Source organism: Streptomyces lydicamycinicus (genome assembly GCF_000829715.2).
GTDB classification, from domain to species: domain Bacteria; phylum Actinomycetota; class Actinomycetes; order Streptomycetales; family Streptomycetaceae; genus Streptomyces; species Streptomyces lydicamycinicus.
Map to the genome: position 1 here is coordinate 1 of NZ_BBNO01000012.1, position 57,671 is coordinate 57,671.

General features: G+C 71.2%; 48 protein-coding genes and 1 riboswitch (1 of these 49 running past the window's edge). Of the genes, 27 read left to right on the plus strand and 21 right to left on the minus strand.

Annotated features, from left to right (window positions below; all coding sequences use genetic code 11):
* Window positions 1-373: 373 nt before the first annotated feature.
* The 6 genes from aceE to TU31_RS33815 form a co-directional block, all read right to left on the minus strand.
* Window positions 374-3,046 carry a pyruvate dehydrogenase (acetyl-transferring), homodimeric type gene (aceE, locus tag TU31_RS33790; protein ID WP_042161869.1) on the minus strand — a complete coding sequence of 891 codons (2,673 nt, stop codon included), beginning with the start codon at window positions 3,044-3,046 and terminating at the stop codon, window positions 374-376.
* Between the two features lie 263 nt (window positions 3,047-3,309).
* Window positions 3,310-3,933, minus strand: a complete 624-nt coding sequence (locus TU31_RS33795; protein ID WP_042161872.1) for a GntR family transcriptional regulator — start codon at window positions 3,931-3,933, stop codon at window positions 3,310-3,312.
* Window positions 3,934-4,120: 187 nt separating this feature from the next.
* A complete protein-coding gene (gene sucB, locus TU31_RS33800; protein WP_042161874.1) occupies window positions 4,121-5,845 on the minus strand; it encodes a 2-oxoglutarate dehydrogenase, E2 component, dihydrolipoamide succinyltransferase in 1,725 nt (574 codons plus the stop codon).
* 56 nt (window positions 5,846-5,901) lie between these two features.
* Window positions 5,902-7,290: a dihydrolipoyl dehydrogenase gene (gene lpdA / locus TU31_RS33805; RefSeq protein WP_042161876.1), complete on the minus strand. Its 1,389-nt coding sequence runs from the start codon at window positions 7,288-7,290 to the stop codon at window positions 5,902-5,904.
* A gap of 392 nt (window positions 7,291-7,682) precedes the next feature.
* Complete coding sequence (locus tag TU31_RS33810) at window positions 7,683-9,224, minus strand: leucyl aminopeptidase (protein ID WP_042161877.1); 1,542 nt, start codon at window positions 9,222-9,224, stop codon at window positions 7,683-7,685.
* Window positions 9,225-9,424: 200 nt separating this feature from the next.
* A complete protein-coding gene (locus TU31_RS33815; protein ID WP_042161878.1) occupies window positions 9,425-10,219 on the minus strand; it encodes an adenosylcobinamide-GDP ribazoletransferase in 795 nt (264 codons plus the stop codon).
* Between the two features lie 108 nt (window positions 10,220-10,327).
* Here TU31_RS33815 and TU31_RS33820 point away from each other — a divergent pair, with 108 nt between their 5' ends.
* Complete coding sequence (locus tag TU31_RS33820) at window positions 10,328-11,065, plus strand: hypothetical protein (RefSeq protein WP_042161880.1); 738 nt, start codon at window positions 10,328-10,330, stop codon at window positions 11,063-11,065.
* Here the strand turns inward: TU31_RS33820 and TU31_RS38875 are convergent.
* From TU31_RS38875 to TU31_RS33845, 5 genes are all read right to left on the minus strand, one after another.
* Window positions 11,040-11,738 (minus strand): hypothetical protein, encoded by a 699-nt coding sequence (locus TU31_RS38875; protein ID WP_245698958.1) that lies wholly within the window; start codon window positions 11,736-11,738, stop codon window positions 11,040-11,042. The genes TU31_RS33820 and TU31_RS38875 overlap by 26 nt on opposite strands.
* Window positions 11,739-11,788: 50 nt before the next feature.
* Entirely contained in the window at window positions 11,789-13,552 is a 1,764-nt protein-coding gene (locus TU31_RS33830; protein ID WP_042161883.1) for a phosphatidylglycerol lysyltransferase domain-containing protein, read from the minus strand.
* Between the two features lie 141 nt (window positions 13,553-13,693).
* The gene (cobT, locus tag TU31_RS33835) at window positions 13,694-14,740 is read right to left on the minus strand and encodes a nicotinate-nucleotide--dimethylbenzimidazole phosphoribosyltransferase (RefSeq protein WP_042161885.1); all 1,047 of its coding nucleotides are present in this window, start codon (window positions 14,738-14,740) and stop codon (window positions 13,694-13,696) included.
* 16 nt (window positions 14,741-14,756) lie between these two features.
* On the minus strand, window positions 14,757-15,464 hold the full coding sequence (locus TU31_RS33840; RefSeq protein ID WP_042161887.1) for a class I SAM-dependent methyltransferase: 708 nt from the start codon (window positions 15,462-15,464) through the stop codon (window positions 14,757-14,759).
* A gap of 145 nt (window positions 15,465-15,609) precedes the next feature.
* Entirely contained in the window at window positions 15,610-16,884 is a 1,275-nt protein-coding gene (locus TU31_RS33845; RefSeq protein ID WP_042161889.1) for a bifunctional adenosylcobinamide kinase/adenosylcobinamide-phosphate guanylyltransferase, read from the minus strand.
* A 161-nt stretch (window positions 16,885-17,045) separates the two neighbouring features.
* Here TU31_RS33845 and TU31_RS33850 point away from each other — a divergent pair, with 161 nt between their 5' ends.
* Window positions 17,046-17,261, plus strand: a complete 216-nt coding sequence (locus TU31_RS33850; RefSeq protein WP_042161891.1) for a hypothetical protein — start codon at window positions 17,046-17,048, stop codon at window positions 17,259-17,261.
* Between the two features lie 71 nt (window positions 17,262-17,332).
* Here the strand turns inward: TU31_RS33850 and TU31_RS33855 are convergent, their stop codons facing one another.
* Window positions 17,333-17,929 carry a DUF3043 domain-containing protein gene (locus TU31_RS33855; RefSeq protein ID WP_042161893.1) on the minus strand — a complete coding sequence of 199 codons (597 nt, stop codon included), beginning with the start codon at window positions 17,927-17,929 and terminating at the stop codon, window positions 17,333-17,335.
* Between the two features lie 315 nt (window positions 17,930-18,244).
* On the opposite strand from TU31_RS33855, the gene TU31_RS33860 reads away from it, so the two are divergent.
* The 7 genes from TU31_RS33860 (at window position 18,245) to TU31_RS33890 (ending at window position 26,688) form a co-directional block, all read left to right on the plus strand.
* Entirely contained in the window at window positions 18,245-19,045 is an 801-nt protein-coding gene (locus TU31_RS33860; RefSeq protein ID WP_078886103.1) for a PspA/IM30 family protein, read from the plus strand.
* A gap of 56 nt (window positions 19,046-19,101) precedes the next feature.
* Window positions 19,102-19,380 (plus strand): PspA-associated protein PspAA, encoded by a 279-nt coding sequence (pspAA, locus tag TU31_RS33865; RefSeq protein ID WP_042161897.1) that lies wholly within the window; start codon window positions 19,102-19,104, stop codon window positions 19,378-19,380.
* A gap of 86 nt (window positions 19,381-19,466) precedes the next feature.
* Entirely contained in the window at window positions 19,467-20,768 is a 1,302-nt protein-coding gene (locus tag TU31_RS33870; RefSeq protein WP_042161899.1) for a sensor histidine kinase, read from the plus strand.
* Window positions 20,765-21,451 carry a response regulator gene (locus tag TU31_RS33875; protein WP_042161902.1) on the plus strand — a complete coding sequence of 229 codons (687 nt, stop codon included), beginning with the start codon at window positions 20,765-20,767 and terminating at the stop codon, window positions 21,449-21,451. The genes TU31_RS33870 and TU31_RS33875 overlap by 4 nt, the downstream gene beginning before the upstream one ends.
* A 150-nt stretch (window positions 21,452-21,601) precedes the next feature.
* Window positions 21,602-24,784: an efflux RND transporter permease subunit gene (locus tag TU31_RS33880; RefSeq protein WP_042161904.1), complete on the plus strand. Its 3,183-nt coding sequence runs from the start codon at window positions 21,602-21,604 to the stop codon at window positions 24,782-24,784.
* Between the two features lie 259 nt (window positions 24,785-25,043).
* Window positions 25,044-26,129 carry a methyltransferase domain-containing protein gene (locus tag TU31_RS33885; RefSeq protein ID WP_042161906.1) on the plus strand — a complete coding sequence of 362 codons (1,086 nt, stop codon included), beginning with the start codon at window positions 25,044-25,046 and terminating at the stop codon, window positions 26,127-26,129.
* A 106-nt stretch (window positions 26,130-26,235) separates the two neighbouring features.
* Complete coding sequence (locus tag TU31_RS33890; protein ID WP_042161908.1) at window positions 26,236-26,688, plus strand: hypothetical protein; 453 nt, start codon at window positions 26,236-26,238, stop codon at window positions 26,686-26,688.
* 212 nt (window positions 26,689-26,900) lie between these two features.
* On the opposite strand, the gene nadA is transcribed toward TU31_RS33890, so the two are convergent.
* On the minus strand, window positions 26,901-28,088 hold the full coding sequence (gene nadA, locus TU31_RS33895) for a quinolinate synthase NadA (RefSeq protein WP_042161909.1): 1,188 nt from the start codon (window positions 28,086-28,088) through the stop codon (window positions 26,901-26,903).
* Window positions 28,089-28,404: 316 nt separating this feature from the next.
* Between nadA and erpA the strand changes: the two genes are divergently transcribed.
* Window positions 28,405-28,758 carry an iron-sulfur cluster insertion protein ErpA gene (erpA, locus tag TU31_RS33900; RefSeq protein WP_006606077.1) on the plus strand — a complete coding sequence of 118 codons (354 nt, stop codon included), beginning with the start codon at window positions 28,405-28,407 and terminating at the stop codon, window positions 28,756-28,758.
* A 107-nt stretch (window positions 28,759-28,865) separates the two neighbouring features.
* Here erpA and TU31_RS33905 read toward each other — a convergent pair whose 3' ends face one another.
* Together TU31_RS33905 and TU31_RS33910 are read right to left on the minus strand one after the other, a co-directional pair.
* On the minus strand, window positions 28,866-30,392 hold the full coding sequence (locus TU31_RS33905; RefSeq protein WP_042161912.1) for a hypothetical protein: 1,527 nt from the start codon (window positions 30,390-30,392) through the stop codon (window positions 28,866-28,868).
* 126 nt (window positions 30,393-30,518) lie between these two features.
* Window positions 30,519-30,746, minus strand: a complete 228-nt coding sequence (locus tag TU31_RS33910) for a hypothetical protein (protein WP_042161914.1) — start codon at window positions 30,744-30,746, stop codon at window positions 30,519-30,521.
* A 159-nt stretch (window positions 30,747-30,905) separates the two neighbouring features.
* Here TU31_RS33910 and TU31_RS33915 point away from each other — a divergent pair, with 159 nt between their 5' ends.
* Window positions 30,906-31,880: a carbohydrate kinase family protein gene (locus TU31_RS33915; RefSeq protein WP_042161916.1), complete on the plus strand. Its 975-nt coding sequence runs from the start codon at window positions 30,906-30,908 to the stop codon at window positions 31,878-31,880.
* A 9-nt stretch (window positions 31,881-31,889) separates the two neighbouring features.
* Here TU31_RS33915 and TU31_RS33920 read toward each other — a convergent pair whose 3' ends face one another.
* Window positions 31,890-33,353: a cysteine desulfurase/sulfurtransferase TusA family protein gene (locus TU31_RS33920; RefSeq protein ID WP_042161918.1), complete on the minus strand. Its 1,464-nt coding sequence runs from the start codon at window positions 33,351-33,353 to the stop codon at window positions 31,890-31,892.
* A gap of 364 nt (window positions 33,354-33,717) precedes the next feature.
* Here TU31_RS33920 and ctaC point away from each other — a divergent pair, with 364 nt between their 5' ends.
* The 4 genes from ctaC (at window position 33,718) to TU31_RS33940 (ending at window position 38,214) form a co-directional block, all read left to right on the plus strand.
* Window positions 33,718-34,680: an aa3-type cytochrome oxidase subunit II gene (ctaC, locus tag TU31_RS33925; RefSeq protein ID WP_181018728.1), complete on the plus strand. Its 963-nt coding sequence runs from the start codon at window positions 33,718-33,720 to the stop codon at window positions 34,678-34,680.
* Window positions 34,677-36,413 (plus strand): aa3-type cytochrome oxidase subunit I, encoded by a 1,737-nt coding sequence (ctaD, locus tag TU31_RS33930; RefSeq protein ID WP_042161922.1) that lies wholly within the window; start codon window positions 34,677-34,679, stop codon window positions 36,411-36,413. Before ctaC ends, ctaD begins: the two co-directional genes overlap by 4 nt.
* Window positions 36,410-36,808, plus strand: a complete 399-nt coding sequence (locus TU31_RS33935) for a cytochrome c oxidase subunit 4 (protein WP_042161924.1) — start codon at window positions 36,410-36,412, stop codon at window positions 36,806-36,808. Before ctaD ends, TU31_RS33935 begins: the two co-directional genes overlap by 4 nt.
* Window positions 36,809-36,942: 134 nt before the next feature.
* A complete protein-coding gene (locus TU31_RS33940; protein ID WP_181018729.1) occupies window positions 36,943-38,214 on the plus strand; it encodes a L,D-transpeptidase in 1,272 nt (423 codons plus the stop codon).
* A 19-nt stretch (window positions 38,215-38,233) separates the two neighbouring features.
* Here the strand turns inward: TU31_RS33940 and TU31_RS33945 are convergent, their stop codons facing one another.
* Complete coding sequence (locus TU31_RS33945; RefSeq protein WP_042161926.1) at window positions 38,234-38,635, minus strand: DNA-binding transcriptional response regulator; 402 nt, start codon at window positions 38,633-38,635, stop codon at window positions 38,234-38,236.
* A 263-nt stretch (window positions 38,636-38,898) separates the two neighbouring features.
* Here TU31_RS33945 and ctaE point away from each other — a divergent pair, with 263 nt between their 5' ends.
* From ctaE to TU31_RS33975, 6 genes are all read left to right on the plus strand, one after another.
* Complete coding sequence (gene ctaE / locus TU31_RS33950; protein WP_018093709.1) at window positions 38,899-39,519, plus strand: aa3-type cytochrome oxidase subunit III; 621 nt, start codon at window positions 38,899-38,901, stop codon at window positions 39,517-39,519.
* A gap of 77 nt (window positions 39,520-39,596) precedes the next feature.
* A complete protein-coding gene (gene qcrC / locus TU31_RS33955; protein WP_042161928.1) occupies window positions 39,597-40,406 on the plus strand; it encodes a cytochrome bc1 complex diheme cytochrome c subunit in 810 nt (269 codons plus the stop codon).
* Entirely contained in the window at window positions 40,403-41,467 is a 1,065-nt protein-coding gene (gene qcrA / locus TU31_RS33960) for a cytochrome bc1 complex Rieske iron-sulfur subunit (RefSeq protein WP_042161930.1), read from the plus strand. The genes qcrC and qcrA overlap by 4 nt, the downstream gene beginning before the upstream one ends.
* Window positions 41,464-43,101 carry a cytochrome bc1 complex cytochrome b subunit gene (gene qcrB / locus TU31_RS33965; protein ID WP_042161932.1) on the plus strand — a complete coding sequence of 546 codons (1,638 nt, stop codon included), beginning with the start codon at window positions 41,464-41,466 and terminating at the stop codon, window positions 43,099-43,101. Before qcrA ends, qcrB begins: the two co-directional genes overlap by 4 nt.
* A gap of 140 nt (window positions 43,102-43,241) precedes the next feature.
* Window positions 43,242-44,306: an anthranilate phosphoribosyltransferase gene (gene trpD / locus TU31_RS33970; protein ID WP_042161933.1), complete on the plus strand. Its 1,065-nt coding sequence runs from the start codon at window positions 43,242-43,244 to the stop codon at window positions 44,304-44,306.
* 91 nt (window positions 44,307-44,397) lie between these two features.
* Window positions 44,398-44,515: riboswitch (SAM riboswitch) on the plus strand.
* A gap of 169 nt (window positions 44,516-44,684) precedes the next feature.
* The gene (locus tag TU31_RS33975; RefSeq protein WP_042161935.1) at window positions 44,685-46,061 is read left to right on the plus strand and encodes an aminotransferase class V-fold PLP-dependent enzyme; all 1,377 of its coding nucleotides are present in this window, start codon (window positions 44,685-44,687) and stop codon (window positions 46,059-46,061) included.
* Between the two features lie 565 nt (window positions 46,062-46,626).
* On the opposite strand, the gene TU31_RS33980 is transcribed toward TU31_RS33975, so the two are convergent.
* Together TU31_RS33980 and TU31_RS33985 are read right to left on the minus strand one after the other, a co-directional pair.
* The gene (locus tag TU31_RS33980; RefSeq protein WP_042161938.1) at window positions 46,627-46,908 is read right to left on the minus strand and encodes an Lrp/AsnC family transcriptional regulator; all 282 of its coding nucleotides are present in this window, start codon (window positions 46,906-46,908) and stop codon (window positions 46,627-46,629) included.
* Window positions 46,905-47,585: a rhomboid family intramembrane serine protease gene (locus TU31_RS33985; protein ID WP_042162181.1), complete on the minus strand. Its 681-nt coding sequence runs from the start codon at window positions 47,583-47,585 to the stop codon at window positions 46,905-46,907. Before TU31_RS33985 ends, TU31_RS33980 begins: the two co-directional genes overlap by 4 nt.
* A 293-nt stretch (window positions 47,586-47,878) precedes the next feature.
* Between TU31_RS33985 and TU31_RS33990 the strand changes: the two genes are divergently transcribed.
* From TU31_RS33990 to TU31_RS34010, 5 genes are all read left to right on the plus strand, one after another.
* Window positions 47,879-48,118, plus strand: a complete 240-nt coding sequence (locus TU31_RS33990; RefSeq protein WP_042161940.1) for a hypothetical protein — start codon at window positions 47,879-47,881, stop codon at window positions 48,116-48,118.
* Window positions 48,119-48,136: 18 nt separating this feature from the next.
* Window positions 48,137-49,510, plus strand: a complete 1,374-nt coding sequence (locus TU31_RS33995) for an NYN domain-containing protein (protein ID WP_042161941.1) — start codon at window positions 48,137-48,139, stop codon at window positions 49,508-49,510.
* Window positions 49,511-49,813: 303 nt separating this feature from the next.
* On the plus strand, window positions 49,814-50,839 hold the full coding sequence (locus TU31_RS34000; RefSeq protein WP_042161943.1) for a C40 family peptidase: 1,026 nt from the start codon (window positions 49,814-49,816) through the stop codon (window positions 50,837-50,839).
* A gap of 232 nt (window positions 50,840-51,071) precedes the next feature.
* Window positions 51,072-52,118, plus strand: coding sequence for a C40 family peptidase (locus TU31_RS34005; protein ID WP_042161946.1), 1,047 nt, complete (start codon window positions 51,072-51,074; stop codon window positions 52,116-52,118).
* Window positions 52,119-52,169: 51 nt separating this feature from the next.
* The gene (locus TU31_RS34010; protein ID WP_042161949.1) at window positions 52,170-53,570 is read left to right on the plus strand and encodes a hypothetical protein; all 1,401 of its coding nucleotides are present in this window, start codon (window positions 52,170-52,172) and stop codon (window positions 53,568-53,570) included.
* A 15-nt stretch (window positions 53,571-53,585) separates the two neighbouring features.
* Here the strand turns inward: TU31_RS34010 and TU31_RS34015 are convergent, their stop codons facing one another.
* Window positions 53,586-54,920: a glycosyltransferase 87 family protein gene (locus tag TU31_RS34015; protein WP_042161951.1), complete on the minus strand. Its 1,335-nt coding sequence runs from the start codon at window positions 54,918-54,920 to the stop codon at window positions 53,586-53,588.
* 238 nt (window positions 54,921-55,158) lie between these two features.
* On the opposite strand from TU31_RS34015, the gene TU31_RS34020 reads away from it, so the two are divergent.
* Window positions 55,159-56,301, plus strand: coding sequence for a glycosyltransferase family 4 protein (locus TU31_RS34020; protein ID WP_042161954.1), 1,143 nt, complete (start codon window positions 55,159-55,161; stop codon window positions 56,299-56,301).
* A 99-nt stretch (window positions 56,302-56,400) separates the two neighbouring features.
* Here the strand turns inward: TU31_RS34020 and TU31_RS34025 are convergent, their stop codons facing one another.
* Window positions 56,401-57,671, minus strand: partial view of an AMP-dependent synthetase/ligase gene (locus TU31_RS34025; RefSeq protein ID WP_042161956.1) — the 3' portion only. It continues 526 nt past the right edge of the window; the window shows 1,271 of its 1,797 coding nt (coding positions 527-1,797); its start codon lies off the right edge, out of view; the stop codon is at window positions 56,401-56,403.

Sequence of the window (57,671 nt, forward strand, 5' to 3'; positions counted from 1 at the left end):
GTACGGCGGGTCAGCCGCGCACGGACGGTGGTCGGAGGGGATGTCCGGTGCCCCGCCCGGAGGACCGGAGCGAACGCCGGGGCTCCCAACTTCTGGGACCAGGGCCGCCCGCGCCGAGGACGGGGTACCGGGCGTCCCCTCCGACCCGCCACCCACCCGCCGTAGGCGAACCGCGCCCCAGCCCACGGCAAACCCGCACAAGGAAATCCCGGCCCGGCCGTAGTCAGGGCGTGACCGGCCGGGCCGGTGGTGGGATCCCGTGCGGAGGCTCCGGGCGCGGGAAGGTGGCCTCCGCACGGGAGATCGGGGTGCCCCCGAGGGGGCACGGGGCGGCCAGCCGGCCGCCCCTGCAGGCCGCGGCGCGGCCCGTGACTCAGAGGCCGTAGCGCTCCTTGGCCTCCTTGACGGCCTCCGGCTTGACCTCGCCGCGGCGGGCGAGTGCGGCCAGGGCCTGGACGACGACCGACTGGGGGTCGACGCCGAAGTGGCGGCGGGCCGCCTCGCGGGTGTCCGAGAGGCCGAAGCCGTCGGTGCCGATGGAGGTCCAGTCCTGCTCGACCCAGGGGGCGATCTGGTCGGGAACCGCCCGCATCCAGTCGCTCAGCGCGACGACCGGGCCGGGGGCCCCGGCCAGCGCGCGGGTGACGTACGGGATACGGTCCTCGCCGTCCAGACGGGCGGCATCGCACTCCAGGGCGTCCCGGCGCAGTTCCGTCCAGGACGGCGCCGACCAGACGTCCGCCGCCACACCCCAGTCGTCGGCCAGCAGCTGCTGTGCCTCCAGGGCCCAGTGGATGGCGGTGCCGGACGCCAGCAGCTGGAGCTGCGGGCTGTCGGCCTCGGGCCGGGTGCCCTCGTTGAAGCGGTACAGGCCCTTGAGGATGCCCTCTTCGACGCCCTCCGGCATGGCCGGCTGGACCTTGGTCTCGTTGTAGACCGTGAGGTAGTAGAAGACGTCCTCGGCGTCCGGGCCGTACATGCGGCGCAGGCCCTCCTTGACGATGACCGCGACCTCGTAGGCGAAGGCCGGGTCGTAGGAGAGCGCCGCCGGGTTGGTGGAGGCGATCAGGTGCGAGTGGCCGTCGGCGTGCTGGAGGCCCTCGCCGGTCATCGTGGTACGGCCGGCGGTCGCGCCGATGACGAAGCCGCGGCCCAACTGGTCGGCCAGCGCCCAGAACTGGTCGGCGGTGCGCTGCCAGCCGAACATCGAGTAGAAGATGTAGAAGGGGATCATCGGCTCGCCGTGCGTCGCGTACGAGGTCGCGGCGGCGGTGAAGTCGGCGAGCGAACCGGCTTCGGTGATGCCCTCGTTGAGGATCTGGCCGTCCTTGGCTTCCTTGTACCAGAGCAGCTGATCGCGGTCGACCGGGTCGTACGTCGCGCCCTTGGGGGAGTAGAGGCCGGCCGTCGGGAAGAGGGACTCCATGCCGAAGGTACGGGCCTCGTCGGGGACGATCGGGACCCAGCGCTTGCCGGTCTCCTTGTCCCGCATCAGGTCCTTGATCAGCCGGACGAACGCCATGGTGGTGGCGATCTCCTGGCTGCCGGACCCCTTCTTCAGCGCGTCGAAGCTCTTGTCGGCGGGCATCGGCAGCGGCTTGGCGACGACCTTGCGGGCGGGCGCCGGGCCGTCGAGGGCGGCGCGCCGTTCGCGCAGGTAGACCATCTCGGGGGAGTCGTCGGCGGGGCGCCAGTACGGGACCTGGTCGCCCTCCAGCGCGCTGTCCGGGATGGGGAGTTCGAGCACGTCACGCATGGTGCGGAACTCCGCCATGGTGAGCTTCTTCATCTGGTGGTTGGCGTTGCGGGACTCGAAGCCCGTGCCGAGGGTGTAGCCCTTGACGGTCTGCGCCAGGATGACGGTCGGCGCGCCCTTGTGCTCGACGGCGGCCCGGTAGGCGGCGTACACCTTGCGCGGCTCGTGGCCGGCGCGGGAGGTCTGGAACAGCTCCAGCAGCTTGGCGTCGGTCAGCCGGCTGGCGAGGGCCTTCAGGGACTCGTTGGCGCCGAAGAAGTGCTCGCGCAGGTAGGCGGCGTCGCGGGTGGCGTACGTCTGGAACTGCGCGTCGGGGGTCTCGCCGAGGCGGCGGATCAGGGCGCCGTCGGTGTCGAGCGCGAAGACCTCGTCCCAGGCCTGGCCCCACAGCGACTTGACGACGTTCCAGCCGGCCGCGCGGAACTGGGCCTCCAGCTCCTGCACGATCTTGAAGTTGGGGCGGACCGGACCGTCGAGGCGCTGGAGGTTGCAGTTGATGACGAAGGTCAGGTTGTCCAGGCCCTCGCGGCCGGCCAGCGCCAGGGCGGCGGTCGACTCGGGCTCGTCCATCTCGCCGTCGCCCAGGAAGGCCCAGACGTGGGAGTTGGCGGTGTCCTTGATGCCGCGGTGCTCCAGGTAGCGGTTGAAGCGCGCCTGGTAGATCGCGGAGAGCGGGCCGAGGCCCATGGAGACGGTGGGGAACTCCCACAGCCAGGGCAGCCGCCGCGGGTGCGGGTAGGAGGGCAGGCCCTCGCCGCCGGTCTCCTGGCGGAAGCGGTCGAGGTGGTCCTCGGTGAGGCGGCCTTCGAGGAAGGCGCGGGCGTAGACGCCGGGGGAGGCGTGGCCCTGGATGTAGAGCTGGTCGCCGCTGCCGTCGCCTTCCTTGCCGCGGAAGAAGTGCTGGAAGCCGGTCTCGTAGAGCCAGGCGGCGGAGGCGAAGGTGGCGATGTGCCCGCCGAGGCCCAGCGCGGAGCCGCGGGTGACCATCGCGGCGGCGTTCCAGCGGTTCCAGGCGGTGATCCGGGCCTCCATCGCCTCGTCGCCCGGGAAGTCGGGCTCGGCGGAGGTCGGGATGGTGTTGACGTAGTCCGTCTCCAGGAGGGACGGCAGGGCGGTGCCCTCGGTGCGCGCGGTGTGCTCAAGGGCACGGCGCATGAGGTACGCGGCGCGATGCGGGCCCGCTGCCTTGGTGACGGCGTCGAGCGACTCGCGCCACTCGGTCGTCTCCTCGGGGTCGCGATCCGGGAGCTGGTCGAGCTGGCTGTACGGCAGGCGCACGGGATCGGGCATGGGTGGCCCCTTTCCGGACGGGAGGTAGCTCGGGGGTGCCGTCGTGACCGGGCCGCGTCCTCAGGGTGGACGGCGGCCTTGACGACACCCCCTACGAGTTCGGCAGGCAGGGTTGTCGCGCCCCGAGGGAGGACGATACGCCTCTGATCGATGATCGATCAACGCTCAACGAAGGAAAAACCGCAGGTCGGCACGGGGTGCCGCGATTTCGGGCACCGCGTGCCACTCCCGAACGGGGGTTTCCGCGCCCTCGCGGCGCCGCCTCAGACCCGGGGTGCGCAGCTCAGCACATGCGCCTTGAGCAGGGCACCGATCTTCGGATCGCGCCGCCGGAACGCGTCCACGATCTCCTGGTGGTCCTGGGCGTGCGAGCGCGGCTCCGGGCTGAACCAGCGGATCGACAGCGTCGTCCAGACCTCGATGCCCAGCGACTCCCAGGTGTGCAGCAGTACGGCGTTCCCGGCCGCCCGGACGATCTCCCGGTGGAAGGCCACCGTGTGCCGTACCTGCGCCTCCCCGTCACCGGCCAGATCCGCCTCGCGCAGCGCCGCCACCTCGCGCTCCAGCGCCGCGGTGTTCTCGGACAGCCGCCCCGCGGCCAGCTCGGCGGCCACCTGCTCCAGCCCGGCCCGCACCGGGTAGCTCTCCTTGAGGTCGTCGGCGGTCAGATTCCGCACCCGCACGCCCTTGTTCGGCGCCGACTCGATCAGCTGGAGCGACTCCAGCTCGCGCAGCGCCTCCCGTACGGGCGTCTGGCTGACCTCCAGCTCCACCGCGATCCGCCGCTCCACGATCCGCTCGCCCGGCTGCCAGCGGCCGCTGACGATCCCCTCAAGGATGTGCTCGCGGATCTGCTCGCGCAGCGAATGGACGACGGGCGGGGTCATGAGGTGCTCCTTCAGAGCGGGCGGTGACAGAGGGCCATTATCCGGGAGGCGCGCGCGGGGCCGGTCAAAAACCGCGAGGTGGACGCGCACCCCGGGCACGGGGCCCGGGGTGCGCAAAAGGGCCGGCCCCGGCTCGTACGAACCGGGGCCGGCCCCTAGGACACGCCTGCTGCGCGACTGCCGGGACTCAGAGACCGATCTCGGTCTCGAACTCGGCGGCCTCCAGGATCTGCTTGACCGTGGTCAGGTAGCGGGCGGCGTCGGCGCCGTCCACCAGACGGTGGTCGTAGGAGAGCGCCAGGTAGGTCATGTCGCGCACCGCGATGGTCTCGCCGAGGTCCGGGTGGTTGATGACCACCGGGCGCTTGACGGTCGCACCGATGCCCAGGATGCCGACCTGGTTCGGGGGCACGATGACGGTGTCGAACAGGGCGCCGCGCGAACCGGTGTTGCTGATGGTGAAGGTCGCACCGGACAGCTCGTCCGGCGTGATCTTGTTCGCGCGGACCTTGCCCGCCAGGTCCGCCGTCTTGCGGGCGATACCGGCGATGTTGAGGTCACCGGCGTCCTTGATGACCGGGGTCATCAGGCCCTTCTCCGCGTCCACCGCGATACCGACGTTCTCGGTGTCGAAGTAGGAGATGGTGCCCTCGTCCTCGTTGATCCGGGCGTTGATGACCGGGTGGGCCTTCAGCGCCTGGACCGCGGCCTTGACGAAGAACGGCATCGGGGAGAGCTTGACGCCCTCACGCTGCGCGAACGCGTCCTTGGCCTGGTTGCGCATCCGCATGATCTTGGTGATGTCCACCTCGACCACGGAGGTCAGCTGCGCCTGGCTGTGCAGGGCCTTCATCATGTTGTCGCCGATGACCTTGCGCATCCGCGGCATCTTGACGGTCTGACCGCGCAGCGGCGACGCCTCGATGGCCGGAGCCTTCGACACGGCCGGGGCGGCGGCCGGCGCGGCGGCCTTGGCGGCCTCGGCGGCGGCGATGACGTCCTGCTTGCGGATACGGCCACCGACGCCGGTGCCCTTGACCGTGCCGAGGTCCACACCGTTCTCGGCGGCGAGCTTGCGCACCAGCGGGGTGACGTACGCGCCCTCACCGGCGGCCGGAGCCGGGGCGGCGGGAGCGGCGGCCGGAGCCGGCGCGGGGGCCGGAGCCGGGGCCGGAGCGGCCGGGGCGGCGGGAGCCGGAGCGGCAGCGGCCGGAGCCGGTGCCGGAGCCGGGGTGGGCTCCGGCGCGGGAGCGGCGGCGGGGGCCGGGGCGGCCGGAGCCGGCGCGGCGGCCGGGGCCGCACCCGCGGCACCGATGACGGCGAGCTTGGCGCCGACCTCGGCGGTCTCGTCCTCACCGACGACGATCTCCAGCAGGGTGCCGGAAGCCGGGGCGGGGATCTCGGTGTCGACCTTGTCGGTGGAGACCTCCAGCAGCGGCTCGTCGGCCTGGACCTCCTCGCCGACCTCCTTCAGCCAGCGGGTGACGGTGCCCTCGGTCACGCTCTCACCCAGCGCGGGGAGGACGACGTCGGTGCCCTCGGCGCCGCCCGCGGGGGCAGCGGCGGGGGCCGGGGCCTCGGCCGCGGGGGCCGGGGCCGGGGCCGGCTCGGGCTGCGCCTCGGCCGCGGGGGCCTCGGCGGCGGCGGGCGCCGGAGCGGCAGCCGGCGCACCGGTGCCGTCGTCGATGACGGCCAGCTCGGCGCCGACCTCCACGGTCTCGTCCTCGGCCACCTTGATGGCGGTCAGGACGCCGGCCGCCGGGGCCGGGATCTCGGTGTCGACCTTGTCGGTCGACACCTCGAGCAGCGGCTCGTCGGCCTCGACGCGCTCACCCTCGGCCTTGAGCCAGCGAGTGACGGTGCCCTCGGTGACGCTCTCGCCGAGCGCCGGCAGGGTTACGGAAACCGCCATGGTTTCAGTTGCTCCTTACAAGTGTGGTGCGGATGTGGTCGCGCCCGGGACTGGGGTCAGTCGTGGGAGTGGAGAGGCTTGCCGGCCAGGGCCAGGTGGGCCTCGCCGAGCGCCTCGTTCTGCGTCGGGTGCGCGTGCACGAGCTGCGCAACCTCGGCCGGCAGGGCCTCCCAGTTGTAGACCAGCTGGGCCTCACCGACCTGCTCGCCCATACGGTCACCGACCATGTGGACGCCGACCACGGCACCGTCCTTGACCTGGACGAGCTTGATCTCGCCCGTGGTCTTGAGGATCTTGCTCTTGCCGTTGCCCGCGAGGTTGTACTTGAGAGCGACGACCTTGTCGGCGCCGTACAGCTCCTTGGCCTTGGCCTCGGTGATACCCACCGAAGCGACCTCGGGGTGGCAGTACGTCACGCGCGGCACGCCGTCGTAGTCGATCGGCACGGTCTTCTGACCGGCCAGCCGCTCCGCCACCAGCATGCCCTCGGCGAAGCCGACGTGCGCGAGCTGGAGGGTGGGAACGAGGTCACCGACGGCCGAGATGGTCGGCACGTTGGTCTGCATGTACTCGTCGACCAGGACATAGCCGCGGTCCATCGCGACGCCCTGCTCCTCGTAACCGAGGCCCGCCGAGACCGGCCCGCGGCCGATCGCGACCAGCAGCACCTCGGCCTCGAAGGTCTTGCCGTCGGCCAGGGTGACCTTGACGCCGTCGGCGGTGTACTCGGCCTTGTCGAAGAAGGTGCCGAGGTTGAACTTGATGCCGCGCTTGCGGAAGGCCCGCTCCAGCAGCTTGGAGCTGTTCTCGTCCTCGACCGGGACGAGGTGCTTGAGGCCCTCGATGATGGTCACGTCGGTGCCGAAGGACTTCCACGCGGAGGCGAACTCGACGCCGATGACGCCGCCGCCCAGCACGATCGCGGACTTCGGCACGCGGTCCAGCGTGAGCGCGTGGTCCGAGGAGATGATGCGGTTGCCGTCGATGTCCAGGCCCGGCAGCGACTTCGGCACCGAGCCGGTCGCCAGCAGGACGTGGCGGCCCTGGACACGCTGGCCGTTCACATCGACGGAGGTCGGGGAGGACAGCCGGCCCTCGCCCTCGATGTAGGTCACCTTGCGGGAGGCGACCAGCCCCTGGAGGCCCTTGTACAGGCCCGAGATGACCTCGTCCTTGTACTTGTGGACGCCCGCGATGTCGATGCCCTCGTACGAGGTCTTGACACCGAACTGGGCGGCCTCACGAGCCTGATCCGCGATCTCACCGGCGTGCAGCAGAGCCTTGGTGGGGATGCAGCCGTTGTGCAGGCAGGTGCCGCCGAGCTTGTTCTTCTCGATCAGGGCGACGTCCAGGCCCAGCTGCGCCCCGCGCAGGGCAGCGGCGTAACCACCGCTACCGCCTCCGAGGATCACTAGGTCGAAAACGGTGCTGGCGTCGTTCGCCACGTCACGTCCTCCATGCATGGGTACGCCGGAGCCGGTCTCCAATGACCGGACGGCGGCTGTGGTTCGGCCGCTTTTACTTCGGCCCTGGGTAAGGGGGGCCCTGTCCTGCCGAGAACCCATCTTCGCACTTGTTCCACGAAGCCGGGACGGCGGGCCGGGCTGTGGGACGGCGATCGGCCGCCCCGTACGGGTTACTGAGGCGTACGGAATATGCGGCGCCGCGCGGCATCACCGGGGAGGGGCGGTGGCCGGAAACGCGTGGACGTACGGATTTCGTCGAGGGCGAACGCGGGACGGCCGCGCGGCGCACCCGTGCCGACGGCCCCGGGCGGGCTGCCCGGGGCCGTGGCGGATATCACGGGCAACGGCGGGGAAGGCCCCGGCGCGGCCCGTCAGCCCAGGTCGCCCGCGGCGGTGCGCTCGGCGAGCCGGACCAGCGTGCGCACCGCGGAGCCCGTGCCGCCCTTGGGGGTGTAGCCCCAGGGCGCGCCCTCGTGGAAGGCCGGGCCCGCGATGTCCAGGTGGGCCCAGGTGATGCCCTCGCCGACGAACTCCTTCAGGAACAGTCCGGCGACCAGGCCGCCGCCCATCCGCTCACCCATGTTGGCGAGGTCCGCGACCGGGGAGTCCATGCCCTTGCGCAGCTCGGACGGCATCGGCATCGGCCAGGACTGCTCGCCGGCCTCCTCCGCGATCTCGTGGACCGAGGTACGGAAAGCGTCGTCGTTGGACATGATCCCGAAGGTGCGGTGGCCCAGCGCCAGCACCATCGCGCCGGTCAGGGTGGCGACGTCCACGATCGCGTCCGGCGACTCCTCCGAGGCGCGGGTCAGCGCGTCGGCCAGCACCAGCCGGCCCTCGGCGTCGGTGTTGAGCACCTCGACGGTCTTGCCGCTGTACATGGTCAGGACGTCACCGGGACGGGTGGCGGAGCCGGACGGCATGTTCTCGGCGAGCGCGAGCCAGCCGGTGAGGTTCACCGCCAGGCCCAGCCGGGCGGCGGCCACGACCGTGGCGAACACCGCGGCCGCACCGCTCATGTCGCACTTCATGGTCTCGTTGTGGCCGGCCGGCTTGAGCGAGATGCCGCCCGAGTCGTAGGTGATGCCCTTGCCGACCAGTGCCAGGGTCTTGTCGGCCTTGGGGTGGGTGTACGCGATCCGCACCAGCCGCGGCGGGGCCTGCGAGCCCTGGCCGACGCCCATCAGGCCGCCGTAGCCGCCCTTCTTGAGCGCCTTCTCGTCGAGCACCTCGACCTTGAGGCCGAACTCCTTGGCCGCCGCCTGCGCCTCGGCCGCGAAGGTCTTCGGGTCGAGGTCGTTGGGCGGCATGTTGATCAGGTCACGGGCGCGGTTGACCTCCGCGGCCAGCGCCTCGGAGCGCGCGACGGCGGCCTTGAAGTCCTTGTCGCGCGGCTTGGTGCCGAGGAGCGCGACCTCCCCGAGCGGCGCCGACTTGGCGTCGTTCTTCTTGCCGCCCTTGCCGTTCGCGGCGCCGTTGTCGCGCTTCGCGGCGTAGGAGTACGCGCCGAGCAGCGCGCCCTCGCCCACCGCGGCGGCCGCCTCGGCGTCCTCGACGGGCAGCGCGAAGCCGGCCTTCTTGCTGCCGGTCAGCGCGCGGGCGGCGCTGCCCGCGGCGCGCCGCAGCGCCTCGTGGCCGAAGCCGTCGCCCTTGGCCGGCGCGTCACCGAGGCCGACCGCCAGCACGACCGGCGCCTTGAGGCCGTCCGCGGCGGGCAGCTTGGTCACCTCGCCCTCGGCACCACTCGCACCGAGGGTCTCCAGCACGGCGGCGAGCTTGCCGCCGAAGGCCTGGTCCACGGCTTCCGCGCCGGGGGCGACAACGACGCCCTTGGCGCCCTTGGCCACGCCGACGACGACGGCATCCGCGCGCAGCGTCGCGGCGGAAGAAGTACTGAGGGTCAGTGCAGTCACGGTGATGAGGGTCCTGTTCCGTCCGGGGAATCCGTCTGCGCGCAGCGCGCTGCTCCGGCTGAGCCTACGCTCGGCGGCGCCACAAGGCCCGTCCGATAGCACACCGGCACATAACGGTGCCCCGGCGGTTGCCGGCATACCGGGTGAACTGCCCTTCTGTACACGCCAGTTGAGTAGGCGGAAGGGGTCGCCGGGGCAGGCTAACCGAGCGTCAGCACGACCAGTGCCGCGAGCCCCGCGCTCTCCGCGAGCGCCCCGAACACATCACCGGTCACCCCGCCGAACCGCCGCCGGCAGTGCCGCAGCAGCAACTCGCCCAGCCCCAGGCCGCACAGCGCCGCGAGCCCGGCGTGCAGCGCGCCGTACGGGCCGAAGCCGGCACCGGCGGCCGCGCATCCGGCGGCCACCAGCACCGCACACAGCAGCGCCGCCCGCACCGGGACGGTGCCCGCGACCGCCGCGCCGAGTCCCTCCGGACGGGCGGCCGGCACCCCCGCGCGGGAGGCGAGGGTCAGCGCGCAGCGTGCGGTGACCGCCGCGACGGCCGCCGCGACGGCGCCGTGCGCCCAGCCCGCCGCGTACCGCTCGGACAGCGCGGCCACCTGCGCCAGCAGCGTGAACAGTAGCGTGATCACCCCGAACGGGCCGATGTCGGACTGCTTCATGATGCGCAGCGCGTCCTCGGCGGGCTTGCCGCTGCCCAGGCCGTCGGCGGTGTCGGCGAGCCCGTCCAGATGCAGCCCGCGGGTGAGCACGGCGGGCACCGCGGCGCTGCCGACCGCGGCGAGCAGCGGCCCACCGCCGAGCACCAGCAGCGCCCCGCCGGCCGCGGCCGCGCACAGCCCGACCACCAGCCCGGCCAGCGGTGCGCAGAGCATCCCGCCGCGCGCCGCCGCACGGTCCCAGCGGGTGACGCGGACCGGCAGCACGGTCAGCGTGCCGAACGCGAAGCGCAGGGCGTCGGACGGGGCCACGGGAGCGGGGGTCTCGGTCACCGCGGCAGGCTATCCGGGCGTCCGCCGCGTTTGACTGCCGGTTCCGGCCGCCCGGACAGGGCCTAATGGTGGCTATGTGTCCTTACGCGACAAAGGGGAGCGTGTGGGATGGGCCAATGGTGGTACCGCAACATCGTCGAGCCGGGGAAGCTGCCGCTGCTGCTCGCCCTCGCCTCGTTCGTGCTGACCTTCCTGGTGACCCGGACCGTCACCCGGCTCATCCGCGCGGGCAAGGGACCGTTCCGCAACATCACCCCGGGCGGGGTCCATATCCACCATGTCGTTCCCGGGGTGGTGCTGATGGTCCTCGGCGGGTTCATCGCGCTGGCCGGCGGGCGGCGCGGCTTCGGCACCGGGGTCGCGGCGGTGGTCTTCGGGATCGGGGTGGGCCTCGTCCTGGACGAGTTCGCGCTCGTCCTGCACCTCGACGACGTGTACTGGACGGAGGAGGGCACCAAGAGCGTCGAGATCGTCATCCTCACCGTCGCCCTGGTCGCCCTGATCCTCGGCGGTTTCCTGCCGTTCGGCGTCAATGAACTCAGCCCCGATGAGGAGACCGACCGTTTGACGGTGGTGCGGACGGTGGCCGTCAACTTCCTCTTCGCGGTGATCGCCCTCATCAAGGGCAAGGGCCGGATCGCGGTCGTCGGGGTGTTCGTGCCGTTCGTCGCGCTCTTCGGCGCGATCCGGCTGGCCCGGCCCCACTCGCCCTGGGCCCGGCGCTTCTACCGCAACCGGCCGAAGGCGCGGGCCCGTGCCCGGGTCCGCGCCGACCGTCACGACCGCCGCTGGTCGGCGCTGCGCCGCAGGGTCGAGAACTTCATCGGGGGTGCGCCGAGCCGCTGACCCGCTGCGCGTCGCCCGGCTTCCGCGGCGACCACAGCTCCCGGAGCCCGCAGAGCACCAGCACCGCCAGCACCGCCGCGACATGCTCCTTGCCCGCCAGGTTGTTCTTGATCGACACCACCTCGACGACCATCGCCACCGACACCGCGGCACAGGTGAACCAGGCGCGATAGCGCCAGCACACGAACACCGCCAGCCCCACCACGGCCGCCGACGGCCCGGTGTCGGTGACGTACTTGTCCGAGTCGGGCAGCCCGAGCGGGCTCACCGGGCCGATCCAGATGCCGATCCGGGCGTACATCGTCCCGGCGAGCGTGGCGAGGTAGGCGACGGCCAGCAGTTGGCGCCGGCCCACACAGATCTCGGCGATCCCGAAGACCACCAGGATCTGCGCCAGAGCGCCCCACACCGGCAGGTCCAGCGCGGGGACGAACAGTGACAGCGGGGTACGCAGCAGCGCCAGCCACAGATGCTCATCGGCCTGTACGGAGCCGAGGTTCTGGATCGTCCGGTAGCCCCAGGCCTGGTTCTGCACGAACTGGAAGACCAGGGTCAGGCCCACCGCGGTGAGCGTCACCGGGATCGCCCGCAGCCGCGAGGCGGCCAGCGCGGCCCGTACCGTCCGCAGCAGCGGGCCCCACTCGGCGCGCGCGGCGCGACGCAGCACGGGCATCCCTCCCCGGCCCGGCGCGGGTCCTTGCCGCCGCCCCGCCCCAGCGGAGGTCATCTCACATTCTCCAGGTGCTTGCGGTTCAGCCACTTGGGCAGACCGGGTGCTTCCAGAAAGCCTTCCGCGCGGCCGGCGGCGATTCCGATGCGCAGCAAATCGGTGCTCTTTTCGAAAAGCATGTACCGCGGCTCCCAGATCGGCCGGTATTTCGCATTGGCGCGATAGAGCGACTCGATCTGCCACCACCTGGAGAAGAAGCTGAGCAGCGAGCGCCACAGGCGCAGCACCGGGCCCGCGCCGAGTCGCGATCCACGTTCGAAGACGGAACGGAACATCGCGAAGTTGAGCGAGAGTTGCGTGACGTCCACCTCTTTCGCCCTTTGGATCAGCTCCAGCACCATGAACTCCATCAGGCCGTTCTCGGAGTTCCGGTCCCGCCGCATCAGATCCAGCGAAAGGCCCTTCTCACCCCACGGCACAAAGCTGAGCAGCGCCCGCAGTTCCCCGGCCTCCTCCCCGGCGCCGCCGCTCCGGCATTCGAGCATCACGCAGCGCCCGTCCCCGGGGTCGCCGAGCCGGCCCAGCGCCATCGAGAAGCCGCGCTCCGTCTCCCCGTCGCGCCAGTCGTCGGCCAGCCGCAGCAGCCGGTCCATCTCCGCCGCCGGAATGTCCTCGTGGCGGCGGATCCGGACGGTGTAGCCGGCCCGCTCGATGCGGTGGTACGCCTGCCGGACCGTGCGCATCGCACGGCCGCCGAGGGTGAACTCCGCGGTGTCCACGATCGCTTCGTCGCCCAGCTCCAGCGCGTCCAGTCCGTGCCGGGCGTAGATCGTGCCGCCCTCCTCGCTCGCCCCCATCACCGCCGGCGCCCAGCCGTGCTCCCGTGCCTCGGCCAGCCACACCTCGATCGCCCCCGGCCAGGCCTCGGGGTCGCCCAGCGGATCGCCGGAGGCCAGCGACACCCCGCCCACCACCCGGTAGGTGACCGCGGCCTTGCCGCTGGGGGAGAACAGCACGCTCTTGTCACGCCGCAGCGCGAAGTAGCCCAGCGAATCGCGGTCGCCGTGCCGCGCCAGGAGGGCCCTCAGCCGCTCCTCGTCGTCCGCGGTGAGCGCCTCGGTGCTCCGTACGGACCGGAACGCCGCCCACAGGACCGCGACCAGCAGCAGCGTGCTCAGCACATTGATCGCGACATTGACCCAGTTCGGGGTGGCGATCTCCGGGAACGCACGGTCGTCGGCGGCCAGCGACACCAGCCGCATCAGGCCGTAGCGCCAGCGCTGCACGAAGGTCGAGGGGCCGGCCGCGGTGTTGGTGACGGTCACCAGCAGCGCCGCGAGCAGCGAGGCGGCCAGCAGACCGCCGGCCGCGACCGCCGCCGCCAGTTTCGGGTTCGCGCGGTCGCCCTTCGCGGAGAACTCCCGGCGCCCGGCCACCAATGCGACGGCGAACAGCGCGGTCAATACCAGCGACACCCAGTTCTGCACATGGCCACGGAACTCCGGGGCCACCACCATCCCGAAGGTGAACAGCAGCGTCAGCAGCCCGGACAGCACCAGATTCAAAATCCACGCCGCCCGCTTGCGCCGTCGCAGGGTGACCGACAGGAACAGCGAGAAGGCGGCGGAGGCGAAGCCCGCCGTCAGCAGATACGGAGTGAAGAATTCCGCGCTGTTGTGCCGGCGGATGTCATTGCCGAACGACACCCACACCGCACTCAGGAAATTGAGGAAGGTGACCGTGCGCAGATACCAGATGCCGAACGCGGCACCACGCTGCGACCATGAGCCGCGCGGGCGGCCTTCGTCCGGACTCAAGCGATGTCTCCCATAAAACGTGTAAAGCGCGATCTTATGGGGCGCCGCCGGTGGTCCGGTACGGGCGTGAAGTGAGCGCCCGGGCCCGGGCCCCCGCCCGGGCGCTTCCGGTGGAGCCGGCCACGGTGGGCCGGCCACGGGTCAGTCGCGTACGGGCAGTTCTGCCGCCAGGGCCGCGGCCGCCTGCACCAATGGCAGGGCCAGCAGCGCCCCCGTCCCCTCACCCGCAGTGACGCCGTGGTCGAGCAGAGGGTTGAGTGCGATCCGGTCCAGAGCCTTCGCCTGCGCCGGCTCCCCGCTCGCCTGCCCGGCCAGCCACCAGTCCGGCGCCCGGAACGCCACCCGCTGCGCCACCAGCGCACAGGCGGCCGAGACCACCCCGTCGAGGATCACCGGAGTACGGCGCACCGCGCTCTGGAGCAGAAAACCGGTGATCGCGGTCAGATCCGCGCCGCCGACCGCGGCCAGCAGCTCCAGCTGGTCGCCGAGCACCGGACGGGCCCGCCGCAGGGCGTCGCGGATCGCCGCGCACTTGCGCATCCACGCCAAGTCGTCGATCCCCGCGCCGCCCCGTCCGGTGACCACTGAGGCGTCCGTCCCGCACAGCGCGGCGATCAGCGTGCTCGCCACCGTCGTCCCGCCGACGCTCAGATCGCCCAGCACCACCAGATCGGTGCCGGCGTCCGCCTCCTCGTCCGCGATCGCCATCCCGGCCCGGAACGCCGCCTCCGCCTCCTCGGCCGTCAGCGCGTCCTCGACATCGATCCGTCCCGAACCCCGCCGCACGCGGTGCCGGGTGACCTCCTCGGGCAGCTCCTCCGGGTCGCAGTCCACCGCCAGGTCCACCACACGCAGCGGTACCCCGGTGCTGCGGGCCAGCACCGCGGCCGGGCTCGCCCCGTCCAGCACGGCCCGTACGAGATCCCGGGTGCCGCCGGCCGGCCGGGCCGACACCCCCAGCTCCGCCACCCCGTGATCGCCCGCGAACAGCAGCACCCGCGGCCGCCCGACCGGCCGCACCGGCACCTGCTGCTGTGCCGCGGCCAGCCATTCGCCCAGTTCGTCGAGGCGGCCGAGGGCTCCCGGCGGCACGGCCAGCCGCGCCCGCCGCTCCTCGGCGTCACGGCGCACACCGCCGTCGGGGCGCTCGATCAGATGGGCGAAGTCATCGAGGTTCAGGGCGCTCATTGGGCGCAGATTACCGTCAACTCACCGCTGACGAGGCCCGCCGGGGGGAACGGGCGGCCGCGAACCGCACCTCGCACACCAGGGGCGTCAGCGCGCCCAGCACCGGCATCCGGCGGAGCCACCCCGCCGGGCCGACCTCGCGCACCGCGACGATGCCCGGGTGCGCGCCGGCCACCCGCGGCAGCTCGGCCCGGTCCAGACTCCAGCGCACCGGACCCGGCCACCGGCCGCCGCCCGGCCCGGCGGCCCGCCGGGCCAGCGCCATCGCCCTCCGTGGCAGGGCGTCAAAGACCAGCGCACCACCGGGAAACCGCTCCGCACACGCCGCCAGCAGCGCACGCACCGCGGGCGGCGGCAGCCGCATCAGCACCCCCGGCGCGGTGACGACGACCCCGCGCTCCGGCTCCCGCACCGCGTCCAGCCAGCGGTGATCGGTCACCGCGCGGGGGACCGTACGCCGCCGGGGACCGTCCGGCAGCAGCATCCGGCGCACCGCGGCGGTCTCGGGTGCCAGCACCGTCAGCCAGTTCAGCCGCCCGTTGTCCAGCCGCCAGAAACCGGTACCGAGCCCCTCCCCGAGCGCGACCACCGTCGCCTCCGGATACCGCGCCAGGTAGCCGCGTACGGCCGCGTCGAAACGCCGCCCACGCGCCCCCGGCTCACGGAGGGCCCCCGGCCCCCATCCGTCCGGCGCTGCCGTCTCGGTCCGCTCGGATTCGGTCACGGGTCAAGAGCACCCGGCGCCGCGCCCCCGGGCAAGCGGACACGGTGCCCACCGGGCCTCCGTCATCCACGCAGCGCAAGCGGCCACCGGCCGCAGGACCTTCGTTGTCCCGCGGCGCAAGCGGCCACCGGCCGCAGGGCCTCCGTCATCCCCGCAGCGCGACCGCCTGGCCCGCGACGACCAGCAGCACCTGCTCGCACTCCGCGCCGAACGCCGCGTTCAGCCGCCCCAGTTCGTCCCGGAACCGCCGGCCCGCCGGGGTCGCCGGGACGACCCCGGAACCGACCTCGTTGCTGACCGCCACCACCCGCCGCTGCGTCGCGCGCACCGCCGCCACCAGTGCATCGGTCCGCTCTTGCAGCGCCCGCCGGCCACCGGCCTCCCACGTCTCGTCGTCCCACGCCCCGACCTCGTCCATGACATACGTCAGCCACAGCGCCAGACAGTCGATGAGCAGCGGTGACGCCTCGGCCGGCCACCGGGCGCCGGGGTCCGCGCCGGACCCGGCCGCGGCCAGCAGCGGCACCAGATCGCAGGTCTCGACGGTGCGCCAGCTGCTCGGGCGCCGCTCGCGGTGCAGCGAGACCCGCTGCGCCCAGTCCTCGTCGCCGTCCCGGGTGCCCCCGGTGGCCACGTACACCACGTCCGGGAAGGCCAGGAGCCGCCGCTCCGCCTCCACCGACTTCCCGCTGCGCGCCCCGCCCAGCACCAGCGTGCGCCGCGGCAGATCCGGCACCGCGTGGAACTCACCGACCCGCAGCGTGCTGCCGTCCGCCACCGCGCGGGCCCCCACCGACGCCAGCCGCCGGTGCAGCTCGGGCCCCGGCGGCACCTCGTGGTCCAGGTGCACCGCGAGCACATCCGTCGCCGCGTCGACCGCCCCGCTCGCCCGCAGCCTGGCCAGCGCCTCGGGCCGCCCCAGTACGTCGAGCAGCACCAGGTCGTACGGGCCGCCGCCGGTGCCCGGCTCACCGCCGCCCGCCGGCCGGCCGTTGCCGTCCAGTCCGGACGGGGCCGCACCCGGCGGCAGATACAGCAGCCGCTCGCCCTCGGCACCGGAGATCTCGTAGCCGGTCCCCGGGATGTCCACCGCGACGGCCCGCACCCGGTGCCCGTCGAGCAGCGCCAGCTCCCGCCCGTCCGCGACCCGGCCCGGCTGCGGCAGCCCGGCCGGCACCTCCAGCACCGGACCGTCGTGCGGATGCGAGAGCAGCACCTGCCGCACGCCCGCCAGCGACTGCCCGGCGCGGGCGGCCGCGAAGGCCGGGCCCGGCGTCAGATCGATCAGCAGCGCACCGTCGACGAGCAGCGCGGTGGCCGCCCGCGTCTCGTCGCCGACGGCGGTCGCACAGGCGGCACACGGGCAGCCGGGGCGCGGCAGCCCCTGCGGGGCCCCGGTGCCGAGGAGAGTCACATCCACACCGCCGAGTTTCTCGCGTCCCCGCCCGGCGGGCGCGGCGGGGGCGGACTCGACACGGCCGTTAGGCTGCCGATCAGCACGGAAGCACGGCCCGGCGGAGGGCACTTCGACGCGCTCCGCGGTGGCACAGACTCGTACTCGGTGGGATCCAGGAGGCGCAGATGGCGTGGACGTGGCGGTTCGAGAAGGCCGACGGTTCGGAGACGGCGCCGGCCGTGCAACCCGAGGAGTTCACCACGCAGGGCGACGCGGAGTCCTGGATCGGCGAGGAGTGGAAGGCCCTCCTGGAGGGCGGCGTCGACCAGGTCAGGCTCTTCGAGGACGCTACCGAGATCTACGCGGGCCCCATGAGCCTGCACGCGGACGCGGAGGGCTGAGAGCCGAAGACGCCGGGCCGGATCCCTGAGGGGTCCGGCCCGGCGTCACACGTAGTCCCTGCCGCGCGCGACTACGGCTTCTCGCCCCGCTTCACCTGCGGCTTCGGCAGCCGCAGCCGGCGCATCTGGAGCGTCCGCATCACCGCGTACGCCTTCACACCCTTGAGGTTCTCGTTCGGGAAGCGCTCCTGGAGCAGCTTGCCGAGCCGGAACCAGATCAGGACCGAGTCGAGCACGATCAGCACGATGATCACGAGCCACAGCAGCAGCGCGATGCTCTGGATCGACGGCACCCGGATCATGGTGAGCACCAGGATCACCACGGCCATCGGCAGGAAGAACTCGGCGACCGCCCAGCGGGAGTCGACATAGTCCCGCGCGAACCGGCGCACCGGTCCCTTGTCGCGCACCGGCAGATACCGCTCGTCGCCGCTGGCCATCGCCTCACGCTGGCGGGCCATGTCGGCACGGCGCGCCTCACGCTGGGCCTTGGCCGCGTCCTTGCGGTTGGCCGGCGTATGCGCACGCGAGCGGCGCTGCGACTGGGCGTCGCTGCGCTTGGGCGTCGGGCGGCCCTTGGGGGCCTGCGGGTCGCGGGGCTGCTGGGGCTGGTCCGCGGTCACCTTGGCGGTCGCGGCCTGCTCATCCTTCGAACGGCTTCGGAACACAAAACCCAAGGGTACGTGCTCGCCGCGGGTGAGCCACGGTCCGACGGGGAACGATCCGGCAACGGCGCGTCCCGCGACCGGGGTCTTACCAGGACAGAAGCCCCTTCCTGCCAGGACAGATCAGACATCGCGCCGGTTGTCCGGACTCTCCCTACTCCTTGGGCGGGAGAAGCCGCGCCCCCGATCGTCCTGGAGGAGGAGCGCATCCGGGCGCGAACAGTGCGGTAATGGAACCAGGGCCCGTACTGTGGGGTCTGTAGATGTGCTGGAGCCTAAGCCCGAGGTGACTCGGTCAGAAGGGGGCGCGCGAGGCCCATGAGCGATGGTGTCATGAAGCGGATGGGGATGATCTTCCGCGCGAAGGCCAACAAGGCCCTGGACCGGGCCGAAGACCCGCGCGAAACCCTCGACTACTCGTACCAGAAGCAGCTGGAGCTGCTTCAGAAGGTACGCCGCGGCGTCGCCGACGTGGCGACCTCCCGTAAGCGCCTGGAGCTACAGCTCAACCAGCTCCAGGGCCAGTCCGCCAAGCTGGAGGACCAGGGCCGCAAGGCGCTGGCGCTCGGCCGCGAGGACCTGGCCCGTGAGGCGCTGACCCGGCGCAGTGCGCTGCAACAGCAGGTCACGGACCTGGAGACGCAGCACCAGACGCTCCAGGGTGAGGAGGAGAAGCTCACGCTCGCGTCGCAGCGGCTCCAGGCCAAGGTCGACGCCTTCCGTACGAAGAAGGAGACGATCAAGGCCACCTACACGGCCGCCCAGGCTCAGACCCGGATCGGCGAGGCGTTCTCCGGCATCTCCGAGGAGATGGGCGACGTCGGCATGGCCATCCAGCGCGCGGAGGACAAGACCGCGCAGCTCCAGGCCCGGGCCGGTGCCATCGACGAGCTGATGGCCTCCGGTGCGCTGGACGACCCGTCCGGTATGGCCAAGGACGACATCACCGCCGAGCTGGACCGGCTCTCCGGCGGCAGCGACGTCGAGCTGGAGCTCCAGCGGATGAAGGCGGAGCTCTCGGGCGGTTCGTCGGCCGGCCAGCAGGCCATCGAGAGCGGACAGAACGGTGCGGCGCAGTCCTCGCCGCAGCAGGACCGGCCGCGTTTCGACAAGCAGTGAGGAACGGCGGCGGTTAGCCTCGCAGAGATCGTCGGACCGGACCAAGGGAGACCGTCGTGATCGTACGGATCATGGGGGAGGGCCAGGTGAAGCTGGACGACGCCCACTTCACCGAGCTCAACAAGCTGGACGATGAGCTGCTCGCCGAGATGGAGAGCGGCGACGAGGCGGGTTTCCGGCGCACCCTCGGGGCCCTGCTGGAGGCGGTGCGCCGTATGGGCACACCGCTTCCCGACGACGCCCTGGAACCGTCCGAACTCATCCTCCCCGCCCCGGAGGCGACCCTTGGCGAGGTCCGGGAAATGCTCGGCGACGACGGCCTCATCCCGGGCTGAAACCTGGCCGTTCGCGGCCTGCACACTCCACTCCAGCGCACCGCGCCCCGGCCCCGCGAGGGACCGGGGCGCTACCGTTTGCTCTTGTGAGCCTCCTCGACCCCCGCCCGGACGCGCCCCGCGCCGGCCGCTTCCGGTGGCACCGGAAGCATCCGCTCGCCTGCGACGCCGTCGTGGCCGGGGCCGCCTTCGCCTGCATACTCTTCGGCGCGGTGGCCGACCCGCACGGCCCGCACGGCCCGCGCTTCGCCGCCCATGAGCCGTCCGCCATCACCGTGGTGCTGGCCGCACTGGCCTGTGCCGCCCTGATCCTGCGCCGCCGGCTGCCCCGTACGGTCCTGGCGGCCACCGGCTCGCTCACCATCATCGAACTGGTCGCCCGCTCCAGCGACCCGCGGGCCCCGGTGGCCGCCTCCGCCGTGATCGCCCTCTACAGCCTGGCCTCGCGCACCGACCGGCCCACCACCTGGCGGGTCGGCGCGCTGACCGTGGTGGGGCTGACCGCCGCCGCGATGCTCTACGGGCCCCGCCCCTGGTACGCCCAGGAGAACATCGGGATCTTCGCCTGGACGGGCATGGCCGCGGCGGCCGGTGACGCGGTCCGCAGCCGCCGGGCCTTCGTGACCGCCATCCGGGAGCGCGCCGAACGGGCCGAGCGCACCCGTGAGGAGGAGGCCCGGCGCCGGGTCGCCGAGGAGCGCATGCGGATCGCCCGTGAGCTGCACGATGTCGTCGCCCACCACATCGCGCTGGTCAACGTCCAGGCCGGGGTCGCCTCGCACGTCATGGACAACCGGCCCGACCAGGCCAAGGAGGCGCTGGCCCACGTCCGGGAGGCCTCCCGTTCGGCGCTGGAGGAACTCCGCGCCACCGTCGGCCTGTTGCGGCAGTCCGACGACCCCAAGGCGCCGACCGAGCCCGCGCCGGGCCTCGGTGTGCTCGATCAGCTCGTCGACGGGTTCGTCCGGGCCGGCATCCCGGTCGACCTGGACATCCCACGGGAGCCGCGGCCGCTGCCCGCCTCCGTCGACCTCACCGCCTACCGGGTGGTCCAGGAAGCGCTGACCAATGTCCACAAGCACGCCGGTGCGGGGGCCCGTGCCACGGTACGGATCAGCCACTCCGACACCACGCTGACCGTGACCGTCCTGGACGACGGCGCGGGCCGGGCCGGCATCCCGCGGCAGAAGGGCGGCGACCGGCCGCCCGTGGAGGCGGGCGGGCCCGGCGAGCCGGAGGACAGCGGCGGCGGCCACGGCCTGATCGGGATGCGGGAGCGGGTCTTCGCGCTGCGCGGCACGGTCGTGACCGGCCCGCGCGCGGCCGGCGGCTTCCAGGTACGGGTGACCCTTCCGCTCCAGACCGTCCGTACGGGGGAGACATTGTGACGATCAAGGTGCTGCTCGTCGACGACCAGGCGCTGCTGCGCAGTGCCTTCCGGGTGCTGGTCGACTCCGAGCCGGACATGCGGGTGGTGGGGGAGGCCTCCGACGGGGCCCAGGCGTACGAGCTGACCCGGGCCGAGCGACCCGATGTCGTGCTGATGGACATCCGGATGCCCGGTGTGGACGGCCTGGCGGGCACCCGTCTGATCAGCCAGGACCCGGAGCTGACCGACGTCCGGGTGGTCATCCTGACCACCTTCGAGGTCGACGACTATGTGGTGCAGTCGCTGCGGAACGGCGCCAGCGGCTTCCTCGGCAAGGGCGCGGAACCGGACGAGATGCTGAACGCGATCCGGATCGCGGCGGCCGGTGAGGCGCTGCTCTCGCCCGCCGCCACCAAGGGGCTGATCGCCAAGTTCCTCGCGCAGGGCGGCAGTTCCGCCGACGGCGGGCCCGGCGGCCGGGGCAGCGAGCGGCTGGCGACCCTCACCGGCCGGGAGCGGGAGGTGCTGATCCTGGTGGCCGGCGGGCTGCCCAACGACGACATCGCCGAGCAGCTGGAGGTCAGCCCGCTCACCGTCAAGACGCATGTGAACCGTGCGATGGCCAAGCTGGGCGCCCGGGACCGTTCCCAGCTCGTCGTCATCGCCTACGAGTCCGGACTCGTACGCCCACGGGTGCAGTGAGGGCGGGGCACGCCCTACTCCGAACGCGGTACGGCTTACGGCCGGAAACCGACTTGCGAGCGAGGAAAACCGGCCACGGCATGGCGGAAGGTGTAGGTGGGCCCGAGAACGGTCCCGCCGACTTCGTAGAACAGAAGAGAGACCCCACCCATGACCTGGCTGTCCCGACTCAGCCTCGTACAACGGGGCCTGATAGCGCTGGTGTCGATCGTGGCGATCGCCTTCGGCGCCATCGCGATCCCCCAGCTGAAGCAGCAGCTCCTGCCGTCCATCGAACTCCCGATGGTGTCCGTCCTGACGCCGTACCAGGGCGCCTCGCCCGAAGTCGTCGAGAAGCAGGTGATCGAGCCGCTCGAGGACGGCATCCAGGCGGTCGACGGCATCAAGACCGTCACCTCGACGTCCAGCGAGGGCTCGGGCGTCATCATGGCGCAGTTCGACTACGGCAATGACTCCAAGCGTCTGGTCGCCGATGTCCAGCAGGCCGTGAACCGCGCCCGCGCGAAGCTGCCCAAGGACGTCGACCCGCAGGTGGTGGCCGGCTCGACGGACGACATCCCCACCGTCGTCCTCGCCGTCTCCTCGTCGGGCCGGGACCAGCAGAGCCTCGCCGACCAGCTCGACCGCAGCGTCGTACCGGACCTGAAGAACATCGAGGGCGTCAGCCAGGTCACCGTGGACGGCGTCCAGGACCGGATCGTCGCGGTCACCCCCGACGACAAGAAGCTCGCCGCCGCCGGGCTGACCTCCCAGGCACTCGGCCAGGCGCTGGAGGCCGGCGGCACCTCGGTGCCCGCCGGTTCGTTCGCCGAGGACGGCCGGAGCAAGACCGTCCAGGTCGGCGCGGGCTTCAGCTCCGTACGGCAGATCAAGGACCTGCGGATCGCGCCGGCCGCGGGCGCCGAGGGTGCCGGTCCGGGCGCGGGCGCCGGCCGGCCGGCCGAAGCGGTCCGGCTCGGTGATGTCGCCACCGTCAAGGAGGAGTCGGCCACCCCGACCTCCCTCACCCGCACCAACGGCAAGCCCAGCCTCGCCGTCCGCGTGACGATGGACCAGGACGGCAGCGCGGTCGACATATCCGACGCCGTCAAGGACCAGCTCCCCGAGATCCGTCAGGACCTGGGCAAGGGCGCCGCTGTCACGGTCGTCTCCGACCAGGGCCCGGCGGTCTCCAAGTCGATCGAATCGCTGACCACCGAGGGCCTGCTGGGCCTCGCCATGGCGGTCATCGTGATCCTGGTCTTCCTGCTCAGCCTGCGCTCCACGCTGGTCACCGCGGTCTCCATCCCGCTCTCGGTCGTGATCACCCTGATCGTGCTGTGGACCGGGGATCTCTCGCTCAACATGCTCACCCTCGGCGCGCTGACCATCGCGATCGGCCGCGTCGTCGACGACTCCATCGTCGTCCTGGAGAACATCAAGCGGCACCTGGGCTACGGCGAGGAGCGCCGCGAGGCCATCCTCTCCGCGGTCAAGGAGGTCTCCGGCGCGATCACCTCCTCCACCCTCACCACGGTCGCGGTCTTCCTCCCGATCGGTGTGGTCGGCGGCATGGTCGGCGCCCTCTTCGGCTCCTTCTCGCTGACGGTGACGGTCGCCCTGCTGGCCTCCCTGATCGTCTCCCTGACGGTCGTCCCGGTCCTGTCGTACTGGTTCCTGCGCGCCCCCGAGATCCCCGAGGGCAGCGACCCCGAGGAACTCCGGCGCCAGGCCGAGGAGAAGGAGACCCGGAGCCCGCTCCAGCGCCTCTACGTCCCGGTCCTGCGCTTCGCGACCCGCCGCCGGGTCACCAGCGTGGTCATCGCCGTCGTCATCCTCCTCGGCACCTTCGGCATGGGCCCGCTCCTGAAGACCAACTTCTTCGACCAGGGCGACCAGGGCACCCTCACCGTCAAGCAGGAGCTCAAGCCCGGCACCAGCCTCGACGCGTCCGACAAGCAGGCCGAGAAGGTCGAGAAGCTGCTCGCGGACACCGACGGCATCGCCGACTACCAGGTCACCGTCGGCTCTTCGGGCTTCATGGCGGCCTTCGGCGGCGGCACCGGCGCCAACCAGGCCTCCTACCAGCTCAAGCTGGCCGACGACGTGGACGCCGACAAGGTCACCGGTGATCTGCGGGACGGCCTCGACAAGCTCGGCACGTCCATCGGCGAGACCACCGTCACCGCGGGCGGCGGCTTCGGCAACCAGGACCTGAGCGTGGTCGTCAAGGCCGCCGACGGTGCGGTGCTGGAGAAGGCCGCCGAGCAGGTCCGCAAGACCGTCGCCGGGCTCGATGACGTCACCGACGTCCAGAGTGACCTCTCCCAGAGCGTCCCGCGGATCTCCGTGAAGCCCAACGCCAAGGCGGCCGCGGCCGGTTACAACCAGACCACCCTCGGCGGCGCGGTCACCCAGGCGGTCCGCGGCACCACCAGCGGCAAGGCCGTCCTGGACGACACCGAGCGCGACATCGTGATCAAGTCGGCCCACCCGGCCACCACCGAGGAGGAGTTGAAGAACCTCACCGTCCCGACCCCGGCGGGCCCGGCCAAGCTGAGCACCCTCGCCACCGTGCGGACCGTGCCCGGCCCGGTCCAGATGACCCGGATCGACGGGGCCCGCTCGGCGACCATCACCGCCAAGCCGACCGGCGACAACACCGGCGCGGTCAGCGCCACCCTCCAGAGCGAGATCAACGCTCTGAAGCTGCCGGAAGGGGCCACCGCGGAGATCGGCGGCGTCTCCCAGGACCAGTCCGACGCGTTCTCCTCGCTCGGCCTGGCGATGCTGGCGGCCATCGCCATCGTCTTCATGCTCCTGGTGGGCACCTTCCGCTCGCTGGTCCAGCCGCTGATCCTGCTCGTCTCGATCCCCTTCGCGGCGACCGGCGCGATCGGCCTGCTGGTCGCCACCGGCACCCCGCTGGGCGTCCCGGCGATGATCGGCATGCTGATGCTGATCGGCATCGTGGTCACCAACGCCATCGTGCTGATCGACCTGATCAACCAGTACCGGTCGCAGGGTTACGGCGTCGTGGAGGCGGTCATCGAGGGCGGCCGCCACCGTCTCCGCCCGATCCTCATGACGGCGCTGGCCACGATCATGGCGCTGCTGCCGATGGCGCTGTCCATCACCGGGGACGGCGGCTTCATCTCCCAGCCGCTCGCCGTGGTCGTGATCGGCGGTCTGATCACCTCCACCCTCCTCACCCTCCTCCTCGTCCCGACGCTCTACGCGATGATCGAGCTCCGCAAGGAGCGCCGGGCGGCGAAGAAGGCCGCGAAGCGGTCCGGCCCGGCCGGTCCGCAGGCCGAGGAGTCCGACCGCACCCCGGAGCCGGCGAACGTCTGACGACGACCGGCGGAGCCCGGTGTGACGCTCCCAGTGAAGAAACGATGCCCCCGCAAGCCGACGCTTGCGGGGGCATCGTGCCGGGCATCCCGTCACGGGGCGGCCGGACCGCTCCGTCACCGACGAAGGGGGACCGTGATGGGGAAGCACGGCGACGGCAAGGGCGGCGCGGAAGGCGACCGGCAGCAGAGCCCGAAGGAGTCCGACGGCCAGTGGACCAAGCCGGTGACCGATCCGCCGAAGAAGTAAGGGGCGCGTGATGTCCTCGCCGGGCCGCCTGCTGGAAATCCTCCGCAACAAGGGCGCGTTGACGCCGGAATGGGCGCCGGCCGTCGCCGCGGTCGACCGTGCGCACTTCGTACCGGACACCTTCGAAGTGGGCGACCGCACCGTCTCCCGATCCACGGACGAGGCGGAGTGGCGGCGGATGGTCTACGCCGACTTACCGCTGATCACCCAGCACAACGACGGCCGGTCCGTGGCGGGCCAGGTCGCCTTTCCCACGTGCTCGACGTCCATGCCCTCCCTGATGCTGGCCATGGCCGCGATCGTCCGGGACGGCGACACCGTATTGGAGATCGGCACCGGCACCGGCTACCACGCCGCCTGGCTCGCCCACCGGCTCGGCGAGGACCGCACGACCAGCGTCGAGACCGACAAGGCACTCCACGACATCGCCCGGGACAATCTCGCGCGGGCCGGCCTGCACCCGCATCTGGTGTGCGGCGACGGCCTGGCCGGGGTACCCGAGCGGGCGCCCTACGACCGGACCATCGCCACCTGCACGGTCCGCGACATCCCGTACGCCTGGGTGGAGCAGACCGCCCCCGGCGGCACGATCCTCACCCCGTGGGGCTCCTCGTTCCACTCCTACTCGTTCGCGACTCTCACCGTCCAGGACGGCCGGGCCACCGGTGGCTTCTCCGGCCGCCCGGCCTTCATGTGGGCCCGCCAGCAGCGCCGCTCCTACGGCCGCATCCGCGACTGGTACCACGGCGAGGAGGGCGACCGGGCGACGACCACCCTCGACCCCCGCGTACTGGAGGAGAACCCGCACGCCCGCTTCGCCGTAGGCCTGCGGGTCCGGGACGCCTGGCCGCTGCTCTGCCCGGCCGACGACGGCAGCGACGAAGCCACCTACTGGCTCTTCGACGACGCCCGCACCTCCTGGGCCACCGTCGAATACGTCCCCGGCCAGGACGCCTACGAGACCGAACAGCACGGCCCGCGCCGCCTGTGGGACGAGGTGGAGTCCGCCTACCGCACCTGGACCACCGAGGGCAGCCCCACCCGCGACCGCTACCGCATCACGGTCACCGCCGAAGGGCAGACCGTGTCGCTGTGAGGCTCCGTCCCGCGGTACGCACGCATTCGGCGGTGCACCTCTCGCCGATCACCAGAAGCGATGGTTTCGTGGCGGATGCTGCTGAACCGACGAAAGGTGAGCGAGCGTGCCCTCCGTTCTGGCCCGCGGGGCCGCCCCCGTAACCGCCGCCGGACTCGCCCTGGCCCTGGCCCTCGCGACCGCGCCGCCCGCCACCGCGGCCCCCGGCGACGTCCGGGTCCGCGTCGGCGTCACCGGCGGCCCCTACACCGCCAGCGTGGGCCTCGTCGTGACGGGCCCGCGCATCATCGGCGGCTTCTACTGCGCCGCCAACGGCACCACCGCCACGCCCCTCACCGCCCTGGTCGACGCCGACGACCAGTACGGCCTCGGCGGCGTGCGAACACGCTGGGACGCCGCCACCCAGGATTTCGTCGTCACGGAGATCCACGGCGATGCCGCCGACGCCACCAAAAAGTGGAACGCGTACGTGAACGAAAAGAAGATCACGACCGCCCCCTGCCACACCCCGATCAAGGGCGGCGACAAGATCCGCTGGACCCTGGAGGCCGCAACCTGACCAGCCACGGGCCAGCCCGGCGCCCACCCCCACCCACGTGAACTCACTCCCCCACGGGAGGGGACGGGCCGGAGGGGCAGGGTGTCCGGACGTAAAGCGAAGCAGTCCGGACACCCTGCCCCGGAGGTCCGTCACCGCACCCACAAACCACCTGGCCCGCCGCAGGCGCAACGGCGACAAACCACCACGGCGGGCCAGTCAAAAACGTACGGCTACGGCAACGCCAACATCCGCTCAAGAGCCAGCTTCGCGAAGCTCTCCGTCTCCTTGTCGACCTCGATGCGGTTGACGACCTTGCCCGCGGCCAGCGACTCCAGCGCCCACACCAGGTGGGGAAGGTCGATCCGGTTCATCGTCGAGCAGAAGCAGACCGTCTTGTCGAGGAAGACGATCTCCTTGTCCTCCGCGGCGAAGCGGTTCGCCAGCCGGCGGACCAGGTTCAGCTCGGTGCCGATGGCCCACTTCGAGCCGCGCGGGGCGGCCTCCAGGGCCTTGATGATGTACTCCGTCGAGCCGACGTAATCCGCCGCCGCCACGACCTCGTGCTTGCACTCGGGGTGGACCAGCACATTGACGTCGGGGATGCGTGCCCGTACGTCGTTCACCGAGTCCAGGGAGAAGCGGCCGTGCACCGAGCAGTGGCCGCGCCACAGGATCATCTTGGCGGCCCGCAGCTCCTCGGCGGTCAGCCCGCCGTTCGGCTTGTGCGGGTTGTAGACCACGCAGTCGTCCAGGGACATGCCCATGTCGCGGACGGCGGTGTTGCGGCCCAGGTGCTGGTCGGGCAGGAAGAGGACCTTCTCGCCCTGCTCGAAGGCCCAGTCCAGCGCGCGCTTGGCATTGGAGGAGGTACAGATCGTGCCGCCGTGCTTGCCCGTGAATGCCTTGATGTCGGCGGAGGAGTTCATGTAGGAGACCGGCACGACCTGTTCGGCGATACCGGCCTCGGTGAGCACGTCCCAGCACTCGGCGACCTGCTCGGCGGTGGCCATGTCGGCCATCGAGCAGCCGGCGGCCAGGTCGGGGAGGATGACCTGCTGGTCGTCACCGGTGAGGATGTCGGCGGACTCCGCCATGAAGTGCACACCGCAGAAGACGATGTACTCGGCGTCCGGCCGGGCGGCGGCGTCCCGCGCGAGCTTGAAGGAGTCGCCGGTCACATCGGCGAACTCGATGACCTCGTCGCGCTGGTAGTGGTGCCCCAGGACGAAGACCTTGTCCCCGAGCTTCGCCTTGGCCGCGCGGGCGCGCTCGACGAGGTCGGGGTCCGACGGGGCCGGCAGATCGCCGGGGCACTCCACACCGCGCTCGCTCTTCGGGTCGGCCTCGCGGCCGAGGAGGAGCAGGGCCAGCGGGGTCGGCTGGACGTCCAGGGGCTGGGCGGTGGTCACAACACGCACCCTCTCTTTTCTGCGGGCGGCTCTTGATACAGCCTTTTCGTCTATTTGACGTTATCTATCATAGCTGCTTCACGTCACTTTGACGATGGCCATAGTGTCGATGTGACGCATCAGCACCCCGCCGTGTGCGGTCGGCCACCTGTTCCCGGCGGCCGGTGTGCGAGCATGAGGAGAGAACAACAGGAGAGGCTGCCCCGGGCGGTGTCCGGAAGGCTTCTCGACGAATTGCGCCCAGCCGGAATTAATCCGGGACGTCCCCGGTTGCAGCTGGTTGCAACCGATGACAAGCGGTCCGTACAACCCGGGAGAGATCTAGATGAGCGTTCAGGACGAGACCACCGTCAGCGACGGCATCATCCTGTCCGACGCGGCCGCGTCGAAGGTCAAGAGCCTTCTGGAGCAGGAAGGCCGGGACGACCTCGCGCTGCGGGTGGCCGTTCAGCCCGGCGGCTGCTCCGGACTGCGCTACCAGCTCTTCTTCGACGAGCGCTCGCTCGACGGCGATGTCGTCAAGGACTTCGACGGCGTCAAGGTCGTCACCGACCGGATGAGCGCCCCCTACCTGGGCGGTGCCTCCATCGACTTCGTCGACACCATCGAGAAGCAGGGCTTCACGATCGACAACCCGAACGCCACCGGCTCCTGCGCCTGCGGCGACTCCTTCAGCTAAGGAGCGCGGGCAGTACGCACGAAAGCGGCGCCTCCCCGAGAGGGGGAGCGCCGCTTTCGCTGTGTCCGTCTTTGCCGGGTGCGGCCCGGCGGCATCCGCGGGGCCCGTTACCGCTTCGGCACGGAGTCGCCGCTCGACTCATCGATCACCTTCCGGCCGTCCAGCGGCTTCTCCAGCGTCACGGTCTTGGTGAACTCCTTGGCGATCTTCACGCAGACCTGCCCGGGCTTCTTGTCCTTGCCGACGACCTTGGTCTTCACCGTCGTCGCCGACTCCTCCGCGCTCACCGAGTAGACGCTGCACACCCCGCCCCAGAAGTGCACGGTGAGCTTCTTGCCGCCGTCGCTCACGTCGTACGACTCCAGGGCCATCGCCCCCGGCTTCCCGGACGGCTTGTGCGGCGACTGTCCCGGGCTCTGCGACGCCCCGCCGCCCCGGTGGGCCAGGTACTTCGGGTTCACCGCCGGGTGCGTGACCGTCGAGGCGGTGTCCGGGCCGCTGCCGGCGCCCGGCTGGCGCACCTTGTACAGCCACGACGGCACCAGCGCCTGGCCGCCGTCCACGTACTGCACCGCGAGCCCGAAGACCGCACCGGTCACCTCGGCCGGCGGCTGCGCCTTCGTCGGCGACGGCTCGCACGGCGCGATCCCGTCGCCCTTGCCGCCCTTGTCGGTCTTGCCGGCCGGCGTCGAGGGGCAGCCCGCCGGCTTGCGGCCCTCGCCCGAATTCAGCCGGTCCAGCGTCTTGTCGGCGCTCAGCACCGGATACTCCGCGCCCTTGACCGGATTCGCCAACTGGCCGCTGCCACCGACCACCTGACCGTCCGAGCCGACCTGTAGATCGCTCTGCCAGCCATAGGTCGGCAGCCCGCCGAGCACCGGATTCGCGGTCACGACCCGTACCGCGCCGGACAGCCCGCCCGCGTCGAGCCGGGCGTTCTTCTGGCCGAGTGCCGCCAGCACCGGACGCACCGCCTGCTTGGCCTTCTCCGGCGACACCGCGCCCTTGCCGCTGCTGTCGTCCTCGGTCGTGACGTCCCCGCCCCCGCGGTACGACGGACAGCCCGGCCGGTTCGACGGCGTACCGCCACCGGACCCGTCCTGGCCGCCCTTCGGCGAGGACGGCAGCGCACAGTTCGTCCCGCCCGGGGTGCCGTACTGCGAGTACGTCCACGCGCCCGAGCCGGTCTTGCTCACCTGGAGGAGGGGGCCACGGGAGTCCGGCGCCCCGCCCACCTTCCAGCTGGTGCCCTCCGAGCGGACCTTTCCGGCCACATCCAGCGCCTTCGCCAGCCGCTCCACCGACGGCCGGCTGATCTCGCCCTTGGGGCGGTACACCGGTGCGGACGCCGGACCGCCGGGCAGCTTCTTCACCGCCCGGTACTTCGCACCCTGCGGATTGGGCTCACCGGCCGCGATCGAGCCGCCGCCGGTGTAGCCGTCGAGTGCGAGCGGCGGCGGGTCGCCCTTGGCCGCGGAGCCCGCGCCGGAGCCCTCGCTGCTGGACGCGGACGAGGCCCAGTACGCCGCGCCGCCCCCGGCCAGCAGCACCGCGGCAGCCATCGAGGCGGCCACCAGCGGGGTGCGCCGCTTGCGCTCCTTGGGGTTCGTGTCGGTGCTGTCCTCGGTGTTCACCGCATCGCTCCTTCAGCTCCGCTGAACATCTGACGTGCCATCCTCCATGAGGTGGACGTCGATGGGACGGGGCGGGGGCGTGCGTGGTTCCCCCTGGTACGCGCTGCGGCGGCCGCGGGGTGAACTTCAGTCGCCGTACTCGGACATTCCGTCCACGAGCGCGGCGGAGGAGGAGGGGACCTTGATGCCGTGCAGATCGGCGGCGCGCCCCGGCGCGGGCGCGGAGTGCCGGCCGGCCTTCCAGCGGCCCGCCATCCGCGCGCAGTCGCCGCGCAGCTCGTCGAGCGACTCAGGCTCCTGGGGGTCGGGGGAAGCGCCGTGGCGCGGTGTGACGGCTTTCACAGGCTTGGTCATAGGGGCACCGTACGCAGCCGAGTATCGAGGAGAAAGGCCTACTATTGGGTAGTTTCAGTGGTTCCAAGTGTCCGGGATGACCGGGTGGTGCGCGACCTCGCGGGGTAGCGTTGCTTCACGTCCGCCCGTCCCTCCGCCTTCCGCAGGAGCAGACCCGTCGTGCGTATCGCAGTCACCGGCTCCATCGCCACCGACCACCTGATGACCTTCCCCGGCCGCTTCGCCGATCAGTTGGTCGCCGACCAGCTGCATACGGTCTCCCTTTCGTTCCTGGTCGATCAGCTCGACGTCCGCCGCGGCGGCGTCGCCGCCAACATCTGCTTCGGCATGGGCCAGCTCGGCACCGAGCCGATCCTGGTCGGTGCCGCCGGCAACGACTTCGAGGAGTACCGCGCCTGGCTCGACCGCCATGGCGTCGACACCCGCTCCGTCCGCATCTCCGAGGTGCTGCACACCGCCCGCTTCGTGTGCACCACCGACGCCGACCACAACCAGATCGGGTCGTTCTACACCGGCGCGATGAGCGAGGCCCGGCTGATTGAGCTCCAGCACGTGGCCGAGCGGGTCGGCGGCCTCGACCTCGTCCTGATCGGTGCGGACGACCCCGAGGCGATGATCCGGCACACCGAGGAGTGCCGCGGCCGCGGGATCCCGTTCGCCGCCGACTTCTCCCAGCAGATCGCCCGGATGGACGGCGACGCCATCCGCACCCTCCTGGAGGACGCCGCCTACCTCTTCTCCAACGAGTACGAGAAGGGCCTGATCGAGTCCAAGACCGGCTGGACCGACGAGGAGATCCTCGCCAAGGTCGGCACCCGCGTCACCACCCTCGGCGCCAGCGGCGTCCGGATCGAGCGGGTCGGCGAGCCGGCCCTCGAGGTCGGTGTCCCGGAGGAGAACACCAAGGCCGACCCGACCGGCGTCGGCGACGCCTTCCGCGCCGGCTTCCTGTCCGGTCTGGCCTGGGGCGTCGGCCTGGAGCGCGCCGCGCAGGTCGGCTGCATGCTGGCGACGCTGGTGATCGAGACCGTCGGCACCCAGGAGTACGAGCTGCACCGCAGCCACTTCATGGACCGCTTCACCAAGGCCTACGGCCACGAGGCCGCCGCCGAGGTCCAGCAGCACCTGGTCTGAACCGCCGGGTCAGGCGCGGCGCCGCACGACATACGCGGCGCCGCGCTCGGCCGGCCGCTCACCCACGTACTCCTGCTCGCGCATGGTGCACCAGGCCGGGATGTCCTGCCGGGCGGCCTCGTCGTCCGCGAGCACCGTCACCGTCCCGCCGACCGGCACCTCCACGATCGCCTTCGCCAGCTCGATCACCGGGAGCGGACAGCGCTTGCCGAGCGAGTCGACGACCAGAGCGTCCGGTTCGGCGGAGGCCGCGGGCTCACCGGGCTCCTCGGCTGCCGCTTCCGGGGCCGCTTCCGGGCCCCCGCCGGCCGTCGCCGCCACCGTCTCCCGCACCGCCGCCGGGACGCCCAGCCGCTCCCGCACCGACCGCACCACCGCCGGCAGCGTCTCCAGGAAGCGCTCCACCTCCGCCTCGGCCGTGCCGTACGGCAGCGAGACCCGGACATTCCCCTCGGACAGCACGCCCATCGCGCGCAGCACATGGCTCGGGGTCAGCGTGCTGGACGTACAGGACGAGCCGGACGACACCGAGAAGCCCGCCCGGTCGAGCTCGTGCAACAGCGCCTCGCCGTCGACGTAGAGGCAGGAGAAGGTCACCAGGTGGGGGAGGCGGTGCACCGGATCGCCGACCACCTCCACATCCGGGACCAGCTCCGGCACCCGGGTCCGGATCCGGTCCACCAGCTTCCGCAGCCGCGCCGCCTCGGCGGCGGTCTCCGGGCCCGCCCGCAGTGCGCGCAGCGACGCCGCGGCGGCCACGATCGCCGGGATGTTCTCGAACCCCGGGCTGCGGCCCGCCTCGCGCTCGTCCCGCGGCCCCTGGAGTGCGAACCGGGTCCCCTTGCGGACCGCGAGCAGCCCCACCCCGGGCGGGCCGCCCCACTTGTGGGCGCTCGCCGCCAGCAGCGACCAGCCACCGGGCACCGGTCCCCAGGGCAGCGACTGCGCGGCGTCCACCAGGAGGGGCACGCCCGCCTCCTGGCAGAGCGCGGCCACCTCCTCGACCGGCTGTTCGGTCCCCACCTCGTGGTTGGCGGACTGGAGGCAGACCAGTGCGGTGTCCGGGCTCAGCGCGGCGGCGACGTCCCCGGCCGCCACCCGGCCCCCGCGGTCCACCGCCAGCTCCGTGCAGCTGCCGCCGGCCGCCGCATGGACCTCGGCGGCATGCAGCACGGCGGAGTGCTCGACGGCGGAGTGCAGCAGCCGGCGGCCGACACGCCGCCGGGCCGCCAGCGCCCCCGAGACTCCCGAGTGCACCGCCTGTGTCCCCGAAGGGGTGAAAACCACTTCGTCCGGGCGGCAGCCCACGGCCTCGGCCGCGGCCTCCCGCGCCGCGTCCAGCAGCAGCCGGGCGCGCCGGCCCTCGCGGTAGAGGCGGGCCGGGTCGGCCCAGCCTTCGTCCAGCGAGGCGAGCAGGGCCTCACGGGCGACGGGATGCAGCGGGGCGGCGGACGCCGCGTCGAAGTAGGGCACATACGAGACGTTAGTCCCCTCTTGCCGGGGGGCGGGCCGCCCACCCGGCGGGAGGGGAGCGCGGGACCCCGGTCCCGCGGAGGCGGGGCGGGCCGGCGCCCGCCGGGAGCCGGTGCCGGGCGCGGCGTCAGATGCCTGGTGAAAGCGGGTAATCGGGGCTTCGGCGGACGTCTCCCGGAGGCCCTGGCCACCCCTTAGGGGTGCGACGCGGCGCGTTGGGCACCCTCCCCGCGCGACCCCAAATAGCGTCCAGTAGGGTTTGGTCCGCATAAACATCCAAACCCCTGCCCGCGCCAGGGCCGGCGACCGACCAGCGAGACGGCCGCAGCCGGTCTCGCGGGCGAGACTCTCGGGAAGGCGCTACGTGAGTCCCAACGGCTCCGACCGCTCGTCGCGGCGCCCGATGCGGCGGAAGCTGCCGCAGGTGCTTGCTGCGGGCCTGGTCCTGGCGACCGCGACTGGTTGCACATATAAGGACTTCCCCCGCCTCGGCATGCCAACGCCCGTCACCGACGAGGCGCCGCGGATCCTCTCTCTTTGGCAGGGCTCCTGGGCCGCCGCCCTCGCAACGGGCGTGCTGGTGTGGGGCCTGATCATCTGGAGCGTGATCTTCCACCGCCGCAGCAGGACCAAGGTGGAGGTCCCCGCGCAGACCCGGTACAACATGCCGATCGAGGCGTTGTACACGATCGTGCCGTTCATCATCATTGCGGTGCTTTTCTACTTCACCGCACGTGATGAGAGCGCACTCCTCAAGACTTCCAAGAAGCCGGACCACGTCGTGAACGTGGTCGGCTTCCAGTGGAGCTGGGCGTTCAACTACCTGGAGAACGTGGACGGCGACAAGTCGACGTCGGCCATCGACTCCAGCGCGCTCAAGGCGATCCCGGACAAGTGGAAGAAGACCGCGCCGGCCGGTGCCGACGGTGTCTACGACACGGGCACCCCGGGTGAGCGCAACCCGCAGACCGGCAACCCCGGTCCGACCCTGTGGCTGCCGAAGGGCGAGACGGTCCAGTTCGTGCTGACCTCTCGTGACGTCATCCACTCCTTCTGGGTGGTGCCGTTCCTGATGAAGCAGGACGTCATCCCGGGCCACACCAATGTCTTCGAGGTGACTCCCAACAAGGAGGGCACCTTCATGGGCAAGTGCGCCGAGCTCTGCGGTGTCGACCACTCCCGGATGCTCTTCAACGTCAAGGTTGTCTCCCCCGAGCGGTACCAGGAGCACCTCAAGGACCTGGCGAAGAAGGGCCAGACCGGATACCTGCCGTCGGGCATCGAGCAGACGGATCACGCCAGGAATGCGGAGACCAAGAACCAGTGAGCATCCTCAACGAACCTCAGGGTGCCGCCGCCGATACGGCTCCGGCAGCACCGCCCGTACGCAAGAAGCAACCCGGCATCGCTGTCGTGAAGTGGCTGACGACCACTGACCACAAGACCATCGGCACGATGTACCTGGTCACGTCGTTCGCGTTCTTCTGCGTCGGCGGCCTGATGGCGCTGCTCATGCGCGCCGAGCTGGCCCGCCCCGGCACGCAGATCATGTCGAACGAGCAGTTCAACCAGGCGTTCACGATGCACGGCACGATCATGCTGCTGATGTTCGCGACGCCGCTGTTCGCCGGATTCGCGAACTGGATCATGCCGCTCCAGATCGGCGCGCCCGACGTGGCGTTCCCGCGGCTGAACATGTTCGCCTACTGGCTCTACCTCTTCGGCTCGCTGATCGCGGTGGCCGGCTTCCTCACCCCGCAGGGTGCGGCCGACTTCGGCTGGTTCGCCTACTCCCCGCTGTCGGACGCGGTCCGCTCGCCGGGCGTCGGCGCCGACATGTGGATCATGGGTCTGGCCTTCTCCGGGTTCGGCACGATCCTCGGTTCGGTCAACTTCATCACCACGATCATCTGCATGCGGGCACCCGGCATGACGATGTTCCGGATGCCGATCTTCACCTGGAACGTGCTGCTGACCGGTGTGCTGGTGCTGCTGGCCTTCCCGGTGCTGGCGGCGGCGCTGTTCGCGCTGGAGGCGGACCGTAAATTCGGTGCGCATGTCTTCGATGCGGCCAATGGCGGGGCGCTGCTGTGGCAGCACCTCTTCTGGTTCTTCGGTCATCCCGAGGTGTACATCATCGCGCTGCCGTTCTTCGGCATCATTTCCGAGGTCATTCCGGTGTTCTCGCGGAAGCCGATGTTCGGTTACATCGGTCTGATCGCGGCGACGATTTCGATCGCCGGTCTTTCGGTCACGGTGTGGGCGCACCACATGTATGTGACGGGCGGTGTGCTGTTGCCGTTCTTCTCGTTCATGACGTTCCTGATCGCGGTGCCGACCGGTGTGAAGTTCTTCAACTGGATCGGCACGATGTGGAAGGGCTCGCTGTCCTTCGAGACGCCGATGCTGTGGGCGATCGGCTTCCTGATCACCTTCACGTTCGGTGGTCTGACCGGTGTGATCCTGGCTTCGCCGCCGATGGACTTCCACATCTCCGACTCGTACTTCGTCGTGGCGCACTTCCACTACGTGGTGTTCGGTACGGTCGTCTTCGCGATGTTCTCCGGCTTCCACTTCTGGTGGCCGAAGTTCACCGGCAAGATGCTGGACGAGCGGCTCGGCAAGATCACGTTCTGGACGCTGTTCGTGGGCTTCCACGGCACCTTCCTCGTCCAGCACTGGCTGGGTGCCGAGGGCATGCCGCGGCGTTACGCGGACTACCTCGCGGCCGACGGCTTCACGGCGCTGAACACCATCTCGACGATCAGCTCGTTCCTGCTGGGCCTGTCGATCCTGCCGTTCATGTACAACGTCTGGAAGACGGCGAAGTACGGCGAGAAGATCGAGGTCGACGACCCCTGGGGCTACGGCCGCTCGCTCGAGTGGGCGACGTCCTGCCCGCCGCCGCGGCACAACTTCCTCACCCTGCCGCGCATTCGCTCCGAATCCCCGGCGTTCGACCTGCACCACCCGGAGATCGCAGCTCTGGACGCGCTGCACAACGGCCGCGCCACTGAGGACGACAAGTCCCTCGCCGGCGGCAAGGAGGCGGGCAAGTGAAGATCCAGGGCAAGATGTTCATCTGGCTCTCCGTCTTCGTCCTCGCCATGGCGATCGTCTATGGCGTCTGGTCGAAGGAGCCCGCGGGTACCACCGCACTGTTCCTCGCCTTCGGCCTGTGCATCATGGTCGGCTACTACCTGGCCTTCACGGCCCGGCGGGTCGACGCGGGTGCGCAGGACAACGAGAACGCCGAGGTCTCGGACGACGCCGGTGAGCTGGGCTTCTTCAGCCCGCACAGCTGGCAGCCGCTGTCCCTGGCCGTCGGTGGCGCGCTCGCCTTCCTGGGCGTCGTCTTCGGCTGGTGGCTGCTGTACTTCTCCCTGCCGGTGATCCTCGTGGGTCTCTTCGGCTGGGTCTTCGAGTACTACCACGGCGAGAACCGCACGCAGTAACGGCACACAGCTGCCGTCGGGCGGGCCCGGACACCTCAACAGGTGTCCGGGCCCGCCGCTTTTGGTGGCGCGGGCCAGACCCGTTTGCAGTCCTCCAGCGCGCTGGGACAGGTGATTCTTCATATTTTTGGGGCATGAGTCACAGACCTCGAACCCGGACGGTGCTGAGCTGCGGCCTCCTGCTCGTGCCCCTTGCGGTGAGCGCCACCGCGTGCGGGGGCTCGGATTCGGAAGCGCTCTCCGCCAATCCCTACGACGCGGCCGACCAGATCTCGGCCAACACCCCGGACGGCAACAAGAAGGCGGACCCCGACAAGCCGCTTGAGGTGTCCGTCAACGGGGACGACGCGCGCATCACCGACGTCACGGCCACCGATTCCACCGGCCGCTTCGTCCACGGCGAGCTGAGCGCCGACGGCAGGCACTGGCGCACCACCGCGCCGCTGGCCGCCGGCTCCCGCTACACGGTCCGGGTGAGCACCGAGGAGGACGGTGAGCCCGGCCGCAAGACGCTCGTGGTCAACACCAAGGAGGCGGACGGCCAGTTGACCGCCGCCTTCGGGCCGGAGGCCGGCGAGTACGGCGTCGGCCAGCCGGTCACCGCGGAGCTGAGCCAGCCCGTCAAGGACCCGAAGGCCCGCGCCATCGTGGAGAGCGCCCTGAAGGTCGACTCGATGCCGCGGGTGGAGGGCGCCTGGCACTGGGTGGACGACAAGAAGCTGCACTTCCGCCCGAAGGAGTACTGGCCCGCCCACGCCACGATCTCGGTGCACAGCAACTTGGCGGGCCTGAAGATCGCCAAGGGGCTCTACGGAGGCCCGTCCAAGCCCGTGAAGCTCACCACCGGCGACCGGGTGGAGGCGATCACCGACGCGGGCACGCACCAGCTCACGGTGTGGCGCAACGGCGAGTCGATCAAGACCATCCCGGTGACCACCGGCAAGCCCGGCTTCTCCACCCGCAACGGCATCAAGGTCGTCCTCGGCAAGGAGAGCTTCGTACGGATGCGCAGCTCGACCGTCGGCATCGCCGCCGGGAGCTCGGATTCCTACGATCTGCCGGTCTACTGGGCCACCCGGGTGACCTGGAGCGGCGAGTACGTCCACGCCGCACCCTGGTCCGTCGGATCGCAGGGCGCGGCGAACGTCAGCCACGGCTGTACGGGCATGTCCACGGGCAACGCCCAGTGGTTCTTCAACACCGTGCGGGTCGGCGACATCGTCAAGGTCCTCAACAGCGGCGGTGACACCATGACGCCGTTCGACAACGGCTTCGGTGACTGGAACATGCCCTGGAAGGAATGGCGGGACGGCAGCGCGCTGAAGAACAAGGCGTCCAGCACCACAGGAGCGGCCGAGCGGGTACAGAACCCGGTCGGCGAGGCCCGGCTGCGCCCGCGGATCTGAGCGCCGCCCAGCAGGCCGCTCAGGCCTGTACGAGGTTCCTGCGGCGCAGCAGCCCGGCCAGGGTGTCGGCGAAGGCCACCGGGTCCAGCGGATGGGTCACCGCGGCGTCCGCCCGGCTCCAGGTGGCCAGCCAGGCGTCCTGCGGGCGGCCGATCAGCAGCAGCACCGGCGGACACCGGTAGATCTCGTCCTTGATCTGCCGGCAGACGCCCATGCCGCCCGCGGGCGCGGTCTCGCCGTCCAGGACGCAGACGTCGATACCGCCCTGCTCCAGGGCCGTCAGGACGGCCGGTGCGGTGGCGCACTCCAGGATCTCGATCTGCGGGGCATCGGCGGCGGGGCGCCGTCCGGCCGCCAGCCGGACCTGCTCGCGGGTGTTGGCGTTGTCGCTGTAGACCAGCACCGTGGCAGTCGCCTGCATCGTTCCTCCACGCTTCGTAGCGGCACAGCATCGGGTGGGGCGGATGCTACTCCCGCAAGGGGCGCCGGCAGGAGGGGTTGACCGGATCCAAGATCTGCCCGACGGCCCGTCAGGACCGGCGCCGGCGGGCCCGCGGCACGGCGGCCGGCCGGCCGCGTCCCTCCTTCGAGCGACCGCCGGAACGGTCCGTACGAGCAGGGCATACGTCCTTGACACACCGAACGGCACCCCCCGGAGTGAGGGCGGGATAAGCGACCGACATAATGTCGGTCGTGGCGACAGCAACGACAGTAGAAACCGGGCACGCGCACCCGTCGGTCAATCGGCCGAACCTCACCAGCGTCGGAACCATCATCTGGCTGAGTTCCGAGCTGATGTTCTTCGCGGCCCTCTTCGCGATGTACTTCACCCTTCGATCGGTGACCGGATCCGAGTATTGGAAGGAATCCGCCGATGCGCTGAATCTTCCGTTCTCCGCGACCAACACCACGATCCTGGTGCTCAGCTCGCTGACCTGCCAGCTCGGCGTGTTCGCCGCCGAGCGCGGTGACGTCAAGAAGCTCCGGGCCTGGTTCGTGGTCACCTTCGTCATGGGTGCGATCTTCATCGGCGGTCAGGTCTTCGAGTACACGGAACTGGTCAAGCACGAGGGCCTGTCGCTCTCGTCCGGCCCGTACGGCTCGGTGTTCTACCTGACCACCGGCTTCCACGGACTGCATGTGACGGGCGGTCTGATCGCCTTCCTGCTGGTCCTGGGCAGGACGTACGCGGCCAAGAGGTTCACCCACACGCAGGCCACCGCGGCCATCGTCGTGTCCTACTACTGGCACTTCGTCGATGTCGTCTGGATCGGCCTCTTCGCCACGATCTACCTGATCAAGTAGTCCGGACCCATACCGGCTCGTATCAGACAGACATATCCAAAGCATCGACGCAGAAGATCCTGACACCGGGGTAATCCGTGAAAAAGCTCTCCGCACGACGGCGCCATCCGCTGGCGGCGCTCGTCGTCCTACTCTTCGCGCTGGCGGTCACTGGGGGGGCGTACGCCGCGTTCGCGCCGGCGGACAAGGCTCAGGCCGATGACACCGCCCAGTCCCTTGCCATCAAGGAGGGCAAGAAGCTCTTCGCCGTCGGCTGCGCCAGCTGCCACGGCACCGGCGGTCAGGGCACCTCCGACGGCCCCAGCCTGGTCGGCGTCGGCGCCGCAGCCGTGGACTTCCAGGTGGGTACCGGCCGTATGCCGGCCCAGCAGCCCGGCGCCCAGGTGCCGCGGAAGAAGAACATCTACACCAACGCCCAGATCGACCAGCTCGCGGCCTACGTCGCCTCGCTGGGCGCCGGCCCGACCGTGCCGGACAAGGAGCAGTACAGCCCCGACGGTGCCAACATCGGCAAGGGCGGCGAGCTGTTCCGCACCAACTGCGCGCAGTGCCACAACTTCACCGGTAAGGGCGGCGCCCTGACCGATGGCAAGTACGCACCGACGCTTGAGGGCGTGGACCCGAAGCACATCTACGAGGCCATGGAAACCGGCCCGCAGAACATGCCCTCCTTCGGTGACGGTTCGCTGTCGAAGCAGAACAAGAAGGACATCATCGCGTACCTCGGCGCCGTCAACGGCGATGAATCCGAGAGCCCCGGCGGCCTCGACCTCGGCGGTCTCGGTCCGGTCAGTGAGGGTCTCTTCGGTTACATCTTCGGCCTGGGCGCGCTGGTCGCGGTCGCCATCTGGGTCGCAGCCCGGACTACGAAGGCCAAGAAGTCATGAGTGAGACTGGACGACACGAAGACGTGCCAGAAGAAACCCTTCCCGGTGAGCGGGAGACGGCTCACGAAGGTGTGGTGACCACGGCGGAGAACCCGTTCGCCGACCCGGGTCTGCCGCCCCACGAGCACCGTGCCCAGGACATCGACGACCGGGCCGCCAAGCGCTCCGAGCGCACCGTGGCGCTTCTCTTCGTCGTGTCCATGATCGCCACGGTCGCCTTCATCGCCTCGTACGTGGCGATCCCGATCGAGCAGAACGTCTACATCTGGCCGCTCGGTCACATCAGCGCGCTGAACTTCGCGCTCGGTCTGACGCTGGGCGCGGCGCTCTTCTGCATCGGCGCCGGTGCGGTCCACTGGGCCCGCACGCTGATGTCGGACGAGGAGGTCGCCGACGAGCGCCACCCGATCGAGGCGGCGCCGGAGGTCAAGGCCAAGGTCATGGCGGACTTCGCCCAGGGGGCGAAGGAGTCGCAGGTCGGCCGTCGCAAGCTGATCCGCAACACGATGTTCGGCGCGCTGGCCCTGGTGCCGCTCTCCGGTGTGGTGCTGCTGCGTGACCTCGGGCCGCTGCCCGGGAACAAGCTGCGCACCACGAACTGGAAGAAGGGCGTCCGCCTGGTCAACCAGTCCACCAACCTCCCGCTGCGTCCCGAGGACATCGCCGTCGGCTCCCTCACGTTCGCCAAGCCCGAGGGCCTGGAGGAGGACGACGAGGAGTTCGCGGAGAAGATCGCCAAGGACGCCCTGATGCTCGTGCGGATCCAGCCGCAGAACATCAAGGACAAGCACGAACTCTCCTGGTCGCACGAGGGCATCGTGGCGTACTCGAAGATCTGCACCCACGTGGGTTGTCCGATCAGCCTGTACGAGCAGCAGACGCACCACGTGCTCTGCCCCTGCCACCAGTCGACGTTCGACCTCTCTGACGGCGGTCGGGTGATCTTCGGTCCGGCCGGACACGCCCTGCCGCAGCTGCACATCACAGAGAAGGACGGCTTCCTGGAGGCCGCAAGCGGCTTCGAGGAGCCCGTCGGCCCGAGCTTCTGGGAGCGCGGATGAGTAACGAACAAGGCGCGACCAACCCGCGCCGCGGCCAGGCGCCGCGGGGCGAGCGGATCGCCGACTGGGCGGACGGCCGGCTGGGCATCTACAGCCTGGCCAAGTCCAACATGCGCAAGATCTTCCCGGACCACTGGTCCTTCATGCTGGGTGAGGTCGCGCTCTACAGCTTCATCATCATCATCCTGACCGGTGTCTATCTGACGCTGTTCTTCCACCCGAGCATGGCCGAGGTGACCTATCACGGTTCCTACGTGCCCATGCAGGGGATCCGGATGACGCAGGCCTTCGAGTCGACGCTGGACATCAGCTTCGACGTGCGCGGTGGTCTGCTGATCCGCCAGATCCACCACTGGGCCGCGCTGGTCTTCCTGGCCGCGATGATGGTCCACATGATGCGGGTGTTCTTCACCGGCGCCTTCCGCAAGCCGCGCGAGGTCAACTGGCTGTTCGGCTTCCTGCTGCTGGTGCTGGGCATGTTCACCGGCTTCACCGGTTACTCGCTCCCCGACGACCTGCTCTCCGGCACCGGTGTGCGGTTCATCGAGGGCGTCATCCTGGCGATGCCGCTGGTCGGTTCGTACCTGCAGTTCTTCATCTTCGGCGGGGAGTTCCCGGGGCACGACATCATCCCGCGGTTCTTCACGGTGCACGTCCTGCTGCTGCCGGGCATCATGCTCGGCCTGCTGGTGGCGCACCTGATCCTGGTCTTCTACCACAAGCACACCCAGTTCCCGGGTGCCGGCAAGACCAACAACAACGTCGTGGGCATGCCGCTGCTGCCGGTCTACATGGCCAAGGCCGGAGGCTTCTTCTTCCTGGTCTTCGGTGTGATCTCGGTGATCGCCGCGATCGCCAGCATCAACCCGGTGTGGGCGATCGGTCCCTACCGGCCGGACCAGGTGTCCACCGGCGCCCAGCCCGACTGGTACATGGGCTTCGCCGAGGGTCTGGTGCGTGTCATGCCGGGCTGGGAGTGGAACTTCTGGGGCCACACCCTCAACTTCGGTGTGCTGATCCCGATCCTGATCTTCCCGCTGGTCCTGGTCGCGATCGCCGTCTACCCGTTCATCGAGTCCTGGGTCAAGGGCGACAAGCGCGAGCACCACATCCTGGACCGCCCGCGCAACGTCCCGACCCGTACCGGCTTCGGTGTCGCCTGGCTCGTCGCGTACTTCGTGATGCTGATCGGTGGCGGTAACGACCTGTGGGCGACGCACTTCCACCTGTCGATCAACTCGATCACCTGGTTCGTGCGGATCGCGTTCTTCGTCGGACCGGTGCTGGCCTTCATCGCCACCAAGCGGATCTGCCTGGGGCTCCAGCGGCGCGACAAGGAGAAGGTGCTGCACGGTCGCGAGTCCGGCATCATCAAGCGCCTGCCGCACGGTGAGTTCATCGAGGTCCACGAGCCGCTCGACCAGGAGCAGCTGCACCTGCTCACGCAGCACGAGCAGCCCGCGCCGCTCGAGCTGGGCCCGGAGGTCGACGAGAACGGTGTGGAGCGCAAGCTGTCGCGTTCGCAGAAGCTGCGCGCCAAGCTCTCCAAGGCCTACTACGGCGAGGACAACGTCATCCCGAAGGCCACGGTCGAGGAGTACAAGGAGATCACCAGCGGCCACGGCCACCACTGATCACCGCAGCGCTTCCTAGCGCACCGTAGGTAGTACGCCACCCAGAGGGCCCCGTCCGATGATCGGACGGGGCCCTCCGGCGTGCCCGGCGGCTCGATAGGGTGACGGCATAAGCAGGAGACAATCCAGGAGAGTGGACCATGAACGTTGTGACCCCGGTTGGCGGCGACAGCGTGGCGGCCCAGACCTGGCCGGAGCTCCTCAACGCCCTGCTCGCCGGCCGTGACCTCAGCGCGGACGACACCGCCTGGGCGATGGACAAGATCATGCGGGGCGAGGCCGGCGACGCCCAGATCGCCGGGTTCGCGGTGGCCCTGCGCGCCAAGGGCGAGACCGTCGCGGAGATCTCCGGACTCGTCCGCACCATGTACGAGCACGCCCGGCTGATCGAGGTCCCCGGGCCCAGTGTCGACATCGTCGGCACCGGCGGCGACGGCGCCAAGACCGTCAACATCTCCACGATGTCCTCGATCGTGGTCGCCGGCACCGGCGCCAAGGTCGTCAAGCACGGCAACCGCGCCGCCTCCTCGGCCAGCGGCGCCTCCGACGTCCTGGAGAAGCTCGGGGTCAATCTCGACCTCACCCCGCAGCGGGTCACCGAGGTCGCCCGGGAAGCGGGCATCACCTTCTGCTTCGCGGTGAAGTTCCACCCCTCACTGCGGCATGTCGCCAACGCGCGGGCCCAGCTCGGCATCCGTACGACCTTCAATGTGCTCGGCCCGCTGACCAACCCCGCGAAGGTCCGCGCCCAGGCGACCGGTGTCGCGGACGCCCGGATGGCACCGATCCTGGCCGGGGTGCTCGCCGAGCGCGGCTCGTCGGCGCTGGTGTTCCGCGGCGACGACGGCCTGGACGAGCTGACCACGACCGCGACCTCCCGGGTGTGGATCGTCCGGGACGGCACGGTGCGCGAGGAGTCCTTCGACCCCCGGGACGTGGGCATCCCCCTGGTGCCGGTGGAGGCGCTGCGCGGGGCGGACGCCTCGTACAACGCGGATGTGGCCCGCCGGCTGCTGGACGGGGAGACCGGCCCGGTGCGCGACGCGGTACTGCTGAACTCCGCGGCGGCGCTGGTCGCGCTGGAGCCGGCGGACGCTCCGCTGGCCGAGCAGATCCGGGCCGGGATCGAGCGGGCCGCCGCCTCGATCGACTCCGGGGCGGCCAAGCGGGTGCTGGAGCGCTGGGTGGCGGCCAGCAACACATGAGCGCACGGTGACGCAGGGTGTGACGCAGGGCTCAGTCCGTCATACGGACCGGGCCTTGCGCCTCTTTGCCCGTGTGGCATGATTCTGCCCAGGTCACGAGTGACAGCGATGCAGGCCCCGGCCCGCTGTCCGGCAACCCTCCTTCCGTGGCGGGGTGCCCCGGGTGATGACCAGGCCGTAGGCAGCGAGGTCTGCGGCAAGCGCGGATCCCTCGCCAGGGATCCTGGTCCCCGAGGGAGAACTTCCGTGAATCAGCGAATGCGATAGGGCCCGACGGCCCCTTTTCCGCATCCCTTTTTCTTTTCCCGCCGCGGTGCCCCGGCGCGCCTTCGCGCCCCCGCCCGCAGCGAATTCGCTTACCTCTTACGGGAGTTCGCCATGTCTGGTTCCGCCGTTGCCGCCGACCGTTCCGTTTGTGCCCCGCTGCCGGTTCTCGGCCGGGATGTCCTCGTCCCGCTCGTGACCGGCGGCGAGGTCGACTACGCCGCGCTGGACTACGCCGCCAGCGCCCCCGCGCTCCAGCGGGTCTGGGACGACGTGGCGGCCTACGCCCCGTACTACGGCAGCGTGCACCGCGGCGCCGGATACCTCTCGCAGCTGTCCACCGACCTCTTCGAGAACAGCCGCCGCACGATCGAGGAGTTCCTCGGCTGCCGCACCGAGGACCAGGCCGTCTTCACCCGCTCCACCACCGACTCGCTGAACCTGCTCGCGGCCGTACTCCCCGAGAACACCCGGGTGTTCGTCTTCGAGACCGAGCACCACGCCTCGCTGCTGCCGTGGGAGCAGCGCCCCGACGTCACGGTGACCTACCTCAACGCGCCCCGGACCCCGCAGCAGGCCGTGGACACCCTGGAGAAGGCGCTGGCCGCGCGCGAGCCCTACGGCCCGGCGCTGGTCTGCGTGACCGGTGCGTCGAATGTGACCGGTGAGCTGTGGCCGGTGCGGGAGCTGGCGGCCGCCGCGCACGCCCACGGCGCCCGGATCGTGCTGGACGCGGCGCAGCTCGTGCCGCACCACCCGGTGGACCTCGGTGAGCTGGACGTGGACTGGGTCGCCTTCTCCGGACACAAGCTCTATGCGCCGTTCGGCGCCGGGGTGCTGGCCGGCCGCGCGGACTGGCTGCGGGACGCCGCCCCGTACCTGGCCGGCGGCGGCGCCAGCCGCAAGGTCTCCCGCCGCCCCGACGGCGGGGTGGACGTCGAGTGGCACACCACCGCGGCCCGGCACGAGGCCGGTTCGCCCAACGTCATCGGCGCCTACGCCATCGCCTCGGCCTGCCGGGCGCTCACCGAGGCCGGCTTCGAGGGCCTGGTCGCCCGCGAACAGGAGCTGATCGCCCGCCTCCGCACGGGCCTGGCCGAGGTACCCGAGGTCACCGTGCTCTCCCTCTTCGGCGACGACGCCGCACGCGTGGGCGTCCTCTCCTTCGTCGTCGAAGGCTGGAACAGCTCGCACTTCGCGGCCGCCCTCTCCGCGGAGTACGGCATCGGCGTCCGCGACGGCCTCTTCTGCGCCCACCCCCTCGTCCGCACCCTCCTGGGCAGCGCCCCCCAGGACCCCGGCGAGTGCGGCGCCCCCGACGCGGCCCCCGGCGAGAAGTCCCTCAACGCCATCCGCGTCAGCCTGGGCGTCGGCACGCCGGACGAGCACGTCGACCGCTTCCTCCGCGCGGTCACCGAACTGGTGACGAACGGGGCCCGCTGGAACTACCGCACGGAGGCCGGGCGTTGTGTGCCGGCGCGTAGCGCCTAGCCTTCCCACGTTTTCGGCTGTCCCGCCGTGGGGGACCTCGCCGTTTGTTGCCCGCTGCGCGGTGCCCTCGCCGTTGCGCCTGCGGCGGGCCGGTCCGCTGCGCTTGGCCTGTCTCCCGCGTTTTCGGCTTTCCCGCCGTGGTGGTTTCTCGCCGTTGCGCCTGCGGCGGGCGGTGCCGCTGCGCGGGGCTGTCGGGTGCGGTGACGGGCCTCCGGGGCAGGGGTGTGGGACTGCTTCGCTTTACGTCCCACACCCCTGCCCCTCCGGCCCGTCCCCTCCCGTGGGATGGGTGGGAAAACGGTTGGTGGGGGCTGTTCTGAGTGGTCCGGTGCGCCGCACTGGTCGCAGTGAAAGGGCTGACGGCGGCCAGCCCCCACTCACCTGTACTCACTCCCCCACGGGAGGTGACGGGCCGGAGGGGCCTGGTGTGTGGACGTAAAGCGAAGCAGTCCACACACCAGGCCCCTCCGGCCCGTCACCGCACCCACAAACCACCCCGCCCGCCGCAGGCGCCACGGCGAGAAACCACCACGGCGGGACAGACAAAAGCGTGGGAAGAGACGGGCTAGGCCTCCAGCCCAATCGCAAAGGCCGCCTCAAGGTCGTGCTGGCTGTAAGTGCGGAAGGCGATGTGCGTCTCTGTGGAGGTGACGCCGGGGACCTTGCTGATGCGGCCGGGGATGACGTCCGCGAGGTCGTCGTGGGCGGCGACGCGGACCATCGCGATGAGGTCGTGGGCGCCGGTGACCGAGTAGACCTCGCTGACGCCGTCCAGTGCGGCGATCTTCTCGGCGATCTCCGGGATCTGGTCCACGTTGGTCTTGATGAGCACGATCGACGTGATCACGGCTGGCTCTCTTCCTCGGTCGCCCGGTCGTTCGCCCTGGTGGCCCCCACACTATCCCTCCCGTAGCGGGCCCATGCGTAGAGGAAGCCGAGCGCGAAGCCGATGACATGGGCGAGGTAGGCGACGCCCGGACCGCGGGGGTCGTCCTGGGCTGCCTGCCACTGGATGACGAACCAGAACAGCAGCACGATCCAGGCGGGAAAGCGCAGCGGCAGGAAGAACAGGAACGGGAAGAGACTGGTGACCCGGGCCGTCGGGAACAGGTAGAGGAAGGCGCCCAGGACGCCGGAGATCGAGCCGGAGGCGCCGACCAGTGTCTGGCCCGAGTCGGCGTGCGCGGCCGCGTAGCCGAGCAGCGCCAGGTAGCCGATGATGAGGTAGAAGGCGGTGAACGGCAGCCGGCCCATGCGCGCCTCGGCCATCGCGCCGAAGACGTAGAGAAACAGCATGTTGCCGAGCAGGTGCAGCCAGCTGCCGTGCACGAACAACGCGGTGAGCGGCGTGACCAGAGCCCGTACCGAGCCGCTCCACAGATCCAGCGGGATCACGCCCCACCGCTCGAAATAGGCGGTCTGGGCCTTCAGCAGGGCGTCGCCGGTGCCGTATATCCGGTTCAGGCCGGAGGCGGGGCCGAGCACGAAGACCGCACAGCACAGGCCGATCAGCACATTCGTCATCCGCGAGAACACCGCGGTCAGGGACCGGGTGGGGTGCGGACGACGGGGGAGGAGACCGGACGAGCGGGGAGAACGGGGAGAGGGGGCCGGCGCCGTCATGAAGTGATCATGGCTCAATGCGGGCAATCGGGACAGAGTGCCTCGCCGGGTCCCGGCCCCCGGGCGGGGCCCGCACCCGCCCCCCGTCAGGCCGTAGGGTTACAGGCAGTACCTTGCGTACTTCCGCAGTCCGACGGCGCACCGCGTGAACCGCGCAACAGCACATGACGATGAGTACGAAAGAGGACGACACGATGGCTGTTCCCCTGCCGACGGCCGAAACTCGGTGGCGCTGCACGCTGTGCGGCAACCTCACGCGTTTCGACGTGACCCGCCAGTCCAAGGTGGTGGAGTACGTCCACCTGGACCTGGCCGGGGACCCGAAGGTGGAGGAGCGCGAGGTCCTCAGTGAGAGCATCGAGTCCGTGCGCTGCCGCTGGTGCAACGCGGTCGACCAGATCGAGCTGGTGGACCGTCCGGGCGCGAACGCCTGAGATCGGAGCGAGGCAGCCGTGGTGGACCGTCCAGAAGGGGAGCCGGGGGCCCAGCGTGACGACGTACCCGAGGGTGCGGCGGACGAGGTGCTCGACCGACCGCTGCCCGAGGGCGTACGGCGCCGTGTCGTGGCGCTCACCGCGGAGTCGTTCGGCGCGCTGACGGTCGCCGAACTCCCGCCCCCGCTGCGGCAGTACGCCCGGTTCACCCCGACTCGTCGGGCCAAATTCGCCGGAAACGCGATGGCCGCGGCGCTGGAGAGCGACGCGGTCTTCCGGCAGCGGATCGCCGGCAAGCTGCACGAGGCGCAGCCGGAGCTGGCCGCGGCGCTGGAGCACGGTACCCCGCCCGCGGCCGCCGATCCGCTCGATGTCGCTGCGGCGGCCTATGTGCTGCGGCCCGAGGGCTGGGTCAAGCTGGTCGCGGCGGCCGGCGAGGAGGCCCAGCGGGCGCGCGCCGAGCGGGCCGGCGAGGAGGCCGAGCGGGAGCTGGCCCGGCTGCGCGAGGAGCTGGCGCAGGCGCGCGGCGAGGCCCGTACGGAGGCCGACCGCATCCGGGTGGACCTGGATGCTGTGCGCAAGGAGAACGAGTCGCTGCGGCGCAAGCTGCGCAGTGCGCTGAGCGACATCAAGCGCGGTGAGGCGGCGGTCCGCAAGGCCGAGGCCGCGCTGGCGGAGGAGCGGGACCGGGCGGCCACCGAGAAGACCACCGCGGACAGCGAGGTGCGCCGGCTCAAGGGCCGGATCGCCGAGGCCGAGACGGCGCTGGAGACCAGCCGGCGCTCCGCGCGCGAGGGTCGCAGCGTCGAGGACATGCGGCTGCGGCTGCTGCTGGACACGGTCCTGGACGCGGCCCAGGGGCTGCGCCGCGAACTGGCCCTGCCGCCCGCGAACGTGCACCCGGCGGACACCGTCGAGGCGGTCGCGCCGGGGCGGATGACGCCCAAGGACATCGCGACCCGGGCGCTGTCGGAGATGGACCCGGCGCTGCTCGACCAGCTTCTCGCCCTGCCGCAGGCGCATTTGGTGGTGGATGGCTACAACGTCACCAAAACCGGCTATCCGACCATGCCGCTCGAAAAGCAGCGGCTGCGGCTGCTGGGCGGCCTCGCGGTGCTGGCGGCGCAGACCGGCGCCGAGATGACCTGTGTCTTCGACGGCGCGGAGCTGGCGGCGCCGGTGCTGCTCGCGCCGCCGCGCGGGGTCCGGGTGCTGTTCAGCAAACCGGGCGTAACGGCCGATGAGTTGATTCGTCAGCTCGTAAGGGCCGAACCGCCCGGCCGCCCGGTCGTCGTGGTCTCCACGGACCGGGAAGTGGCCGACGGTGTGGCGAAGGCCGGGGCGCGCCCGGTCGCATCGGCCTTGCTTCTCAAGCGACTTGCCCGCACCTGACGCACTCCCCTCCGTCGGGGTCTCGGACGCGGAATTCGCTTGCGCTCCGTATCTGAGCGTCAATTGGCGCTTACTGCCTGTGCGATGTTGGTAAAGGATGGGGTTGGTGGCGCAGAATTTTCCCGTGAGGATTTGAAGCGATCACAACTCCGTTACTAAGGTCAGCCCCGAACCTTCATGCAGATGATCATCCAACCGGGATGAACAGTGAAGGAACCGCCGAGTCCGCGGCGTTCACGCGGAGCCGGGGTCTCACCCCCCCACTTCCCGGTAGGCGGCTGGAGGAAGAAGGAGCTCGCCCCCGTGGCGTCCCACCGTCGACCCAAGCAGCCGAGCCGTACCCGCGTGACCGTGCTCACCGCCACCGCCGCGGCGGCCGTGGCTCTCTCGTCCCAGGCCGCCCAGGCCGACCCCCACCAGTCGAAGAAGGACGTCAAGTCCGAGGTCGACAAGCTCTATGGGGAGGCCGAGCAGGCCACCGAGAAGTACAACGGCGTCAAGGAGCAGCAGGAGAAGCTCCAGAAGGAGGTCGACGACCTCCAGGACAAGGTCGCCCGCGGTCAGGGTGAGCTCAACCAGCTCCGCAAGGGCCTCGGCGCGGTCGCCTCCGGCCAGTACCGCAGCGGCAGCATCGACCCCTCGGTCCAGCTGTTCCTCTCCGGCGACCCGGACACCTACCTCGAAAAGGCCGCCACGCTCGACCAGTTGAGCGGCAAGCAGGCCGACCAGCTGAAGACCATCGCGGACAAGCAGCGCCGGCTCGCCCAGGAGCGCGCGGAGGCCGCGGCCAAGATCAAGGACCTCTCCGAGACCCGTAAGGCGCTCGGTGACAAGAAGGACGAGATCAAGGGCAAGCTCGGCAAGGCGCAGGAGCTGCTGAACACCCTGACCGCCAAGGAGCGGGCGGCCATGCAGGCCGAGGAGAACCGCGCCAACCGCAGCAACTCGCGGGTCAACCTCGGCGATGACGTGCCGGCTTCGCAGCGCGGTGCAGCCGCCCTCCAGGCCGCTCAGTCCAAGATAGGTTCGCCGTACGTCTGGGGCGCCACCGGCCCGTCGTCCTTCGACTGCTCCGGTCTGACCTCCTGGGCGTACCAGCAGGCCGGCCAGTCGCTGCCGCGCACCTCGCAGGCACAGGCCAGCGCCGGTACCCAGATCAGCTCGCAGAGCGCCCTCAAGCCCGGCGATCTGGTGCTCTTCTACAGCGACCTGCACCACATCGGTCTCTACGCGGGCAACGGCCAGGTCCTGCACGCACCGAAGCCGGGCGCCAACGTGCGCTATGAGTCGATCAACAACATGCCCTTCATGTATGGCGTGCGGGTCTGAAAAGCCTCACAACCCCCTCAACCTGCCGCCCGAACGGGCGAATTGCGGCCCCGGCCGCTGACCTGCCGCCCCGCCGGTGACCTGCACAGTCACCGGCGGGGCGGCTTTTTGCGGTCGAAATGGGCGCTTTGGCCGGTGTGCATCGCCGCCGTTACTGTCTGCCCTCGCAGCATCCGGTTCACCGCGCGCCCTCCCGGGGCGGCAGGGGCTGCACGGAAGGAGTGCGGCTCTCGTGGTGTCCCACCGCCGTACCTCGCAGCACCCCCAGACCACCCTCGCCGGAGTCACCGTGGTGTCGGCTGCCCTGGCGACCGCGGCCGCCGCGCTGTCGGCGCCACCGGCCGCCGCCGACCCCGCGGACAGCCCGTCCACCGGCCGTGCCGCGGCGACCGCACGGGTCGACAGCCTCTACGTCCAGGCGGAGCGGGCCACCGAGAAGTACAACGGCGCCCAGGCCCGGACCAAGGAGCTGCGCCACGAGGTGGCGGCCCTCCAGGACCGCACCGCCCGCGCCCAGGAGCGGGTCAACCGGATGCGCGGCCATCTGGGCGCGCTGGCCGCCGCCCAGTACCGGTCGGGCGGGATCGACCCCACGGTCCGGCTCATGCTCTCCGAACGGCCCGACACCTACCTGGAGAAGGCCTCCGCGCTCGACCGGCTCGGTCACCGGCAGGCCGATGAGCTGCGCGGCCTCCAAGCGGCCCAGCGCTGCCTGGAGCAGCAGCGCAGGGAGACCGTCAGGAAGCTCGCCGAGCTGGAGGCCGGCCGCAAGGCTGTCGCTCGCCACAAGAAGGACGTACAGCGCAAGCTGGCCACCGCGCGGCGGCTGCTGAACGCGCTCCCCAAGCGCGACCGGGCCGCCTACGAGCGGGCCTCCCGGAGCGACGGGCACCGCGAGGCGGCCCCGGACCTGAGCGGCGCCGCACCGTCCTCCGGGCGGGCCGCCGCCGCCGTCGCCGCGGTGCGTGCCGCGGTCGGCTCCCCGTACGCCTGGGGGAGCAGCGGCCCCACGGCCTTCGACTGCTCCGGACTCACCCAATGGGCCTACGGCCGGGCCGGAGTCTCCCTCCCGCGTACCTCCCAGGCCCAGCGGGGCGCCGGCCGGCAGGTGCCGCTGAGCCAGGCACGCCCCGGTGACCTGGTCATCTACCGTTCGGACGCCAGCCATGTCGGGATGTACGTCGGCAACGGCCAAGTGGTGCACGCGCCCTACCCCGGCGCACGGGTCCGCTACGACCGCGTCGGGATGATGCCGATCTCGTCCGTCACCAGGCCCTGAGGCGGATCTCCGCGTTTTTGCCCGGGCCGGGCCCGACCTACGATCGTCCGCATGTCATACCAGCGGGCGAGACGGCGGCCGTCGCGGGCCGGGGCGGCGGGCTGCGCCGCCCTGGTCCTCGCGCTGCTCGCCCCGCTGGCCGGCTGCGGGCCCGCGGGCTCCCCGCCGGCGACGGCCCGCTTCCCCGACGTCCAGCGGATGCTCGACACCCGCGCGCGGGCCGTCGAGCGGCAGGACGCGGCGGGCTTCCTCGCCTCCGTCGACCCGCGGGCCGTCGGCTACCGCGACCGCCAGCGCGCGATGTTCGCCCACCTGAAGGGCGTGCCGCTGGCCGACTGGCACTACGACCTCGACTCCGCCGACGCCTTCCCGCTCCCGGCCGGCGGCGACCGGACGCGGCTGGCCGCGAAGGTGCGGCTGCGCTACCGCCTCAAGGGCTTCGACACCGCGCCGGTGCACGCCGTCCAGTACCTCACCCTGACCGAGCGCGACGGCCGCTGGCTGATCTCCTCGGACACCGACGGCGCGGCGGCGGGCCGCAGCGGCACCCGTCAGCTGTGGGACCAGGGGCCGGTGAAGCTGGTCCGCGGCCGGTACAGCCTGGTGCTCGGCGGCGGCGCGCAGCGGGCGCGGCTGAAGGATCTGGCGCACCGGGTGGACCGGGCGGTGCCCGCGGTCTCCGCGGCCTGGAAGGGGAAGTGGTCGCAGAAGGTCGTGGTGGAGGCGCCGGACACGGTGGAGGGCATGGCGCAGCTGATGGGCAGCGACGATCCGTCCGGCTACGCGGGGATCGCGGCGGTCACCACCGGGGAGGCCGGGGTCTCGACGACCGCGCCGGCGGACCGCGTGATCATCAACCCGGACGCGTACGAGGAGCTCAACGACCTGGGCCGCCGGGTGGTCCTCACCCACGAGACCGCCCATGTCGCCACCCGCACGGCCACCACACCGGCCACCCCGCTGTGGCTCTCCGAGGGCTTCGCCGACTGGGCCGCCTACCGCGGCATCCGCCGCAAGGCCGCCCTCACCGCCCCCGAACTCACCCGCGCGGTCGCCGCGGGCAAGCTCCCCGCCCGTCTGCCGACCGATGAGGACTTCGGCTTCAAGGCGGGCGCCGACCGGCTGGCGAAGGCATACGAGGGCAGCTGGCTGGCCTGCCGGATGATCGCCGAGAAGTGGGGCGAGGCCAAGCTGCTCGCCTTCTACCGGGCGGCGGGCAGGAGCGCGACCCAGGTCTCGGCGGGGGGCGCGGGGGCCCCGATCGAGGCGGCCTCGTCGGCCACGGCGGCCTCGTCCCGCTCCCGCCCGGCCACCCCGGCCGCCCGCCCCGGAGAGCGGCCGAAGGCCCGCGCCGAGCGGACCGACCACGCCATGCGCACCCAACTGGGCGTCAGCATGGCGGAGTTCACCCGGCAGTGGCGCGCCTTCGTGCGGAAACAACTGGCGCGCTGAGGGAGGCGGACGGGCTCACGGCGACGGCGGCGCGCCCTCCGTCCGGGGCTGCGGGGCGGTGCCGGTGAGCTCCGGGGGAGCGGCCGGGGCCCCGGCGGCCGCACGGCGGGCGCGCACCACGCCGACGGTCCCGGTCCGCCCGCGCCCGGCCCGCCCGCGCCCGTCGCCCCGTGTCGAGACCCACAGCCGGCGGCAGGCGATCAGCGACGCGGTGGCCAGCAGCCCGTTGCGTACGGTCAGCAGCGCGACGCCCCACGGATCGCTCGCGACGACCTGCGCGAAGCCGACGGGGAATTCCAGCAGCGTGACCCCGGTGGCGATCAGGACCAGCACCACCGGCAGCGTCTGCCGGGCGGCACGTACCGTCACACAGACCGCGCCGAGCCCCACCAGCCACAGCATGTACTGCGGGCTGATCACCCGGCTGGTGGTCGTGAACAGCAGCGTGGCGGTGAAGGCGGCCTCGCACAGCGTCCCGGGGCGCAGCTCCCGGACCCGCACCCGCCACAGGAACAGCCAGCCCACGGCGGCCAGGCTCAGGGTGAGCGAGACGGTGCTGACGAACGGGACACCCGGACCGAGGAACTCCAGCGAGCCGTAGTTCAGCAGCACCTGCCCGTCCCACCCGTAGTGGCGGGCCACATGGAAGACCAGCGCGCCGAGCGACTCGACCTCCGTACCGCGGTCGCGCTGGAAGGTGAGGAAGGCCAGCGCGCCCGGTGCGGCGGCCACGAGGAGCAGGGTCAGCCCGGCCGCGGTGCCGGCCGCGGTCCGCCACAGCGCGCGGGCCCGGCGGCCGCGCAGCGCCGCCCCGGTCAGCAGCAGCGCGGGCCAGACCTTCAGCAGCGCCCCGAAGGCGATCAGCGCGCCCGCCACCCGCGGCCGCCGGGCGGCGGCGAACAGCGCGGCGACGGCGACCGCGGTGACCATCAGGTCGTAGCGGGCGTAGGCCGTCGGGCCCAGCAGTGCCACCCCCGCGATCCACACCCAGGCGCCGGCCGGCCGGTGCTCCGCCCGGCGGCCGGCCCGCAGCAGGAGCGCCAGCGTCGCCGCGTCCGTGACCAGGATCAGGGTGAAGAAGGCCGTCGTGTAGTCCAGGAACGGCAGCAGACCGGGGGAGAGGATCGCCAGCGCCGCGGCCGGCGGGTACTGCCAGGTCACATCGTTCAGCGGGAAGGTGCCGGTCTTCAGGACGCCGAACCAGCCCTGGTAGATCACCGAGACATCAGTGGTGACGTCCGGCCCCGGCAGCACCAGCACTCTCAGGACGCACAGCAGGACCACCGCCCGGGTCGCGGCCCAGACCGCGACCGGGAGCCATACCCCGCGCGCTCTGCTGATCCTGTCCATCGTCACCTCGTCGCTTTCCCTGCCGCCGTCCGCCGGCGCCGCTCGCGGCCGTGGACCCGGCGCCCTGCCCACTGTCCCGTGTGTACCGCGCTGCCCGCTCGTGCCTGCTGCATGATGCCGGTGGCGGCTGTCATGACCGTAGAGGAGGCACGGGCGTGGCGGGGTGGGCGGCCGCCCACCCGGGGCCGGCGGGTACTGTCGGGCCAGGACCGCCGAGACCCACCGTCGAGAGACCATCGTGCACAAGACCTTGATCGTCACGAACGACTTCCCGCCGCGGCCCGGCGGCATCCAGGCCTTCCTGCACAGCATGGCGCTGCGCCTGGACCCCACCCAGGTCGTCGTCTACGCCTCGACCTGGAAGCGCAGCGAGGAGGGGCGCGCGGCCACCGCCGCCTTCGACGCCGAGCAGCCGTTCCCGGTGATCCGGGACCGTACGACGATGCTGCTGCCCACCCCGAGGGTGACCCGGCGGGCCACCGGGCTGCTGCGTGAACACGGCTGTTCCTCCGTCTGGTTCGGGGCGGCGGCGCCGCTCGGGCTGATGGCGCCCGCGCTCCGTGCGGCCGGCGCCCGCCGCATCGTGGCGACCACGCACGGCCACGAGGCGGGCTGGGCGCAGCTGCCGGCCGCCCGGCAGCTGCTGCGCCGGATCGGTACGGGGACGGACACGCTCACCTACCTCGGTGAGTACACCCGCTCGCGGATCGCCGGTGCGCTCACCCCGGAGGCCGCCGCGCGGATGGTCCAACTCCCGCCCGGCGTCGACGAGAAGACCTTTCACCCCGGTTCGGGCGGCGATGCCGTACGGGACCGGCTCGGGCTGACCGGCCGGCCGGTGGTGGTGTGTGTCTCGCGGCTGGTCCCGCGCAAGGGCCAGGACACCCTGATCGAGGCGATGCCGGCCATTCTGGCCGCGGTGCCCGACGCGGTGCTGCTGATCGTCGGCGGCGGCCCGTACGAGAAGGAACTGCGCGCGCTGGCCCAGGAGAAGGGCGTCGCGGAATCGGTGCACTTCACCGGCGCGGTCCCCTGGGAGGAGCTGCCGGCCCACTACGGCGCCGGCGATGTCTTCGCGATGCCGTGCCGCACCCGCCGCGGCGGGCTGGACGTCGAGGGCCTCGGCATCGTCTACCTGGAGGCCTCGGCGACCGGCCTGCCCGTGGTGGCGGGCGACTCGGGCGGCGCCCCCGACGCCGTCCTGGAGGGCGAGACGGGCTGGGTCGTCCCCGGCGGGTCCCCGGCCCCCACGGCCGACCGCATCGTCACCCTGCTCCGCGACCCCGCGCTGCGCCGCTCGATGGGCGAACGCGGACGCGCCTGGGTGGAGGAGAAGTGGCGCTGGGACCTGCTGGCGGAGGGCCTGAAGGAACTCCTCTGAGCGGGCCGTCCGCGGTCCGGGTCCCACGACGAATCCGCCGCCGTGGCGCGGCCACGACGGCGGATTCCGGAAAGACGAACGGCCCGGCGGGGCCCGCCCCTACGCGCGGTAGAGCGCCTCGATGTCCTCCGCGAAGTCCTTGGCGACCACGTTCCGCTTGAGCTTCAGCGACGGTGTGACATGGCCCGACTCCTCGGTGAACTGGGTCGGCAGGATGCGGAACTTGCGCACCGACTCGGCCTTGGAGACGGCCGCGTTGCCGTCGTCGACCGCGCGCTGGACGGCGGCCAGCAGCTCCGGGTCCTCGGCGATCTGGGACGGCGTCACATCGGCGGGGTGGCCGTGCTCCTCGGCCCAGCGGGGCAGGAACTCCTCGTCGAGGGTGACCAGCGCGCCGATGAACGGGCGGCCGTCGCCGACGACCATGCACTCGGCGATCAGGGCGTGCGCCCGGATCCGGTCCTCGATCACCGCCGGGGCGACGTTCTTGCCGCCCGCGGTGACGAGGATCTCCTTCTTGCGGCCGGTGATGGCGAGGTAGCCGTCCTCGTCGAGGGTGCCGAGGTCGCCGGTGTGGAACCAGCCGTCGGACAGCGCCTCCTTGGTGGCCGACGGGTTGTTCCAGTACTCGGTGAACAGATGCTCGCCGTGCAGCAGCACCTCGCCGTCGTCGGCGATCCGCACGACCGAGCCGGGCAGCGGCTGGCCGACGGTGCCGATCTTCTGCCGGTCCCACGGGTTGAAGGCGGTGGCCGCACAGGACTCCGTCAGGCCGTAGCCCTCCAGGACGGTGAAGCCGATACCGCGGTAGAAGTGGCCCAGCCGTTCACCGAGCGGGGCGCCGCCGGAGATGGCGTGGGTGGCACGGCCGCCGAGGACGGCGCGCAGCCTGCCGTACACGAGCCGGTCGAAGACCTTGTACTTCAGCTTGAGACCGAACGTCGGACCCGCCGGGGTGTCCCGCGCGCGGCTGTAGGCGATCGCGACGTCCGCCGCCTTGTCGAAGATCTTGCCCTTGCCGTCGGCCTGCGCCTTGGCCCGCGCCGAGTTGTAGACCTTCTCGAAGACCCGCGGCACGCCCAGGACCAGCTTCGGCCGGAAGGAGGCGAGGTCGTCGGTGAGGTTCTTGATGTCGGGGGCGTGGCCCAGCTTGATGGGCGCCATCACCGCGGCGACCTGCACCAGCCGGCCGAAGACATGCGCGATGGGGAGGAAGAGGAGCACCGAGGACTCGCCCGTGCGGAACAGCGGCCGCAGCCGCTCCACGATGTTGCCGCACTCGGCGAAGAAGCTGCGGTGGCTGAGCACACAGCCCTTGGGACGGCCGGTGGTGCCGGAGGTGTAGACGATGGTCGCGGGCGAGTCCGCGT

Coding starts and splice junctions, on each gene's coding strand:
- cobT (WP_042161885.1), bottom strand. CDS start 14,740: ATGAGCGCCCTGAACCTCGATGACTTCGCCCATCTGATCGAGCGCCCC.
- TU31_RS33985 (WP_042162181.1), bottom strand. CDS start 47,585: ATGACGAATGTGCTGATCGGCCTGTGCTGTGCGGTCTTCGTGCTCGGC.
- TU31_RS33850 (WP_042161891.1), top strand. CDS start 17,046: ATGGCGTGGACGTGGCGGTTCGAGAAGGCCGACGGTTCGGAGACGGCG.
- TU31_RS33860 (WP_078886103.1), top strand. CDS start 18,245: ATGAGCGATGGTGTCATGAAGCGGATGGGGATGATCTTCCGCGCGAAG.
- TU31_RS38875 (WP_245698958.1), bottom strand. CDS start 11,738: ATGCCCGTGCTGCGTCGCGCCGCGCGCGCCGAGTGGGGCCCGCTGCTG.
- TU31_RS34010 (WP_042161949.1), top strand. CDS start 52,170: ATGTCATACCAGCGGGCGAGACGGCGGCCGTCGCGGGCCGGGGCGGCG.
- TU31_RS33885 (WP_042161906.1), top strand. CDS start 25,044: ATGTCCTCGCCGGGCCGCCTGCTGGAAATCCTCCGCAACAAGGGCGCG.
- qcrA (WP_042161930.1), top strand. CDS start 40,403: ATGAGTGAGACTGGACGACACGAAGACGTGCCAGAAGAAACCCTTCCC.
- aceE (WP_042161869.1), bottom strand. CDS start 3,046: ATGCCCGATCCCGTGCGCCTGCCGTACAGCCAGCTCGACCAGCTCCCG.
- sucB (WP_042161874.1), bottom strand. CDS start 5,845: ATGGCGGTTTCCGTAACCCTGCCGGCGCTCGGCGAGAGCGTCACCGAG.
- trpD (WP_042161933.1), top strand. CDS start 43,242: ATGAACGTTGTGACCCCGGTTGGCGGCGACAGCGTGGCGGCCCAGACC.
- ctaE (WP_018093709.1), top strand. CDS start 38,899: ATGTCGGTCGTGGCGACAGCAACGACAGTAGAAACCGGGCACGCGCAC.
- TU31_RS33795 (WP_042161872.1), bottom strand. CDS start 3,933: ATGACCCCGCCCGTCGTCCATTCGCTGCGCGAGCAGATCCGCGAGCAC.
- TU31_RS34015 (WP_042161951.1), bottom strand. CDS start 54,920: ATGGACAGGATCAGCAGAGCGCGCGGGGTATGGCTCCCGGTCGCGGTC.
- TU31_RS33880 (WP_042161904.1), top strand. CDS start 21,602: ATGACCTGGCTGTCCCGACTCAGCCTCGTACAACGGGGCCTGATAGCG.
- TU31_RS33910 (WP_042161914.1), bottom strand. CDS start 30,746: ATGACCAAGCCTGTGAAAGCCGTCACACCGCGCCACGGCGCTTCCCCC.
- qcrB (WP_042161932.1), top strand. CDS start 41,464: ATGAGTAACGAACAAGGCGCGACCAACCCGCGCCGCGGCCAGGCGCCG.
- TU31_RS33990 (WP_042161940.1), top strand. CDS start 47,879: ATGGCTGTTCCCCTGCCGACGGCCGAAACTCGGTGGCGCTGCACGCTG.
- TU31_RS33945 (WP_042161926.1), bottom strand. CDS start 38,635: ATGCAGGCGACTGCCACGGTGCTGGTCTACAGCGACAACGCCAACACC.
- TU31_RS33975 (WP_042161935.1), top strand. CDS start 44,685: ATGTCTGGTTCCGCCGTTGCCGCCGACCGTTCCGTTTGTGCCCCGCTG.
- TU31_RS33820 (WP_042161880.1), top strand. CDS start 10,328: ATGGGCCAATGGTGGTACCGCAACATCGTCGAGCCGGGGAAGCTGCCG.
- TU31_RS33940 (WP_181018729.1), top strand. CDS start 36,943: ATGAGTCACAGACCTCGAACCCGGACGGTGCTGAGCTGCGGCCTCCTG.
- erpA (WP_006606077.1), top strand. CDS start 28,405: ATGAGCGTTCAGGACGAGACCACCGTCAGCGACGGCATCATCCTGTCC.